Source organism: Rhodococcus sp. NPDC003383 (genome assembly GCF_053589115.1).
On record NZ_JBSFRG010000022.1, the window covers coordinates 1 to 56,425 of the forward strand.

56 protein-coding genes (1 of these 56 cut by a window edge) are annotated in these 56,425 nt (G+C 68.0%); 27 read left to right on the forward strand and 29 right to left on the reverse strand.

The window, feature by feature from the left end; all coding sequences use genetic code 11:
• Positions 1-137: 137 nt before the first annotated feature.
• The 4 genes from ACWDTS_RS18765 to ACWDTS_RS18780 all read right to left on the reverse strand — a co-directional run bounded on the left by ACWDTS_RS18765 (position 138) and on the right by ACWDTS_RS18780 (position 4,204).
• On the reverse strand, positions 138-1,190 hold the full coding sequence (locus tag ACWDTS_RS18765) for a CaiB/BaiF CoA transferase family protein (protein ID WP_450118791.1): 1,053 nt from the start codon (positions 1,188-1,190) through the stop codon (positions 138-140).
• The gene (locus ACWDTS_RS18770; RefSeq protein WP_450109869.1) at positions 1,187-2,143 is read right to left on the reverse strand and encodes an LLM class F420-dependent oxidoreductase; all 957 of its coding nucleotides are present in this window, start codon (positions 2,141-2,143) and stop codon (positions 1,187-1,189) included. The genes ACWDTS_RS18765 and ACWDTS_RS18770 overlap by 4 nt, the downstream gene beginning before the upstream one ends.
• An 82-nt stretch (positions 2,144-2,225) precedes the next feature.
• Complete coding sequence (locus ACWDTS_RS18775; RefSeq protein ID WP_248673441.1) at positions 2,226-2,627, reverse strand: cobalamin B12-binding domain-containing protein; 402 nt, start codon at positions 2,625-2,627, stop codon at positions 2,226-2,228.
• Positions 2,627-4,204: a methylmalonyl-CoA mutase family protein gene (locus ACWDTS_RS18780; protein ID WP_450118792.1), complete on the reverse strand. Its 1,578-nt coding sequence runs from the start codon at positions 4,202-4,204 to the stop codon at positions 2,627-2,629. The genes ACWDTS_RS18775 and ACWDTS_RS18780 overlap by 1 nt, the downstream gene beginning before the upstream one ends.
• An 85-nt stretch (positions 4,205-4,289) precedes the next feature.
• On the opposite strand from ACWDTS_RS18780, the gene ACWDTS_RS18785 reads away from it, so the two are divergent.
• Positions 4,290-5,120, forward strand: coding sequence for an SDR family oxidoreductase (locus tag ACWDTS_RS18785; RefSeq protein WP_450109871.1), 831 nt, complete (start codon positions 4,290-4,292; stop codon positions 5,118-5,120).
• Positions 5,121-5,131: 11 nt separating this feature from the next.
• Entirely contained in the window at positions 5,132-5,299 is a 168-nt protein-coding gene (locus ACWDTS_RS18790) for a (2Fe-2S)-binding protein (protein ID WP_450109872.1), read from the forward strand.
• An 81-nt stretch (positions 5,300-5,380) separates the two neighbouring features.
• Here ACWDTS_RS18790 and ACWDTS_RS18795 read toward each other — a convergent pair whose 3' ends face one another.
• From ACWDTS_RS18795 to ACWDTS_RS18830, 8 genes are all read right to left on the reverse strand, one after another.
• Complete coding sequence (locus tag ACWDTS_RS18795; protein WP_450109873.1) at positions 5,381-6,307, reverse strand: L,D-transpeptidase; 927 nt, start codon at positions 6,305-6,307, stop codon at positions 5,381-5,383.
• A gap of 154 nt (positions 6,308-6,461) precedes the next feature.
• On the reverse strand, positions 6,462-8,141 hold the full coding sequence (locus ACWDTS_RS18800) for an FAD-dependent oxidoreductase (protein ID WP_450118793.1): 1,680 nt from the start codon (positions 8,139-8,141) through the stop codon (positions 6,462-6,464).
• Between the two features lie 149 nt (positions 8,142-8,290).
• Positions 8,291-8,515: a dodecin gene (locus tag ACWDTS_RS18805; RefSeq protein ID WP_197257443.1), complete on the reverse strand. Its 225-nt coding sequence runs from the start codon at positions 8,513-8,515 to the stop codon at positions 8,291-8,293.
• 191 nt (positions 8,516-8,706) lie between these two features.
• The gene (locus ACWDTS_RS18810) at positions 8,707-9,912 is read right to left on the reverse strand and encodes a serine hydrolase domain-containing protein (protein ID WP_450118825.1); all 1,206 of its coding nucleotides are present in this window, start codon (positions 9,910-9,912) and stop codon (positions 8,707-8,709) included.
• A 99-nt stretch (positions 9,913-10,011) separates the two neighbouring features.
• Positions 10,012-10,533, reverse strand: coding sequence for a DUF6764 family protein (locus tag ACWDTS_RS18815; RefSeq protein ID WP_450118794.1), 522 nt, complete (start codon positions 10,531-10,533; stop codon positions 10,012-10,014).
• Between the two features lie 127 nt (positions 10,534-10,660).
• Positions 10,661-11,722, reverse strand: coding sequence for a DNA polymerase domain-containing protein (locus ACWDTS_RS18820; protein ID WP_197257439.1), 1,062 nt, complete (start codon positions 11,720-11,722; stop codon positions 10,661-10,663).
• A 2-nt stretch (positions 11,723-11,724) separates the two neighbouring features.
• On the reverse strand, positions 11,725-12,789 hold the full coding sequence (locus ACWDTS_RS18825; protein ID WP_450109877.1) for an ATP-dependent DNA ligase: 1,065 nt from the start codon (positions 12,787-12,789) through the stop codon (positions 11,725-11,727).
• Between the two features lie 103 nt (positions 12,790-12,892).
• Entirely contained in the window at positions 12,893-14,053 is a 1,161-nt protein-coding gene (locus tag ACWDTS_RS18830; RefSeq protein WP_450118795.1) for a magnesium and cobalt transport protein CorA, read from the reverse strand.
• A gap of 305 nt (positions 14,054-14,358) precedes the next feature.
• On the opposite strand from ACWDTS_RS18830, the gene ACWDTS_RS18835 reads away from it, so the two are divergent.
• A complete protein-coding gene (locus ACWDTS_RS18835) occupies positions 14,359-15,039 on the forward strand; it encodes an exonuclease domain-containing protein (protein WP_450118796.1) in 681 nt (226 codons plus the stop codon).
• A 13-nt stretch (positions 15,040-15,052) separates the two neighbouring features.
• On the opposite strand, the gene ACWDTS_RS18840 is transcribed toward ACWDTS_RS18835, so the two are convergent.
• Complete coding sequence (locus ACWDTS_RS18840; RefSeq protein WP_248673449.1) at positions 15,053-15,940, reverse strand: LuxR C-terminal-related transcriptional regulator; 888 nt, start codon at positions 15,938-15,940, stop codon at positions 15,053-15,055.
• A gap of 150 nt (positions 15,941-16,090) precedes the next feature.
• Between ACWDTS_RS18840 and ACWDTS_RS18845 the strand changes: the two genes are divergently transcribed.
• The 7 genes from ACWDTS_RS18845 (at position 16,091) to ACWDTS_RS18875 (ending at position 23,182) form a co-directional block, all read left to right on the forward strand.
• Positions 16,091-17,707, forward strand: coding sequence for an acyl--CoA ligase family protein (locus tag ACWDTS_RS18845; RefSeq protein WP_450118797.1), 1,617 nt, complete (start codon positions 16,091-16,093; stop codon positions 17,705-17,707).
• 19 nt (positions 17,708-17,726) lie between these two features.
• The gene (locus ACWDTS_RS18850) at positions 17,727-18,446 is read left to right on the forward strand and encodes a TetR family transcriptional regulator (protein WP_197257431.1); all 720 of its coding nucleotides are present in this window, start codon (positions 17,727-17,729) and stop codon (positions 18,444-18,446) included.
• 187 nt (positions 18,447-18,633) lie between these two features.
• Positions 18,634-19,791 carry an acyl-CoA dehydrogenase gene (locus tag ACWDTS_RS18855; protein ID WP_248673451.1) on the forward strand — a complete coding sequence of 386 codons (1,158 nt, stop codon included), beginning with the start codon at positions 18,634-18,636 and terminating at the stop codon, positions 19,789-19,791.
• Between the two features lie 58 nt (positions 19,792-19,849).
• Positions 19,850-20,698, forward strand: a complete 849-nt coding sequence (locus ACWDTS_RS18860) for a 3-hydroxybutyryl-CoA dehydrogenase (RefSeq protein ID WP_248673483.1) — start codon at positions 19,850-19,852, stop codon at positions 20,696-20,698.
• Positions 20,699-20,782: 84 nt separating this feature from the next.
• Positions 20,783-21,208, forward strand: coding sequence for a hypothetical protein (locus ACWDTS_RS18865; protein WP_450118798.1), 426 nt, complete (start codon positions 20,783-20,785; stop codon positions 21,206-21,208).
• Positions 21,205-22,209 (forward strand): hypothetical protein, encoded by a 1,005-nt coding sequence (locus tag ACWDTS_RS18870; protein ID WP_450109882.1) that lies wholly within the window; start codon positions 21,205-21,207, stop codon positions 22,207-22,209. Before ACWDTS_RS18865 ends, ACWDTS_RS18870 begins: the two co-directional genes overlap by 4 nt.
• Before the next feature lie 31 nt (positions 22,210-22,240).
• Positions 22,241-23,182 carry a hypothetical protein gene (locus ACWDTS_RS18875; protein WP_450109883.1) on the forward strand — a complete coding sequence of 314 codons (942 nt, stop codon included), beginning with the start codon at positions 22,241-22,243 and terminating at the stop codon, positions 23,180-23,182.
• A 114-nt stretch (positions 23,183-23,296) separates the two neighbouring features.
• On the opposite strand, the gene ACWDTS_RS18880 is transcribed toward ACWDTS_RS18875, so the two are convergent.
• From ACWDTS_RS18880 to ACWDTS_RS18890, 3 genes are read right to left on the reverse strand one after another with little or no spacing between them, the layout of a single operon-like run.
• Positions 23,297-23,941, reverse strand: a complete 645-nt coding sequence (locus ACWDTS_RS18880) for a GTP pyrophosphokinase (protein ID WP_450109945.1) — start codon at positions 23,939-23,941, stop codon at positions 23,297-23,299.
• 59 nt (positions 23,942-24,000) lie between these two features.
• Complete coding sequence (locus tag ACWDTS_RS18885) at positions 24,001-25,317, reverse strand: MFS transporter (RefSeq protein ID WP_450109884.1); 1,317 nt, start codon at positions 25,315-25,317, stop codon at positions 24,001-24,003.
• Positions 25,318-25,360: 43 nt separating this feature from the next.
• Entirely contained in the window at positions 25,361-26,368 is a 1,008-nt protein-coding gene (locus tag ACWDTS_RS18890) for an aldo/keto reductase (RefSeq protein WP_450109885.1), read from the reverse strand.
• Positions 26,369-26,508: 140 nt separating this feature from the next.
• Here ACWDTS_RS18890 and ACWDTS_RS18895 point away from each other — a divergent pair, with 140 nt between their 5' ends.
• The gene (locus ACWDTS_RS18895; RefSeq protein ID WP_450109886.1) at positions 26,509-27,078 is read left to right on the forward strand and encodes a TIGR03086 family metal-binding protein; all 570 of its coding nucleotides are present in this window, start codon (positions 26,509-26,511) and stop codon (positions 27,076-27,078) included.
• A complete protein-coding gene (ilvD, locus tag ACWDTS_RS18900; RefSeq protein WP_450109887.1) occupies positions 27,075-28,775 on the forward strand; it encodes a dihydroxy-acid dehydratase in 1,701 nt (566 codons plus the stop codon). Before ACWDTS_RS18895 ends, ilvD begins: the two co-directional genes overlap by 4 nt.
• Positions 28,776-28,832: 57 nt before the next feature.
• Here ilvD and ACWDTS_RS18905 read toward each other — a convergent pair whose 3' ends face one another.
• Together ACWDTS_RS18905 and ACWDTS_RS18910 are read right to left on the reverse strand one after the other, a co-directional pair.
• A complete protein-coding gene (locus ACWDTS_RS18905) occupies positions 28,833-29,498 on the reverse strand; it encodes a chymotrypsin family serine protease (RefSeq protein WP_197257428.1) in 666 nt (221 codons plus the stop codon).
• 41 nt (positions 29,499-29,539) lie between these two features.
• Entirely contained in the window at positions 29,540-30,322 is a 783-nt protein-coding gene (locus ACWDTS_RS18910) for a DUF6319 family protein (RefSeq protein WP_450109888.1), read from the reverse strand.
• A gap of 240 nt (positions 30,323-30,562) precedes the next feature.
• On the opposite strand from ACWDTS_RS18910, the gene ACWDTS_RS18915 reads away from it, so the two are divergent.
• Positions 30,563-31,579, forward strand: coding sequence for an adenylate/guanylate cyclase domain-containing protein (locus ACWDTS_RS18915; protein WP_450118826.1), 1,017 nt, complete (start codon positions 30,563-30,565; stop codon positions 31,577-31,579).
• Here ACWDTS_RS18915 and ACWDTS_RS18920 read toward each other — a convergent pair.
• Positions 31,527-32,234: a TetR/AcrR family transcriptional regulator gene (locus ACWDTS_RS18920; RefSeq protein WP_197252819.1), complete on the reverse strand. Its 708-nt coding sequence runs from the start codon at positions 32,232-32,234 to the stop codon at positions 31,527-31,529. The genes ACWDTS_RS18915 and ACWDTS_RS18920 overlap by 53 nt on opposite strands.
• 123 nt (positions 32,235-32,357) lie before the next feature.
• On the opposite strand from ACWDTS_RS18920, the gene ACWDTS_RS18925 reads away from it, so the two are divergent.
• The gene (locus tag ACWDTS_RS18925; RefSeq protein ID WP_450109889.1) at positions 32,358-33,929 is read left to right on the forward strand and encodes an MFS transporter; all 1,572 of its coding nucleotides are present in this window, start codon (positions 32,358-32,360) and stop codon (positions 33,927-33,929) included.
• Between the two features lie 21 nt (positions 33,930-33,950).
• Here ACWDTS_RS18925 and ACWDTS_RS18930 read toward each other — a convergent pair whose 3' ends face one another.
• A complete protein-coding gene (locus ACWDTS_RS18930) occupies positions 33,951-34,088 on the reverse strand; it encodes a hypothetical protein (protein WP_450109890.1) in 138 nt (45 codons plus the stop codon).
• Between the two features lie 166 nt (positions 34,089-34,254).
• Between ACWDTS_RS18930 and ACWDTS_RS18935 the strand changes: the two genes are divergently transcribed.
• The 6 genes from ACWDTS_RS18935 (at position 34,255) to ACWDTS_RS18960 (ending at position 42,110) form a co-directional block, all read left to right on the forward strand.
• Entirely contained in the window at positions 34,255-35,208 is a 954-nt protein-coding gene (locus ACWDTS_RS18935; protein WP_450109891.1) for an AurF N-oxygenase family protein, read from the forward strand.
• A gap of 233 nt (positions 35,209-35,441) precedes the next feature.
• The gene (locus ACWDTS_RS18940; protein WP_197252801.1) at positions 35,442-36,356 is read left to right on the forward strand and encodes an ABC transporter ATP-binding protein; all 915 of its coding nucleotides are present in this window, start codon (positions 35,442-35,444) and stop codon (positions 36,354-36,356) included.
• Complete coding sequence (locus ACWDTS_RS18945; RefSeq protein ID WP_450118799.1) at positions 36,353-37,966, forward strand: ABC transporter permease; 1,614 nt, start codon at positions 36,353-36,355, stop codon at positions 37,964-37,966. Before ACWDTS_RS18940 ends, ACWDTS_RS18945 begins: the two co-directional genes overlap by 4 nt.
• 164 nt (positions 37,967-38,130) lie before the next feature.
• A complete protein-coding gene (locus ACWDTS_RS18950; RefSeq protein WP_450118800.1) occupies positions 38,131-38,646 on the forward strand; it encodes an OsmC family protein in 516 nt (171 codons plus the stop codon).
• Positions 38,647-38,960: 314 nt separating this feature from the next.
• A complete protein-coding gene (locus ACWDTS_RS18955) occupies positions 38,961-40,274 on the forward strand; it encodes a bifunctional o-acetylhomoserine/o-acetylserine sulfhydrylase (RefSeq protein WP_197252804.1) in 1,314 nt (437 codons plus the stop codon).
• A 171-nt stretch (positions 40,275-40,445) separates the two neighbouring features.
• Positions 40,446-42,110 carry a class I adenylate-forming enzyme family protein gene (locus ACWDTS_RS18960; protein WP_450118801.1) on the forward strand — a complete coding sequence of 555 codons (1,665 nt, stop codon included), beginning with the start codon at positions 40,446-40,448 and terminating at the stop codon, positions 42,108-42,110.
• Positions 42,111-42,147: 37 nt separating this feature from the next.
• Here ACWDTS_RS18960 and ACWDTS_RS18965 read toward each other — a convergent pair whose 3' ends face one another.
• Both ACWDTS_RS18965 and ACWDTS_RS18970 read right to left on the reverse strand, forming a co-directional pair.
• Positions 42,148-42,963 (reverse strand): IclR family transcriptional regulator, encoded by an 816-nt coding sequence (locus ACWDTS_RS18965; RefSeq protein WP_450109895.1) that lies wholly within the window; start codon positions 42,961-42,963, stop codon positions 42,148-42,150.
• Positions 42,964-43,092: 129 nt separating this feature from the next.
• The gene (locus ACWDTS_RS18970; protein WP_450109896.1) at positions 43,093-43,968 is read right to left on the reverse strand and encodes an amidohydrolase family protein; all 876 of its coding nucleotides are present in this window, start codon (positions 43,966-43,968) and stop codon (positions 43,093-43,095) included.
• 193 nt (positions 43,969-44,161) lie between these two features.
• Here ACWDTS_RS18970 and ACWDTS_RS18975 point away from each other — a divergent pair, with 193 nt between their 5' ends.
• The 4 genes from ACWDTS_RS18975 to ACWDTS_RS18990 all read left to right on the forward strand — a co-directional run bounded on the left by ACWDTS_RS18975 (position 44,162) and on the right by ACWDTS_RS18990 (position 48,023).
• On the forward strand, positions 44,162-45,157 hold the full coding sequence (locus tag ACWDTS_RS18975) for a siderophore ABC transporter substrate-binding protein (protein WP_450109897.1): 996 nt from the start codon (positions 44,162-44,164) through the stop codon (positions 45,155-45,157).
• A 79-nt stretch (positions 45,158-45,236) separates the two neighbouring features.
• Positions 45,237-46,217, forward strand: a complete 981-nt coding sequence (locus tag ACWDTS_RS18980; protein WP_450109898.1) for an ABC transporter permease — start codon at positions 45,237-45,239, stop codon at positions 46,215-46,217.
• Positions 46,210-47,268 (forward strand): iron chelate uptake ABC transporter family permease subunit, encoded by a 1,059-nt coding sequence (locus ACWDTS_RS18985; protein WP_450109899.1) that lies wholly within the window; start codon positions 46,210-46,212, stop codon positions 47,266-47,268. The genes ACWDTS_RS18980 and ACWDTS_RS18985 overlap by 8 nt, the downstream gene beginning before the upstream one ends.
• Positions 47,265-48,023 carry an iron ABC transporter ATP-binding protein gene (locus ACWDTS_RS18990; protein ID WP_450109900.1) on the forward strand — a complete coding sequence of 253 codons (759 nt, stop codon included), beginning with the start codon at positions 47,265-47,267 and terminating at the stop codon, positions 48,021-48,023. Before ACWDTS_RS18985 ends, ACWDTS_RS18990 begins: the two co-directional genes overlap by 4 nt.
• A 26-nt stretch (positions 48,024-48,049) precedes the next feature.
• Here the strand turns inward: ACWDTS_RS18990 and ACWDTS_RS18995 are convergent, their stop codons facing one another.
• The gene (locus ACWDTS_RS18995) at positions 48,050-48,574 is read right to left on the reverse strand and encodes a ribonuclease H family protein (RefSeq protein ID WP_450109901.1); all 525 of its coding nucleotides are present in this window, start codon (positions 48,572-48,574) and stop codon (positions 48,050-48,052) included.
• Between the two features lie 72 nt (positions 48,575-48,646).
• Here ACWDTS_RS18995 and ACWDTS_RS19000 point away from each other — a divergent pair, with 72 nt between their 5' ends.
• From ACWDTS_RS19000 to ACWDTS_RS19010, 3 genes are read left to right on the forward strand one after another with little or no spacing between them, the layout of a single operon-like run.
• The gene (locus ACWDTS_RS19000; protein WP_450109902.1) at positions 48,647-49,582 is read left to right on the forward strand and encodes a DNA-3-methyladenine glycosylase family protein; all 936 of its coding nucleotides are present in this window, start codon (positions 48,647-48,649) and stop codon (positions 49,580-49,582) included.
• A gap of 39 nt (positions 49,583-49,621) precedes the next feature.
• The gene (locus ACWDTS_RS19005) at positions 49,622-50,116 is read left to right on the forward strand and encodes a MarR family winged helix-turn-helix transcriptional regulator (RefSeq protein WP_450109903.1); all 495 of its coding nucleotides are present in this window, start codon (positions 49,622-49,624) and stop codon (positions 50,114-50,116) included.
• Between the two features lie 57 nt (positions 50,117-50,173).
• A complete protein-coding gene (locus tag ACWDTS_RS19010; protein ID WP_197252812.1) occupies positions 50,174-50,683 on the forward strand; it encodes an acyl-CoA thioesterase in 510 nt (169 codons plus the stop codon).
• 54 nt (positions 50,684-50,737) lie between these two features.
• Here the strand turns inward: ACWDTS_RS19010 and ACWDTS_RS19015 are convergent, their stop codons facing one another.
• The 6 genes from ACWDTS_RS19015 to ACWDTS_RS19040 form a co-directional block, all read right to left on the reverse strand.
• Positions 50,738-51,889, reverse strand: a complete 1,152-nt coding sequence (locus ACWDTS_RS19015; RefSeq protein ID WP_197252813.1) for an acyl-CoA dehydrogenase family protein — start codon at positions 51,887-51,889, stop codon at positions 50,738-50,740.
• Positions 51,890-51,953: 64 nt separating this feature from the next.
• Entirely contained in the window at positions 51,954-53,471 is a 1,518-nt protein-coding gene (locus ACWDTS_RS19020) for an acyl-CoA synthetase (protein WP_450118802.1), read from the reverse strand.
• A gap of 67 nt (positions 53,472-53,538) precedes the next feature.
• Complete coding sequence (locus ACWDTS_RS19025; protein WP_450118803.1) at positions 53,539-54,324, reverse strand: enoyl-CoA hydratase; 786 nt, start codon at positions 54,322-54,324, stop codon at positions 53,539-53,541.
• 52 nt (positions 54,325-54,376) lie between these two features.
• A complete protein-coding gene (locus ACWDTS_RS19030) occupies positions 54,377-55,267 on the reverse strand; it encodes a nuclear transport factor 2 family protein (RefSeq protein WP_450118804.1) in 891 nt (296 codons plus the stop codon).
• Positions 55,268-55,391: 124 nt separating this feature from the next.
• Positions 55,392-56,264, reverse strand: a complete 873-nt coding sequence (locus ACWDTS_RS19035) for an alpha/beta fold hydrolase (protein ID WP_248673470.1) — start codon at positions 56,262-56,264, stop codon at positions 55,392-55,394.
• A gap of 155 nt (positions 56,265-56,419) precedes the next feature.
• On the reverse strand, positions 56,420-56,425 hold the final stretch of the coding sequence (locus tag ACWDTS_RS19040; RefSeq protein WP_450118805.1) for a pentapeptide repeat-containing protein. Its footprint extends 603 nt past the window's final position; the window shows 6 of its 609 coding nt (coding positions 604-609); the start codon falls outside the window, past its right edge; the stop codon is at positions 56,420-56,422.

Sequence of the window (56,425 nt, forward strand, 5' to 3'; positions counted from 1 at the left end):
CGTGTTCTCGTAAGCCAAGGACACCCGGGCCCCGGCCGGCCCGCACACCCCTACTAACATCCTCAACTACCTTTCCCCCCCCCCCCGTGCGTGGTTTCGGTAGCCGGTGCTACCGAAACCACGCACGAGGGGCAGGGTCAGGCGCGTGCCGGAAGTGCGCCGTGCTCACCGAGCCGCGGCGGCGCGCCGTAGACCGGTTCGTAGCCGGCGACCTTGATGGGACTGCCGACGAGCCGGAAATCGCCCGCCGTGACCACGGCCTCGGGGGTCTGAGCGAGCGCCTCCGGCAACGACCGGACCGCCGCGGACGGCACGCCGAGCGGCCGCAGTCGCGCCTCCCACCCGGCGGCGGTGTCGGTCGCGAGCGCCGCGGTCACCGCGGCGAGCACCTCGTCGCGATTCTGCGCGCGCTCGGCCATCGTCGCGAAACCGTCGATACCCGCTTCCTTCGCGAACGACCGCCAGAACCCGTCGTGCGTGACGAACAGCGCCAGATACCCCTCCGCGGTCGGAAAGAGTTGCGCTGGAACGTAGTACGAGTGCGCGCCGTACGGCATACGCCGCGGCTCGGTGCCCTCGTTCAGGTAGGCGGACGCGCGGTAGTTGAGCTGCGAGAGCATGACGTCGCGCAACGACACGTCGACCTGCCCGCCGCGGCCGGAGACGACCTGGGCGAGCAGACCCAGCGCCGCGGTCAGGCCCGTGGAATTGTCCGCCGCCGAATAGCCGGGCAAGGTCGGCGGACCGTCCGGGTCGCCGGTGAGCGCGGCCACCCCGGTCTCCGCCTGGATGACGTAGTCGAACGCCGGATCGTCGCCGGAGTCGAGACCGTACCCGGTGAGCGCGACGCACACGATCTTGTCGTTGAACCTGCGCAGAGCGTCGTACGTCAGACCGTACTTGCGGATCGCCGACGGCTTGAGATTGACCAGCAGCGCATGGGATTCGGCGGCGAGCTCACCGAGCCGGCGTTGTCCCTCGTCGCTGCCGAGATCGAGGCAGATGCTGCGCTTGCCGCGATTGAGGCTCGCGAAGTAGGCGTCGCTGACCTGACGCGAGAGGTCGCCGGTCGGGGGTTCGACCTTGGTGACCTCCGCGCCGAGATCGGCCAGCATCATCGTCGCGTACGGCCCGGCGAGGATGTGGCCGACTTCGAGGATCTTGATCCCCGCGAGCGGACCCGCATTCACCGCAGTTCCTTGACGAGTTCCGAAACGACCTCGCGAGTACGGTATTTAGACGCGACGAGCTCGTCGCGGGTGTTGCCGATCGGCAGCAGCCGCATCGACAGGTCGGTCACCCCCGCCTCCTCGTACCGGCGGAACCCGGCAAGGATCGCGTCCTCGTCGCCGACGATGGCCATGTCGCCGATGTCCTTCGACTCGCCGTGTTCGAGGAGCCGCTGGTAGTTCGGGGAGATCTCGGCCTCGGCGAGGATCCGGTTGGCGCGTTCACGGGCGACGTCGACCTCCGACGGTGCGCACAGACACACCGGCACACCGGCGATGATCCGCGGACTCGGTCGTCCGGCGTCCGCAGCGGCCTTGGTGATACGCGGTGCGATGTGCTCACCGATCGCGCGTTCGTCGGCCATCCAGAGCACGGTGCCGTCGGCGCGTTCCCCGGCGATCTTCAGCATGACCGGTCCGAGCGCGGCGACGAGCACCGGCATCGGGGCCACGGGTGCGATGTCGAGCGGATTGTGCACCGTGAACGTGTCGTTCTCGACGTCGATCGTGCCGGGCAGATCCTTGATCGCACCGAGCACCTCGAGGTAGTCCCGGGTGAACTTGGCGGGCTTGTCGTAGGGCAGACCCAGCATGTCCTGGACGATCCAATGATGCGACGGGCCGACGCCCAGCGCGAGCCGGCCACCGAGCGCGGCGTGGGTCGACAGCGCCTGGCGCACCAGATGCACCGGGTGCTGCGCCTGCAGCGGCACCACGGCAGTGCCGATCTCGATCCGCGACGTGCGGGTACCCATCAGCGCGACCGCGGTCAATGCGTCGAAGTCCGTGGGAATCTGGGGAACCCACACGGTGTCGAGGCCGGCGGCCTCCGCCCACTCGACGTCCTTCAGCATCCGGTCGACCTTGCGAGCGGTGTCGCCCTGTTCGGGCCCGACCATCACTCCGATCCGCACGATTCCTCCACGTTTGTCGAGATCCGTTCCGCTGCAACCCCCGTAGGGCGTCGCGGCGGTGTTGTTGTTGACGTTGCTGCGCTCAGGCCGGGGTGTCGGTACCGGTCAGCTTGCGGACCTCGGTCACCAGGACGTCCAGCGGTGTGCTGGTGGGGAACACGGCCGCAGCCCCCGCGGAGAGCAGCTTCGGTACGTCGCCCTGCGGGATGGTGCCACCGACGATCACCGCGATGTCGCCGGCGTCGGCGGCCTTGAGCGCCTCGATCGTGCGGGTGGTCAGCGCGATGTGCGCACCCGAGAGGATGCTCAGGCCGACGACCGCGACGTCCTCCTGCAGCGCGATGGACACGATGTCCTCGATCTTCTGGCGGATGCCGGTGTAGATGACCTCGAATCCGGCGTCGCGCAGTGCGCGCGCGACGATCTTGGCGCCCCGGTCGTGGCCGTCGAGTCCGGGCTTGGCGACGAGGATGCGGGCGGTCATCAGAACACCACCGGCTGCTGGAATTCGCCCCACACGGCCTTGAGCGCGGAGACCATTTCGCCGACGGTGCAGTACGCGTTGGCGCAGTCGATCAGTTTGTGCATGAGGTTGTCGGTTCCTTCCGCTGCGCGGGACAGGGCGGCGAGACTGGTCTTGACCAGCTCCGGATCGCGTTCGGCCTTGACCTTGGCGAGTCGCTTGAGCTGCAGCTCACGGCCTTCGGCGTCGAGCTCGTACGTGCCGATCTCCGGTGGCGGCTCGTTCGAGGTGAACTTGTTGACGCCGACGACGGTGCGCTCGCCCGCCTCGATCTGCAGGTGGAGTTTGTAGGCCTCGTCCGCGATGAGGCCCTGCAGGTAGCCGTCCTCGATCGCGCGCACCATGCCGCCGTGCTCTTCGAGATCGCTCATGATCTCGACGATCTTGGCTTCGGTCGCGTCGGTGAGCGCCTCGACGAAGTATGAGCCGCCCAGGGGATCGGCGACCCGCGCGACCCCGGTCTCGTACGCGAGGATCTGTTGCGTGCGCAGTGCGAGCGTCGCCGATTCCTCGCTGGGCAGCGCGAACGGCTCGTCCCACGCGGCGGTGAACATCGACTGGACACCACCGAGCACCGAGGCCATCGCCTCGTAGGCGACGCGCACCAGGTTGTTCTGGGCCTGCGGGGCGTACAGCGACGCACCGCCGGCGACGCAGCCGAACCGGAACATCGACGCCTTCTCGGTCTTCGCCCCGTAGCGATCGCGCACGATCGTCGCCCAACGGCGGCGTCCCGCACGGTATTTCGCGATCTCCTCGAAGAAGTCGCCGTGGGTGTAGAAGAAGAACGAGATCTGCGGGGCGAACTGATCGATCGTCATGCGTCCGCGTTCGACGACGGTGTCGCAGTAGGTGACGCCGTCGGCGAGGGTGAACGCCATCTCCTGCACGGCGTTCGCACCGGCGTCGCGGAAGTGCGCGCCCGCCACCGAGATCGCGTTGAACCGCGGAACCTCCGCGGCGCAGAACTCGATGGTGTCGGCGATCAGCCGCAGCGACGGTTCGGGCGGCCAGATCCAGGTGCCGCGCGAGGCGTATTCCTTGAGGATGTCGTTCTGGATCGTGCCGGTGAGCTTTTCGCGGGGCACGCCGGATTTCTCCGCGGCGGCGACGTAGAACGCGAGCAGGATCGCGGCCGTGCCGTTGATGGTGAAGCTGGTGCTGATCTTGTCGAGCGGGATGCCGTCGAACAGGATCTCGGCGTCGGCGAGGGTGTCGACGGCGACGCCGACACGTCCGACCTCCTCACCGTATTCCGGGTCGTCGGAGTCGTAGCCGCACTGGGTGGGCAGGTCGAGCGCGACGGACAACCCGGTGCCGCCCTGGTCGAGGAGGTACCGGTAGCGCCGGTTGGATTCCTCGGCGGTCCCGAATCCGGAGTACTGGCGGAACGTCCACAGCCGACCGCGATAGCCGGTCGCGAAGTTGCCGCGGGTGAAGGGGAATTCGCCCGGTGCAGGCGGTTCGCCGACTCTGTCGGCCGGTCCGTACACCGCATCCAGGGGGATTCCCGACGAGGTCTCAGCGAAATCGGTCACGCCGGATACGATACTTGCAGAAAATGAGAATGCCAATATCATCAGCGAGAACGCTGCGTGTGAACCACCGATTGCAGGGAGAACGATGTCGAGCCAGCCGAATCCACTGTCCGACCGCACCATGGTGATCTCCGGTGCCAGCCGCGGGATCGGCCTGGCCATCGCGGTCGCCGCGGCGAGACAGGGCGCCAACGTCGTTCTGCTCGCCAAGACCGCCGAGCCCCACCCGAAACTCCAGGGCACCGTCCATACCGCCGTCGCGGACATCGAGGCGGCCGGCGGCAAGGCCGTGGCCGTGGTCGGCGACGTCCGAAACGAGGATGACGTCCAGCGGCTGATCGACACCGCGGTCGAGCGGTTCGGCGGCATCGACATCTGCGTGAACAACGCGAGCGCGATCGCGACGGGTGCAACCGAGGACCTGCCGGTCAAGCGGTACGACCTCATACAGGAGATCAACTGCCGCGGCACGTTCCTCATGACGAAGGCCTCGGCTCCGCACCTCCGCAAGTCCGCGAACCCGCACATCCTGACCGTCTCACCGCCGGTCAACATGAACCCCTACTGGCTCGGAGTCCACCCGGCCTACACCCTGTCGAAGTACGGGATGTCGCTGCTGACATTAGGTTTCGCTGCCGAGTACGCCGGGGACGGGATCGCCGCGAACTGCCTGTGGCCGCAGACCTTCATCGCGACCTCCGCGGTCGCGAACATGAAGGACGGGGACACGCTCCTGTCGTCCTCGCGCAGCCCCGAGATCATGGCCGATGCCGCGGTCGAGATCCTCGGCCGTCCCGCGAGGGAGACCACCGGCCGGTGCTTCATCGACGCCGACGTGCTCACCGAGGCCGGTGTCACCGACCTGTCGCGCTACGGCGGCGGCGACAACCCCCAGATCGACCTGTTCCTGGACTGACGGAGCGTGCGATGTACATCTGCCTGTGCCACGGCGTCACCGGCGACACCGTGAGCGAAATCGTCGACCGGGGTGCGCGCAGTTCGAAGGAGATCGCCGCGGCGTGCGGGGCGGGCTCCGATTGCGGGCGGTGCCGGCGGACCGTGCGGTCGATCATCGCGCAGCACAGCGCCACATAGCACCACACCGACGACAAACGCGCCCCCACCTCTCACGGAGGTGGCGGCGCGTTCTCGTTGCGTATCAGGAACTTTCGCGGATCAGAGGTTCCAGTCCCCGAGGCCGTCCCAGCCGTTCAGCACACCGCCGTCGGTGTTCTGCACGATGACCGGATCGCCCTTCTGGGCGTTCTCGAAGAACCACTTGCCGTCCTCGGTGCTCACGTTGAGGCAGCCGTGGCTGACGTTGGTGTTGCCCTGCGCCCACTCCGACCACGGCGCGGCGTGAACGAAGATGCCGCTGTTGGAGATTCGCGTCGCGTACTCGACGTAGGTGCGGTAGCCCTCCGGGGAGTCCACGGGCACCCCGTAGGTGGACGAGTCCATGTACATGTCCCGGAATCGCTCGCCCACGATGTACGTGCCGTTGGGCGTTTCGTGGCCGGGCTTGCCGAACGACGTCGGCATCGTCCGCACGACCTCGCCGTTGCGGGTCACCGTGACGGTCTTGGTGTTGTCGTCCGCCACGGTGATCTGCGCGTCACCGATCGTGAACGACGAGTGGGTGTCGCCGGCGGCGACCGTGACCTGCGTGTGGGCGGGCCAGAACTCGAACGGACGCCACCGCACCTGACGATCGGACGCCCAGTAGAAGTGGCCGCCGACCGCGGGGCTGGTCGTGATCGAGATGGCGCGCTCCGCGGCCGCGCGGTCGCTGATCGGCTCGTTGAAGCGGATGATGATCGGCTGGGCGACCCCGACCGTCTCACCGTTGGTGGGGTTCACCGACGGCGCCGAGAACGGCGCCACCACGGGAGCCGGCGGCGCCGTGGGCACCTGCCCGCCCAGTCCGGGAAAGACCTCCTGAATGCTCGGCAGCTCCGGGCCCCCGGGCCACAGCGGCGCTGCGCCGGCGGGACCGGCGAGCGTGAGTGCGGCGGCGGTGGTACCGATCAGTGCGGTGGCAACTCGCCCGGACCATCGTCCGGCCCGGTTCCCACCGGTCACCCGAACCTGCTTCAAGGACATGCTCCAACCCATCGTGTAGACCGTGCGCTGCCTCTCTGCCTGCCCCGATCGCAGCGCTTCGTGCCCACCCATTAGACACAGCAGCATCTCGGACCGCCAATCGAGCGGCCCGGCTCACACCCGCATTGCTGCGCGTCTGCGCAGGTCAGAGTATTCAGGACTCCAGTCGTGAGGCCTCGAGCATCTCGGCGACGGACACGAACTTCTGCCGCGCCTTCCCTGCCGCAGCACCACGGGAACGTTCCTGCTTGTCGATCCTCTGCCAACCGCTGTAGTCGACGAACCCGGGCCGGCGCTCGGCGACGAGCGTCGCGAGCTTCTCCCGGTCCTCGGCCGGGGTGGCGAGGCGCCCGGCGACGAAGTCGTCGATGAGCCGCTCGACGGTCTGCGCCGAGCACTGCTTGTTGGTGCCGATCACGCCGCTCGGGCCGCGCTTGATCCAGCCGGCGGTGTAGACGCCCGCGAGCGGCTCGCCGGTCTGCGGATCGACGACGCGACCCTCCTTGTTGGGGATCACGCCACGACGCTCGTCGAAGGGAAGATCCGCCAGCGGCGTGCCGCGGTAGCCGATCGACCGGAGCACCAGACCGGTTTCGATCGTCTCGCGTTCACCGGTGGGCCGGGCCTCGAGGCGTCCGTCGACCTCGACGAGTTCGTTGCGTTCGAGGGTGATCGACTCGACCTTGCCGTCGCCGTTGATCTCCACCGGCGAGGCGAGGTAGCGCAGCACGATGCGCTTGTTGCCCTCGGTGGGCGTGCGTCGTGCGAATCCTTCGGCCTGCTCGACCTTCAGGGCGATGCGCGGTTCGCAGTCGGGATCGTCGAGAAGCGCACGGCTGGCCGGATCGAGCTCGACCTCGGCGGGATCGACGATCACGTCGATGCCGCGAAGTTGCCCGAGCGCGAGCAGTTCCGGATTCGTGTAGGCGGCCTGGGCGGGACCACGACGGCCCACGATGACGACCTCGCGGATGTTCGAATTGCGCAGGGCCTCCACGGCGTGGTCGGCCATGTCGGTGCGGGCGAAGATCTCCGGATCCATCACGAGTGCGCGGGCGACGTCGAGCGCGACGTTGCCGTTGCCGATGATCACCGCGCGCTCGCCGGACAGGTCGAACTGCCGGTCCGCGTAGTCGGGGTGCCCGTTGTACCAGGAAACGAACTCCGTGGCGGCGTGCGAACCGGGCAGCTCCTCACCCGGGACGTCCAGATGCCGGTCCCCGGCGGCCCCGACCGCGTAGATCACGGCGTGGTGGTGGGCGAGCAGTTCGTCGTGGCTGATGTGGGTGCCGACCTCGACGTCGAAGTAGCACTGGGTGTTCTTGTGGCCGATGGCGCTGCGGAACAGGTCGCCGACCGCCTTGGTGCTCTTGTGATCCGGCGCGACACCCGCACGGACGAGACCGTACGGGGTGGGAAGCCGATCGAAGATGTCGACCTCGACGCGCGGGCGGGACGTCAGTTCCATCGCGGCGTAGCAGGCGGCAGGTCCGGACCCGACGATCGCGACCCGCAGGGTGCCGAGCTCGGCAGGAATCTTCCTGCGCTCACGCAGTTCCGGCCAGTCCGGGCCGATCGGGTACCGCTCGTAGTAGTCCGCGGCAATCTTCAGGTAGGGCTCGTGTTCGGCGGCCAGCTCGTTGTCCGCGGAGATGGCGTCGACCGGGCATTCGTCCACGCAGGCACCGCAGTCGATGCACGTTTCCGGATCGATGTAGAGCAGTTCGGTGGTGGCGAACTGCGGCTCGTCGGGTGTCGGGTGAATGCAGTTGACCGGACAGACCTCGACGCACGACGCATCGTTACAACACGCCTGGGTGATTACATAAGCCACGGGTATACCTGCCTGAGAGTGCCGGTGTGATACGACGTTTCACATCCAGACTATAACGTGTTGCAGTTATGGTCGAGAATTGCCGATCACCGGCGATGCCTAGGTTTCCCGAGGGGTTCCGGTGCGGAACCGGAAGCCGAACCCGCGGTCTAATCCGCGAACTCGTCGCCCGATTCGATCCGGAAACCGATCTTGAGGGTGACCTGCGTATGCGCGACCGCACCGTCGTCTATGTGGCCGCGCACGTTCACCACTTCGAACCATTCCAGGTGCCGCGTCGTCTCGGCGGCCCTTGCCACTGCTCTCGCGATGGCATCGTCGACACCTTCGGTCGACGACCCGACCACCTCGATGACTCGGTAGACATGGCTCATTGTGGTGCCTCCCTTTCATACCAGACACAGCACCTGTATCCAATAGTGCGAGTGCACCCCGGCCACCGTCTTCGAAACGCGCGAAACCACAAATGTCGCAAGGCGACAGCGCGCAATATCGCAACGCGACAGTGACCGAATTGTCCGCCCGCGAAGGGGCGGGACGGGAGCCCGGACGAAGGGCCCGTGCGTCAGGCCTTCCGAGCCAATTCGCGCGCCACCGGACCGAGCCGCGCGAGACGCAGATCACCGAGCGGCATCGCACCGGCCCCGAGCCGATTGGTGGTGAACGCCAACGACAATCCGTTGTCGAGGTCCGCGAACGCACCCGACCCGCCGACGCCGTAGTGACCCAGTGCCCCACGCGGCCGCTCCCGGCTCGCGAACAACGGCTGGTGGTAACCCAGCCGCCAGGCCATCGGCACCCCGAGCACGTAGTCACGGCCACGCACCCGGACCTCGTTCATCGCCTCGATCGTCTCCGGCTTCAGGAAGCACACACCGTCGATCGTGCCGCCGGCCGCGATCGCGCCGTACATCCGTGCCAGGGACCGTGCCGTGAACACCCCGTTCCACCCGGGCATCACCGAGTCGTGCACGGCGGGGTTACGAACGAGATCGTCGAACCCGTCGGGCATCGCGGCCTCCGCCAAGCCGCGCGTCGGCGCGATCTTCGACAGCACCGACGCGCTGATCTCCCAATGGAGCCCGGCCGGGTTGATGCGGGGGAACAGCTTGGCGATCCGGTGCCGCTCCGAGGTCGGAACGCGATACCAGAAGTCGGGATTTCCGAGGGGTTCGGCGATCTCCCGCCGGACCACGTCCTCGAAGGGCAGTCCCGTTGCCCGCCGGACGATCTCCGCGACCAGCCACCCGTAGGTGACCGCGTGATAGCCGGTGCCCTGGAGACGGCGACGGGACGGGCGGGCAGCGGCGAGCGCGGCGACCGTCGTGTCGTAGTCGAGGATTCCGTCGCGGCCGGGAACCAGTCCCCGAACCCGGTGCAGACCGGCGCGGTGCGTCATCACGTCCGCGACGGTGATCAATTCCTTGCCGGCCGCGGCGAACTCCGGCCAGTACTGCGCGACCGGAGCGAAGTAGTCGATGATTCCACGTTCCGCGAGCCGGTGCACGACCGTCGAGGCCACGCCCTTGCCCGTCGAGAAGGACAGCGACATGGTGTCGCGGTTCCAGCGCCGGTCCGGACCCGACCACCCGGCCCAGATGTCCAGGACCTTCTCGCCGTGGAGGTAGGCGGACAGAGCGCCGCCGCCGTCCTGGGGCTGCCGGTACATCGCGAAGAAGCGGTCGGCGAGCGGCAGGAACCGCGGGTCCACATGCATCTCGGTCGGTGGCCGCTGGTCGGCCTCGTACTCGAACTGGACATCCGTCAGCATCGTCATGGAACTCTCCCCATCCCGGCAATTCCGACAGACTATGTGTCGGATTGCATCCACGAAAGGGTTGATTCCGCTGAACGGAAGGGATATAAGCGCTCAGGGTGCCGCGTATCGGAACGACCCGACGACGACACAGCTCCGGCCCGTCGTGAGATTCACCGCCGCCGCCGCCGAGCCCTCACACAGCATCGGATCGGCGCCGTCGCCGACATACGCCTGCGACTGCGGTCCGGCCAGTACGACCGCGGTCGCCGGATCGTCGAGAACGCCCAGGGCGAGGGCCCCGTCGCCGAAACCGAGCGCCGCGAGCTGTCCCCCGCGGCTCTCCCCCGCGCCGACCCCACCGGACAGGCCGGCCCCGACCACGAGCGCACCACCGCTGGCGTCCGCGAAGCCGACACCGCCGTCGGTGTAGCCCCACGCACCGCTGGTCGCATCCGTGTTGGCGCCGCACCCGGTGGTGCCCTCGATCTCGACGATCGATGCCGGGGTTCCCGGGGGCGCCGCGCACGTCAGAGCCTGCGCGGATGCGGCGGAAAGAAGGGGGACGGTGATGGCGGCGGCAACGACCGCGACCGCACCGCCGAGTGCGCGTAGTCGAATCCGGGGGCACGTCACCGCGGTAGTCCTCCTCGGAACCGGTCGGCGAGCTGTTCTCCCGAACAGTTTACGGAGGTTCCTACAGGTGCCGCTCACAGCAGAGGTAACAACCGGAACGCGATTTCGGGAACAGCAGGGATCGCGGTCATCCCCGCGCGCGGTCCTTCCGGTCGGTGTCGCGCGACGGCTGCACCCGCTTGGGTTCACCGGGCATCTTCGGATGCGTGGGCGGATACGGCAGATCACCGAGGCCGGCGGCCGCGTCACGCTCGGCCATCTCGAGCAACACGTCGAGCGTGTGCGCGGTGTCGTCGAGCCCGGCCATCGGGTCGCCGCGGCGGGCCACCAGATCCGGCACCGTCGCGATCGTGAAGTCGTCGGGATCCGCGTCGGCCAGCTCGTCCCAGGTCAACGGCGTCGACACCGTCGCGATCGGCGTGCGGCGCACCGAATACGCGGAGGCGATGGTCTTGTCGCGGGCGTTCTGGTTGTAGTCGAGGAAGATCCGCTCACCGCGTTCCTCCTTCCACCACGCGGTCGTCGCACGACCACCGCTGCGGCGTTCGATCTCGCGCATCAGTGCGATCCCGGCCCGGCGCACCCCGACGAAGTCCCAGTCGGGAACGATCCGCAGATACACGTGCAGACCACGGCCCCCGGACGTCTTCGGAAATCCGGTGAACCCCAGTTCGTCGAGCAGGGGCCGCACGACCTCGAGCGCGATCGCCCGCGCGTCATCGAAATCGGTGCCGGGTTGTGGGTCCAGGTCGATGCGCAATTCGTCGGGACGGTCGGCGTCGGAGCACCGCACGGCCCACGGATGGAACGTGACTGTGCCCAGGTTCGCCGCCCACACGATGTCCGCCGCGGACCGGACGTGCAACACGTCGGCCTTCCGTCCCGAGGGGAACGTGACCTCGCACGTGCCCACGTGGTCGGGATGCCGCGCAGGGACCCGCTTCTGGTAGATCTCCTCGCCCTCGATGCCGTCGGGGAACCGTTGCAGATGGGTGGGACGGTCCCGCAGTGCGGTCAGGAGCGGCGCGTCGCCGGTCGCGACGGTCCGGTAGTACTCGACGAGGTGCCGTTTCGTGCCGCCGTCGGCGCCGAGCCGCGGGAAGTACACCTTGTCGGGATTCGACAGCCGCACGGCGGTGCCGTCGATGTCGAGCTCCTCCGCCGGGGACCGTTTGCTCGCGCCCGCCACGGTCAGCTTTCCGATCGGTCGAGAACGTCGGCCAGGTCGTACCGCACGGGAACCTCCAGTTGGTCGTAGGTGCAGCTCTTCGGATCACGGTCGGGACGCCAGCGCAGGAATCTCGCGGCGTGCCGGAAGCGAAGGCCGCCCTCGACCGACCCTTCCATCTGGTCGTAGGCGACCTCGAGGACCCGCTCGGGGCGCAACGGCACCCAGCTGCGGTCGATCGCGGATCGCCACCGGGTCGGTTCGCCCTCGGCGACGACGTCGGCTCCCACGCGCAGCGGTTCGAGTTCGGCGAGGAGTTCCTGTCTGCGCTGCACGGTGAACGCCGACGCTCCGCCGACCATCACCAGCTCGCCGTCGTGGTACAGGCCCAGCAGCAACGATCCGACGCCCTCGATGCTCTTGTGCTTCCGGTATCCGGCGAGCACGCAGTCCGCGGTCCGCGAATGCTTGACCTTCACCATCTCCCGTTTGTCCGGGACGTAGAGCCCGTCGAGGCGTTTGGCGACCACCCCGTCGAGGCCGGCGCCCTCGAACTCCTCGAACCAGCGCTGCGCGGTCGCCGCGTCGCTGGTCGCGACGGTGACGTGGCAGCTCGGACCGTCACCGGCGATCTCCTGCAGCCGGGTCCGCCGGTCCCGGAAGGGCGTGTCCATGAGGTTCTCGTCGCCGATCGCGACGAGATCGAAGCCGACGAACTGCGCGGGTGTCTGCTCGGCCAGCAACGCGATGCGACTCGCGGCCGGGTGGATCCGCTCGGACAGCGACTGCCAGTCCAGCCGGGTACGCCCGTCACGTTCGAACGGCACGACGATCTCCCCGTCGACGACGCACCTGCGCGGCAGTTCCGCGCGCACGGCGTCGACCAGTTCCGGGAAGTACCGGGCCAGGTCCTTGCCTCCGCGGGACGCGAACACCACCTCGTCGCCGTCGCGGAACACGAGGGCCCGGAACCCGTCCCACTTCGGTTCGTAGGACCATTCGGCCGGGCCGTCGGACGGCTGCGAAGGCACCTCCGAGACCGCTTTCGCGAGCATCGGAGCGAGCGGCGGAGCCACGGGAAGATCCACCGCACCATGGTGGCATCCACCGGTCGAACCCGCCCTCCAATGAACCGAATTCGTGCGAATCCGGCTCCCCGCCGGCAACCGCGACCACCGGTTCGCCGGGGTGCTACAGCCAGCCGCGCCGGCGGAAGATCGCGAACAGGCTGCAGCAGGTGATCACCATCATCAGCAGCGCGAAGGGATATCCGCCGACCCAGTGGAGCTCCGGCATGTGGTCGAAGTTCATGCCGTACACGGTGCCGATCAGGGTGGGCGCGAACAGGATCGCCGCCCACGCCGACACCTTCTTGATCTCCTCGTTCTGCGCGTAGCTCGCCCGCGTCAGGTTCCGCATCTCCTCGTTCTGCACCTGCGAGACGAGGGTGGCGTTGACGGTCAGGATGTTGCCGAGCAGCTGCCGGAACCCGTCTACCTGCTCGACGACGGCGGTCGCGTGGTCCGTCACGTCCCGCAGGTACTTCTGCAGTTCCTCGTCGATGCGGTACTTGCCGAATCCGGCGGACAATCCGCTCAGCACGGCGAGCAGCGGCTTGGCTGCGCGCTGGAACTCGATGACCTCACGGGACAGCTCGTAGATGCGCCGCGACACCTTCGGGTCGCCGCTGAACACTTCCGTCTCGATCTCGTCGATGTCGTTCTGCAGACCCGCGACCACCGGTGCATAGCCGTCGACGACCGCGTCGAGGATCGCGTACAGCACCGCTTCCGGACCGCGCCGCAACAGCTCCGGGTCGTGTTCCATCCGGTTCCGGACGGCCGACAGGTCGGGTGATTCGCTGTGCCGGACGGTGAGAACGAAGGTCGGGCCGACGAACACGTGCAGTTCCCCGAAGTCGACGCGTTCGGATTCGTCGACATATCGCGCGGCGCGCAACACCACGAACAACGTGTCGCCGTACCGTTCGAGCTTCGGGCGCTGATGCGCGACGATCGCGTCCTCGACCGCGAGTTCGTGGAACCCGAACTGCGCGGCCGCCTCGTGCAACTGGGCGTCGCTGGGCCGGTACATCCCGATCCAGGCCATCGAACCGTCGCCCGGCAGGTGGTTGAGCGCGTCGGCGAGGGTCGCGGGGGACGCCGTGCGCCGGCCGTCCCGGTACACCGCGCTGTCGACGATGCTGCTCTCGGCGCGCGAGTCGGGTGAAGTCACCGGCACCGGGACGCGAGAGTGCGGCGAGACAGCGAAGTTCTCGCTCTCGCCGAAACCGCCGGAGGTGGGCACGGCGCGGCGCGGCAGAAGGGCACGGACAGGGCGGTTCCGGAACATGACGGCACGGCTTTCGCAGGACGGGATCGGCGGCGGGACCGTTCCCGCCCGGGTGTACGCGGACAGCAGCGCCGCGCACGATCACCGCGTGCCGGGGCTGCTGTCAGTCGGTACTGGGAGGCTGACTGCTCATCGGAGCACCACACCTCCTCTTCCTCGTCCGGCATGCGAGCCGGGGTCGACAACTTCGTGCAGCGTACGCCGCACCTCACCGCGAAGCCATTCGCCGAGGTTGTCGGTGCCACCGGACACAATGCCTCCAGCAGTACCGCTCACGGCACGACACCACGACGGAGGTCCCACGGATGATGCGCTGGCCCGACCGCCCGATCTGTGCGTTCGACCTCGAGACGACCGATCGGGATCCGCGGACCGCGCGCATCGTGTCGGCCTGTGTCGCAACGTTCGACGGCGATCGCATCGAGTCGAGAACGTGGCTGCTCGACCCCGGCATCCCGATACCGGACGAGACGGTCGCGATCCACGGGATCACCACGGAACGCGCCCGCGCCGAGGGGCAGGACTACGCGAGCGGATACGCGCAGATCCGGGAGGCGCTGTGCGAGGCCTGGGTGCGCGACCACATCGTCGTCGCGTTCAATGCGAGCTACGACCTGACGGTGATCGACGCGGAAGGTCGCCGGCTGGGGCTCGCCCCACTCGTGACGGGCACCGTCGTCGACCCCTATGTGATCGATCGGGAGATGGATCGGTCGCGGGAGGGGAAGCGCACGCTGCAGGCGGTGTGCGAGGCGTACGGGGTCGCGCTCTCCGCGGCGCACGAAGCCGAGGCGGACGCACTCGCCGCCGGGTTCCTCACCCGCGCGCTCGTCGAACGTTTCCCGCAACTCGCCGAGCTGGACATCATGGCCGATCAGGCGGCGTGGCACGCCGAGCGGCAGCGCAACTTCGCCGAGTATCTGCGGGAGCTGGGCCGCGAGGCCTCCGACGTCGACGGGGCCTGGCCGATCCGCGGCACAGCCTGACCCTGCGATTCGGTCACGGCAACAATCCCTGCCGACGCGCTTCGACGACGGCCTCGTGCCGGCTGTGCACCTCGAGCTTGCCCATCAGATTCCGCATGTAGCTCTTGACCGTCTCGAGGCTGAGCGACAGACGCTCGGCGATCTCCGCGTTGCGGCATCCCAGCGCGACGTAGCCGAGCACGTCGCGTTCGCGTTCGGACAGGTGCACCCGCGCGGCGGCCGGCGCCCGGCCCGCGGTCAGGCTGCGGAGCTTCTCCCCGACCGCACGCAACTGTGCTTCCAGCGCCGGGTCGGACGTCTGCGCCGCGATCTCCCTCAGTGCCAGGTAGCTCTCGGTGATGCCCTCCGAGACCGACGCCGAGACTCCCGTCGATCCGGCGCCCGCGTCCCGTGCGTTCTCGAGGAGTTCGACTCGGCGATCCACCTCGTCCCGGATCTCGATCTCACGGGCCAGCGCCCGCGCACCGGCCATCACCTTCTCCGCGACCGTGTCGCCGATCGGCATGTTGACCCGGAGACCGCCGTAGAGCGTGGCGCGGGTACGCCCGCGCACGACGACGGGTGCGGCGAGCAGCGATTCGATGCCCTCACCCGCCACCTGCGGGTCGTAGTCGTGGGTGATGCGGTCGGAAGCGAAATAGTCGGCGATCGAGACCGGCCGCTGCTCGGCGATGGCCCGGCCCCCGACACCGCACTCGGAGCTGATGACGAGGTTGCGCAGGATGTTGCTGCGGGTCCCGACGAATCCGGACAGGGTCATGTCCCGGCCGTGGACGGCGCCGCCGAAGAGGACGGGCAGTCCGGTGGAGATCTGGAGCAGTCGCAGTTGGGCGCGCAGTGCGTCCTCGTCGCTGGGCCGGAGCCGGCCGATCGGCTGGGGATCGGTCCATGCGTTGGTCATCGACGAATCCTTCCGCCAGCAAACCGCTCGACTACCCACTTCAGAGGGTAGCGGGCCGTCGATCGTGGCCCATAGCCTCCAAACCGACCGGTGTTGCTGCCATCACAGTTGCCCGCTTTTCCCGCTGAGCCCACGTCCCCGGAGGTCATCGTGTCCACGCCGACGGCGCATACCGCCAACCACTCCCCGCTCAGTCCGTTGCGGTTCCTGGAGCGGTCCGCGTCCGTGTTCCCGGATCGGGTCGCCATCGTGCACGGCGACCGTCGCTACTCGTACGCCGAGTTCGCCGCGGAGGCCCAGCGGTTCGCGCAGGCACTGCGCGCCCGCATCAAGCCCGGCGACCGCGTCGCGTTCCTGGCGCCGAACGTGCCGGAACTGCTGATCGCGCACTTCGCGGTGCCGCTCGCCGGCGGTGTGCTCATCGCGCTCAATTCCCGGCTGGCCGGACCGGAACTCGAGTACATCCTGAACCACTCGGAGAGTTCGCTGCTCTTCGTCGATTCCGAGCTGGTCGGATCGGTCTCGGGGGTCGCGGCGAACGTGCCGTCCGTCGCCGAAATCATCGAGGTGCCGGACTCGACGGTGCCATATCCGGACGTGCCCGCCGGGATCGTCACCGCTCGCTACGACGAGTTCCTCGCCTCCGCCGACACCGACGGCACGCCGCTGCCGTGGACCGTCGACGACGAACAGCAGGTCATCGCGATCAACTACACGTCGGGCACCACCGGCAAGCCCAAGGGCGTGATGTACACCCACCGCGGGGCGTACCTCAACTCGATGGGCGAGACCTTCCACAACGGGTTCGACGGCAAGACGAAGTACCTGTGGACGCTGCCGATGTTCCATTGCAACGGCTGGTGCACGCCGTGGGCGGTCACCGCGGCCGGCGGCACCCACATCTGCCTGCGGGCGGTGCGGGCCGACGCCGTGTGGGACGCCATCGACAACCTCGGCGTCACCAATCTGTGCGGTGCACCGGCGGTGTGCTCGACGATCGCGAACGCCGAGCAGGCACACGTCCTGGACCGGCCGCTGCGGATCACCACGGCCGGTGCGCCGCCGTCGCCGACGGTGATCGCGCAGCTCGACGCCATCGGGATCACCGTCGTGCACGTGTACGGGCTGACCGAGGTGTACGGGCCGTACACGATCTGTGAGTACCAGGAGTCGTGGGACGACAAGCCCGCCGAGGAGCGGGCGGCGCTGCTGTCGCGGCAGGGCGTGGGCATGCTGCAGGCGGAGAACGCCCGCGTGGTCGATTCGGAGATGAACGACGTGCCGGCGGACGGGCAGACGATGGGTGAGATCGTGCTGCGCGGCAACAACGTGATGCTCGGGTACTACAAGGACCCGGAGGCGACGGCCGAGGCATTCGCCGGCGGTTGGTTCCACACCGGCGACCTCGGCGTGATGTATCCCGACGGCTACATCCAGCTCAAGGACCGGGCGAAGGACATCATCATCTCGGGCGGCGAGAACATCTCGACGGTCGAGGTGGAGCAGGCGATCGTCAACCACCCGGCGGTGCTGGACGTCGCCGTCGTCGGGGTGCCGGACGAGAAGTGGGGCGAGCGGCCGCGGGCGTTCGTGATCCGCAAGCCGGGCGAATCCGTCACCGCCGAGGAGATCATCGCGCACGTGCGCGCGCAGCTCGCGGGGTACAAGGTGCCGCGTGACATCGTGTTCCCGCACGATCTGCCGCGCACGCCGACCGGCAAGATCCTCAAGTTCGAATTGCGGGCTTCGCAGGACGCTCAGGCGTGACCTTGGATAATCGACAACCATGACCTCCGGATCCGGTACCGCGCGACGTTCCGAGTCGGCGGGACCCGACCCTGCCCAGTTCCGGGTACACGTGGTCACGCAGGCCATCCGATTGTTCTCCGAGCACGGCTACGAGTCGACGACGGTCGAGCAGATCGCGTCGGCCGCCGGGGTGTCCCGGCGCACCTTCTTCCGGCAGTTCCGGTCGAAGGAGGACGTGATCTTCGCCGACCACGAGTCGCTGCTCGAGCAGGTCGCCGCCTATCTGTCGCGCGAGTTCGACGACCCGTGGGCGGCGACCTGCGACGCCGCGCAGCTGGTGTTCCGGCATTTCCGGGATCGCCGGGAACTCGCGGTGTGGCGGTATCGGGTGGTGCAGCGGGTTCCTGCGCTGCGCGACCGCGAGCTCGTCACCACCTATCGGTACGAGCGGTTGTTCACCGAATACCTGCGGTCCGCCGTGCCCGGTGAGAAGCCCATCCGCATCGTCAGTTACGCCGCGGCGATCACGTCGGCGCACAACTACCTGCTGCGGGCGATGATCCGCGGGGACGAGACCGCGACGGCCGAGGCGCTGGCACGCGAGCTGTTCGAGCTCCGGCTGACGTTCGGGGTGGTGCCCGGTATCGAGGCGCCGGCGGTGGACTCGGCACCGCGTGCCGTGACGGTTCTGACGTACCCGATCGGCACGTCCCCCGACGAGATCGCCGAGCAGGTCCGTCGCCAGCTCGGCGGCTGACCCCGCTCCTCCGTGCGTGCTTTCGGTAGCCCCCGCTACCGAAAGCACGCACGACACCCATTGACCTGGCACTCCGTGCCGTGTTTAGAATTGGGTGATTCCGTGACGTCGCGAGCCCGACTATCGAGAAAGGGCCGCGGATCCACCCTCACGAATGGCACCGCGTGCCGATAGGAGTTCCACCCTCATGGCTCTCAACGCCGATTTCGATCTGTTCAAGCTCAGCGACGAGCACGACGCCCTGCGTGAGGCCATCCGCGCGCTGTCCGAGAAGGAAATCGCCCCCTACGCCAAGGACGTCGACGAGAACTCCCGCTTCCCGCAGGAGGCCCTCGACGCCCTCAACAAGTCCGGCTTCAACGCGATCCACGTGCCTGAGCAGTTCGAGGGCCAGGGCGCCGATTCGATCGCCGCGTGCATCGTCATCGAAGAGGTAGCCCGCGTGTGTGGCTCCTCGTCGCTGATCCCCGCCGTCAACAAGCTCGGCACCATGGGCCTGATCCTGCGCGGCTCCGACGAGCTCAAGGCGAAGGTGCTGCCGGACATCGTCAACGGTGCGATGGCCTCCTACGCGCTGTCCGAGCGTGAGGCCGGCTCCGACGCCGCGTCGATGCGCACCCGCGCGAAGGCCGACGGCGACGACTGGATCCTCAACGGCTCCAAGTGCTGGATCACCAACGGCGGCAAGTCCACGTGGTACACGGTCATGGCCGTCACCGACCCGGAGAAGGGCGCCAACGGCATCTCGTCGTTCATGGTCCACAAGGACGACGAGGGCTTCGTCGTCGGCCCGAAGGAGAAGAAGCTCGGCATCAAGGGCTCCCCGACCGCCGAGCTGTACTTCGAGAACTGCCGCATTCCCGGCGACCGCATCGTCGGCGAGCCCGGCACCGGCTTCAAGACCGCGCTCGCGACCCTCGACCACACCCGCCCGACCATCGGCGCGCAGGCCGTCGGCCTCGCCCAGGGTGCGCTCGACGCGGCGCTCGCCTACGTCAAGGAGCGCAAGCAGTTCGGCCGGCCGATCGCCGACAACCAGGGCGTGCAGTTCATGCTCGCCGACATGGCCATGAAGGTCGAGGCCGCCCGCCTGATGGTCTACACGTCCGCAGCTCGCGCCGAGCGCGGCGAGGGCAACCTCGGCTTCATCTCCGCCGCCGCGAAGTGCTTCGCCTCGGATGTCGCCATGGAGGTCACCACCGACGCCGTGCAGCTGTTCGGCGGTGCCGGCTACACCACCGACTTCCCCGTCGAGCGCATGATGCGCGACGCCAAGATCACCCAGATCTACGAGGGCACCAACCAGATCCAGCGCGTCGTCATGTCCCGCGCGCTGCTCCGCTGAACCCGCCGCAGTACTTTCGTCTGGACAAACTTTCGTCTCCGAGGAGTATTTCGTGGCAATTGAACTGGTAGGCGTGGTCGGCGGCGGCACGATGGGCGCCGGCATCGCCGAGGTGTGCGCCAAGGCCGGCAGTGACGTGATCGTGCTCGAAACGAGCGAAGAGTTCGCCGCCAAGGCCCTCGACCGCGTCACCACTTCGATCAACAAGGGTGTCGCCCGCGGCAAGATCAGCCAGGAGGACGCCGACGCCGCCGTCGCGCGAGTCCGCGTCACCACCGACATGGCCGATCTCGCCGACCGCGACCTGGTCATCGAGGCCGCACCCGAGATCGAGTCCCTGAAGACCGACATCTTCGCCAAGCTCGACGCGGTCGTGAAGCCGGGCGCCATCCTGGCGACGAACACGTCGTCGCTCGCGGTCATCAAGATGGCCCAGGCGACGAAGCGCCCGGGCCAGGTCGTCGGCGTCCACTTCTTCAACCCGGTGCCGGTGATGCCGCTGGTCGAGGTCATCTCGGCTCTCACCACCGACGAAGAGGCCGCGAACGTCGTCTTCGACTACGTCAAGAACACCCTCGGCAAGACGGCGGTCCGCGCGGGCGACCGCGCCGGCTTCATCGTCAACGCCCTTCTCATCCCGTACCTGTGCCAGGCGGTGCGGATGCTCGAGTCGGGCTACGCGACGAAGGAAGACATCGACGCCGCGATGAAGGGTGGCTGCGGCTACCCGATGGGTCCGCTCACGCTGCTCGACACCGTCGGCCTCGATGTCGCGCTCAACGCGGCACAGTCGCTGTACGACGAGTTCGCCGAGCCGCACCTCGCGCCGCCGGCGCTGCTGCGCCGCATGGTCGACGCCGGTCGCCTCGGCCGCAAGACCGGTGAGGGCTTCTACTCCTACAAGTAGATCCTGAGCTCAGACGCCCCCGCGGTTTCCGTCCGGAACCGCGGGGGCGTTTCTGTATTCACCGAGCGGAAGGACAGCAGCGCGGTGTCGGCAGCGCGCGGATATCTTCCGCCCGTGCGGATTCCATCGGCATTACTTGGCCGCCGATGGCTGGCACATCGTTTGCTATGGTTCGACGGAACACATCGGGGGATTCTGTTCGGGGGGACAGTGACGTTGAAGGTCGATCCGGAGGCACTACGTGCGTTTGCCGCATCCGTCACCGGCACGGCCGAAGCTATCGCCGAATGGAATATCGGAGAACCGTTCGAACAGTCGCAATCGGCGCTTCCCGGAACCGATTTCGCAGAACTGTGTGTCCGCACGAATCTGGCAGCTGCATTCGCACTGAGCAACGTGCACTCGCGGTTGCTGGAGATCGCCGACCTCGCCGACGGCTCCGCGAACGACTACGAGATCACCGAAGCTGATTTCGTTGCCGCACTCTCCGCGATGGATCTGCCCCGGTGACGCCGACGGTCTCCGCCGTAGCCGCCTGGAATCCCGACGCGCTGCGGGGGACGGCAGGCTCTCTCGACGGACTCGTCGCGAAGTTGGACGGACGCCTCAGAAGCCTCGTCGACGACCAGGACGCACTCGCCGAGCAGTGGACGAGTGATGCCGCAAGTTCTGCGGCCGCACGAATCGTGCGTGAAAGGTCACTGGGCAGCGCAATCGCCGGGGCTCTCCAACAGGTCGCAGACGCCTATCGCACAGGCGCCGTCATCGTCGAAGGTGCGCGCACGCATCTGACGGCGGTCGTGCGCAGCGCCGAGCAACAGGAGTTCACTGTCCACGACGACGGCATCGTCGATGCGTCCTCCCAGATCGCTCTGCTGCAACTACTTCTTCCGGACCGGGAAAGCTTCGAGATCGCCCGAGTCCGGCTCGAGCGGGATGCCGCTGTGCTCACCGTCGCGGTCCTCGAAGGACTCCTCCAGGCCGAAGCTGCCGCCGTCGACGCATCTGCCCGAATCGGAACTGCGGTAACAGCACTCGAAGATGCAGGTCGAGCAGCTATACCCGGAAAGATCATTCGCTCCGAGAACGGCGAGTTTTCGTGGCGACCGGACATGGAAGCCACCGTTGCAGCCTCGACCATCGGTCTGATGGCAGACGCAACCGGAACGGGGTTGTTGAACGCAGCGATTTCGTCGGCCGACGACGTCGCCCGAAGCGTCGCGCGGGGGCTCGGACCGTTCGCTACCGCAATCGGCACCGTCCCGGCCATCCACAACGACATCGAAGGGGGCATGGAACCGACCCAAGCGGTGGTGACGGAAAGCGTCGGCTCTGCTGTCGGTTTCGGCGCTGCATTCTATGGGGCCAAGGGCGGCGCCGCTCTCGGAACCATGATCGCTCCAGGTTTAGGGACCGCAGTCGGTCTGGTGGCGGGCGCATTGGCCGGTGCAGGCGCGACATACCTCACTTCGAAGTCCATGCAGGCAGGTTGGCAGTGGCTCGAGCAATAGCACCGCAAACCACCTATGAACTGGAGTGCAAATGACCGGGCCTCTGCCGGAATCCGATTCGCCGAGGGTGGGAACAACTCCGGACGGGGAGGAACACACACCGTGGCCGCAGTTCCTGCGTCTGTTACCGCTCCTCCTGTCGTGTGCGCTCTCGGGAATCGGAATGCTGTGCCTCATTCTTTCCCTGCACAACCTGGCCCACGCTCCCGTGTTCGTGTCCGTCGGGTTTTTCGGTGGAGCAGCGGTGACGCTTTCGCTTTCCCTTGTCTCGTTCCGGGAATCAGGATTTCGACATATCCGCCTGCCGAGCACTGTTCACGTCCGCGAACATTCCGACTACGGCGCAGGAGTGCACATCCCGATGAGCCGGAAGTTGGTTCCCTTCCTGACAACAGCGTTGGCCGGTGGGGCCGCATACGGCGCATCCGCCGCAATCGGCTGGCACCTGGGCGTCGGGGAATTTCTGCTTCCGTCCGGTCGCGACACTCGCGACGATGCGACCTTCATGGCGGTCTTCGCGGCAGGCTCGATCAGCCTCATCCTGTTGTTCACGCTGATCCGCATCGATACAGCGGTGAGCATTTATCAGGGCGGTGTCGAACGCTACGTTCGACGACGAATACTGTTTTCCACCACGGTTTCCCGACTGTTTCTTCCCTGGGACGAAATCTCTGCCATCGACGTCGGTGATCTCGGGGGGAACTTCGGTCCGGACAAGCATCCTGCGATCGACTTGCACACCGCGTTCGTACCCGAGTTCGCGCGAACGCCGCACGACAACGCGCACAGGATCACACTGATGGCGCACGTACTGCCTGTCGAACCCAACACTTTGCTCGGGCTCCTCAGGCAACTGCGCGACGAACCCGATCGACGCGCGCTCATCGCCCGGCCCGACGCAGTCGAACTTCTGCGCCCACCGCCACTTCGCGATCGCTTTCGGGTTGCCCGTGCACTGAAGCGGGCGCGATGAGTTTGCGCTCCCCGGATCCGATACGAGTCCGGACTGTCACGGAATCCACCGAGCGAAACGACAAACGCGCGGTGCGGGCAGCGCGCGGATACCTTCCGCCCGTGCGGATTTCGATCAGAATGTTCCGTGGACGCGTTCGTGCAGCGACTCCATGCGCAGGTCGAGGTCGCGCGCGGTGTCGGCCGCGAGACGCAGTTCGTCGCGCAGCTCGTCGGGAACGGCACGGTCGTGCTTGTAGTAGATCTTGTGCTCGAGACTCGCCCAGAAATCCATTGCGACCGTGCGGATCTGCAGTTCGACGTACACGGATTCGACGCGGTCGGACATGAACACCGGGATCTCGACGATCACGTGCACACTGCGGTAGCCGTTGGGTTTGGGATGCTCGATGTAGTCCTCGATCTCGACCACACCCACGTCGCCCTGCCGGGTGATCATCTCCATGATCCGATAGACATCGGAGGTGAAACTGCACGTGATGCGGATACCCGCAATGTCGCGGATGTGCTCGCGAATGGCTTCGAGATTTCGCGGCACGCCCTTGCGCCGAGCCTTCTGCAGGATCGAGTCGGGGGACTTGAGCCGCGATTTGACGTGCTCGATCGGGTTGTAGTCGTGGATGTACGAGAACTCGTCGCGCAGGATGTTGATCTTCGTCATCATCTCGTCGATGCCGAACTTGTACACCATGAGGAACCGCTGGATATCGCGCTGCAGCTCGACCGGGGGACGCTCGTGTTCGGAAATCGGGTCGATCACGGGATCCTGCAGAGCGACCAGATCGCCGTGATCCGTGTCGCCCACCGCCGCTGTCACTGTCAATCCTCCTCGAACGTGCTCTCGTCCGAGTCTGCCAGCTTTCTGCGACGGCCGCCGGAACGGTCGAACAGCACCTGCCGAAGCGTGCGGGGTGACACCCCCGCGACGCGGCGGGCCTTGCCGCGCGAGATCAGGATGCCGGTGATCGCGATCGCCCAGATCGGGTACTGCGCCAGCCAGGCCACCCGGAAAGAATCGAACGTGTATCCGCCGAGCCGCTCGAGCACGATACCCATGACCTGCACGACGATGAGGGTCGCGAGGAAGCCGCCGATGTTCACGATGCCGTTGGCGGTGCCCAGCGCCGTGCTCGGGTTGAAGGCGCGGGCGTAGTCGAAGCCGATCATCGAACCGGGGCCGCCGACCGAGATGACGATGATCAGCAGCACCAGCAGCCACAGCGGGGCGGGGCCCGGCAACGCCAGCACCACCGACCACATGGTGACGCTGGCGAGCACGCTGCCGAGCACCAGCCAGGATCGGTGGTTCGGGAACCGCCCCGACAGCACGCCGAGGATCGGTCCGGCGAGGATGGCGGTCGCCACCGACACGGTGAGCAGCGAACCGGCCGCCGCGGCGGACAGGCCCTGCGCGGACTGCAGGTACGGGATGCCCCACATCAGCGCGAACGTGGTGACCGAGAACTGGGTGCCCATGTGCGTGAAGAACCCGAGCCGGGTGCCCGGGCGCTTCCACACGACGGCGATCTGCCCACCGACCGCGCGCAGACCGGCCGGTTCCGAGCGCACCTCGACGCCGGGCGGTGCGTCGCGCACGATCGCGACGACCAGCACACACGCGAGCACGCCGAGCGCCGCGGCGCTTCCGTACGCGGCGGTCCAGCCGGCGCCGGACAGGATCAGGACGAACGGCACCGCGGAGAGCACCTGCCCCAGCTGACCGAGGATGCCGGTCAGCTGGGACATCAGCGGTACCCGCCGCGGCTCGAACCACACCGGAACCAGCCGCAGCACCGAGATGAACGTCAGCGCGTCACCGGCGCCGACGAACACCCGGGCCGCGTAGGCGACGGGAAGCGATTCGGTGGTCGCGAGGACGAGTTGCGCGATCGCCATGACCGCGGCGCCGGTCGCGATCATCGTGCGCGAACCGAACCTGTCCAGCAGCACCCCGGCCGGGATCTGCATGCCGGCGTAGACGACGATCTGCAGGACGACGAACCCGGACAGGACGGCCGGGGAGACGTCGAACCGGTCGCTTGCGGCCAGACCCGAGACACCGAAGGCCGTGCGGTGCAGGACTGCGACGACGTAAGCGAAGACTCCGATGCCCCAGACCAGCCACACGCGCTTCATGATGTCTAGACCTTAACCCGTCCAGACAGGTTACTTTCGGGTACTACTCGCGGCCGAGGGACACCCACGTCGGGTCGGCGGCCCGCTGACCGACCACCAGATCCGCCAGCGCGTCCAGGCGAGCGACCTGCTCCCGGTCGAGCGTCAGGTCCAGCGCACCCACGTTCTCGGTGACCCGCTCGGCGAAACGGGTGCCCGGAATCGACACCGACGGCAGCCCGAACGTGCGGGCCTTGTCGTCGAGCCACGCCAGCGCCACCTGCGCGATGGTCGCGTCGAGCTCGTCGGCGACCGCCCGGACCTCACCGCGCACCTTCAGGTTCCCCGGCAGTGCATCCTCCGCAAAGCGCGGGAACCGGCGACGCAGGTCCTTCTCCTCGATCTGCGTCGCGTCGAACGCGTCGGTCAGCAGACCGCGGCTCACCGGCGAGTACGGCACGAACCCGATGCCGAGTTCCGCGGCGGTCGGGACCACGTGCTTCTCGACGTCGCGCGAGACGATGCTCCACTCGGACTGGATCGCCGCGATCGGATGGACGGCGTGCGCGCGGCGCAGTTCGTCGCCGGTCGCCTCCGACAGTCCGATGTTCCGGATCTTGCCGGCGCGGACCAGTTCGGCCAGTGCGCCGACCGTCTCCTCGATCGGGACCTCGGGGTCGACGCGGTGCAGGTAGTACAGGTCGACGCTGTCGACGCCCAGCCGCTGCAGCGACTCGTCGATCGCCTGCCGGGCGTACTCGGGACGACCGTTGATGCGGCGGTTGCCGGCGGGAGTGCTGCCGCCCAGCGCGCCGACCAGCCCGAACTTGGTGGCCAGCTGCACCTCGTCGCGGCGGTCCTTCAGCAGCTTGCCGACCACGGTCTCGCTGAGGCCGTCGCCGTAGACATTGGCGGTGTCGATGAACGTCACGCCCAGGTCCACGGCGTGGTGCAGCGTCGCCAGCGCCGCGTCGGGATCGGTCCCGCCGTAGACGGGGGCGACCGACATGGCGCCGTAGCCCTGTGCGCTGACGGTCAGGCCGGGGGCCAGTTCGACGGTGGGGACGGGCATGAACTCTCCTCGTGATTCCTCGGTTCCCGGGCCTGCGGAGCCCGGGCACGTATCCGTCGTTCGATCCTTCCCGAAATCCCCGACGCAGGCAGGACTTGAAATCGCGATGATCCCAACACCGTCGGACCTACGCTGAATCCATGGCAGTCGACTGGCTCGAATTGCAGCGCACGGCGGCCCGCGGATTCACCGAGCGGCTCGCACAGGTGACCGACTGGAAGGCCCCCACACCGGACACCGAGTGGGACATCGCCCAACTGGTCGAGCACATGGTCGACGAACAGCGGTGGATCCCGCCGTTGTTGGCGGGCATGACCATCGCCGAAGCCGAAGCCTCGCTCGCGCCGATCGGTGACGACCTGCGCGCCGAATGGTCCCGCTACGCCGAGTCCGCGACCACCGCATGGGCAGCCACCGCCCCGGACGCTCCCGTGCACCTGTCGTACGGCGTCGTGCCCTGCCTCAACTATCTGAAACAGCAGGTCGCGGACATCGCGATCCACACCTGGGATCTCGCCCGAGGCGTCGGGGGCGACGACCGCCTCGACCCGGACCTGGTGGCGGCGGTGTGGGCGGACCTGCAGCCCCAGAAGGACATGCTCGCGGCGAGCGGCCTGTTCGCCGACCCGGTACCGGTCCCGGACGACGCACCACTGCAGGACCGATTGCTCGCCCTGACCGGCCGCGACCCCCGAGGAGACACGTCATGAGCGAAGGCGCCCCCGACATCAAACCCCGCAGCCGCGACGTCACGGACGGTCTCGAGAAGGCGGCCTCCCGCGGCATGCTCCGCGCGGTCGGCATGGGCGACGACGACTGGGACAAGCCGCAGATCGGGGTCGCGTCGTCGTGGAACGAGATCACCCCGTGCAACCTGTCGCTGGAACGCCTGGCCCGGGCCGTCAAGGACGGGGTGCACGCGGCGGGAGGCTACCCGCTGGAATTCGGGACCATCTCCGTCTCCGACGGCATCTCGATGGGACACGAGGGCATGCACTTCTCGCTGGTCTCCCGCGAGGTGATCGCCGACAGCGTGGAGACGGTGATGCAGGCCGAGCGTCTCGACGGATCGGTACTGCTCGCCGGATGCGACAAGTCGCTACCCGGGATGCTCATGGCCGCGGCACGGCTGAACCTGGCCGGCGTGTTCCTCTACGCCGGATCGATCCTGCCCGGCACGGCGAAGCTGTCCGACGGCACCGAACGCGACGTCACGATCATCGACGCGTTCGAAGCGGTCGGCGCGTGCGCGCGGGGGCTGATGTCCCGCGACGACCTCGACGCCATCGAACGAGCGATCTGCCCCGGCGAAGGCGCGTGCGGCGGGATGTACACCGCGAACACGATGGCCAGCGCCGCCGAAGCGCTCGGCATGTCCCTGCCCGGCAGCGCTTCGCCGCCCGCCACGGACCGGCGACGCGACGGCTTCGCGCGCCGCAGCGGGCAGGCCGTCGTGGACCTGCTGCGCCGCGGAATCACCACCGCCGACATCCTCACCAAGGAGGCATTCGAGAATGCCATCGCGGTCGTGATGGCATTCGGAGGTTCGACGAACGCGGTCCTGCATCTGCTGGCGATCGCGCACGAAGCCGACGTGGAACTGACACTCGACGATTTCGTCCGAGTGGGCGCGCGGGTCCCCCACCTCGCCGACGTCAAACCGTTCGGGGCGCACGTCATGAAGGACGTCGACCACATCGGCGGTGTACCCGTGGTCATGAAGGCCCTGCTCGACGCCGGTCTGCTGCACGGCGACTGCCTGACCGTCACCGGACGCACCGTGGCCGAGAACCTCGCCGACATCGCGCCGCCCGACCCGGACGGCAAGGTGCTGCGTGCACTCGGCAACCCCATCCATCCGACCGGCGGCATCACCATCCTGCGGGGCACGCTCGCCCCGGAGGGCGCGGTGGTCAAGTCCGCGGGATTCGACGAATCGGTGTTCGAGGGCACCGCGCGCGTCTTCGAACGGGAACGGGCCGCGATGGACGCCCTCGAGGACGGCACCATCACCGCCGGCGACGTGGTGGTCATCCGCTACGAAGGTCCGAAGGGCGGGCCCGGGATGCGAGAAATGCTCGCCATCACCGGAGCCATCAAGGGCGCGGGTCTGGGCAAGGACGTCCTGCTGCTCACCGACGGCCGGTTCTCCGGCGGCACCACCGGCTTGTGCGTCGGGCACGTCGCGCCGGAAGCCGTCGACGGGGGCCCGATCGCGTTCGTACGCGACGGCGACCGGATCCGGCTCGACGTCGCGAACGGCACCCTCGATCTCCTCGTCGACGACGCGGAACTCGAGCAGCGCCGGACCGGCTGGGAACCGCTGCCGCCCAGGTACACCCGCGGGGTCCTCGCCAAGTACACGAAGCTGGTCGGGTCCGCGTCGATCGGCGCCGTGTGCGTCTGACCCCTCGTGCGTGGTTTCGGTAGCGGCAACTACCGGAACCACGCACGAGCACGGGAATCAGATGGGACGGAAGCCGCTTCCGACACCGCCGCGTGCGTTCACATCCGCCAGGATCGCGCTGAAGTTGGTGCCGACCTCCGGGCCGATGCACGGCGCTGCGAGGTACGCGTTCACCATCGCGACGAGGGTCGTGCCGATGACCAGAGGCGCACCGGAGTCGCCCTCGACGACGCAGACCTGGGTCCATGTCTCCTGCGACTCGAACACGTCACCCCAGACGAGACCACAGGTATTGCCGGTGGTGCGGCCCTCCTTGCAGGCCAGGTTCGGGAACTGCGGCGGCGCACCCACATCGGTGATCGTCACGTTCCCGACCCGATTCACCGGCGTGACCCTGCCCGGATCGAACTGGATCACCGCGTAGTCGAGTGCCTCGTTGCCGGCCACCACACGGCCGAGTACGCCAGCGCCCAGGTTGCGCTCGGACTTGACCGTCGCGCCCGGGCCACCGCAGTGGGCCGCGGTGAATCCGACCAGACGACCGGCAGCGTCGTAACCGATCGTGCTCAGGGTGCAGTCGAAGATGTCGGTGGTTCCGTCACCGAGCGTGATGCCGGACCCACCGCCGAGCGGTATCCCTCCGGGTACCGCCGTCGCCACCCCGGCGCCGCCTCCGATCAGGGCAATCGTTGCCGCGAACGCCATCGCCAACTTCTTGAACATTAGGCCCCTCCCGCCCGGCCACGACAGGCCGCGTCAGCGAGTCAGCCTATCTGGATGCCGGTCGCTCCGAGGCTCTCCAGAGCTTTTTTGGCTTCCTCCAATTGAGCGCTGAGCTGAGCGACCCGCTCCTCGGCGGCCTGCCGCGCCTCGTCGATCACCGACTGCACGGCCTCGAGCGCGGTCTCGTCACCCAGTTCCCGCACGGCCCGTTCGACCGCGTCCGGACCGACCGGCGTGGGCTTTCCGACCCGTCGCGCACCGTGTGCGACCGCCACCGTCCATTCGTTGTCCGGGTCGATCGTGATCGTGATGCTGACGCCGGGCTGCTTCTTCGGCCTGCGGGTCGCGGTCTTCGGCTTCGGGGCGGGCTCGGCGGACTGCGAGGGGGGTGTGGGCACAGCGGTCTCCTTCGTCGCGGGCTTCGGCGCCGCGTTCGAGGCGGGCTTCGGTGTCGGATTCGAGGCGGCGGGCTTCGACACGGACGCGGCGGCCGGCTTCGGTGCGGGAGCGGGTGCCGGTTTCGCGGACGGGCGCGGCGCGGCCGGAGTCGGCTCGGCGGCCCGGGACTTCGGCGTCGCCGGCCGGGTCAGGCGCAGTTCGTCGTATTCGAAGGGCAGTTCGTCGTTGACGCCCTTGGGCCGGACCGTGACGGTGCGACCGTCGATACCGATGACCTTCGCCGATGTCCCCGGCTCGATGCCCAAACTCGGAATACCCTCGATGAGATAGACGGTCGCGCGCCGGTCCTCAGCAAGTGCGGTGGTCAGCTCGGCAAGCTGCTCGTCGCTGAGGTGGTCTGCTCCGGCTCGTCTGCGGGGCGGCATGCCACGTCCTTCCTGGCTTCGGGTGAATTCGGTCCCGGGGTGGGTGGATCGCGAACACTGTCGCACAGAGGTACGACACGACCGTGTGCGACTCTTCGAAGGTCACGTCGTGTCCGCGGCGTGAACGGTGGGTGTTCGCCGAGCAGGTGGTCGGTCGCCCCGGCGGCGGTGAGGAGAGCAGGCGTGGAGGCTTCGGATCGGCAGACGGACGACCGCGGGTCGGCGGTGTCGGAGGCGACCATGTCGCTCGACCCGGAGTTGCTGACAGGAGTGCAGCGCGCATTCGAACGTTCCCTGCTCGGAGGCGACCGCCGCTACACCCAGCGACAGGCCGCGGAACTCGCCGGGGTTTCGACCGAGCGTGCCCAGCGTCTTTGGCAGGCATTGGGTTTCGCCGTCGACCCGGATCCGGGTGCGGTGATGTTCACCGACGGGGACGTGCAGGCACTGCGGAACATCTCGGCGCTCGTCTCCAGCGGCGCGGTCTCCCCCGACATGGAGGTGCCCGCCGCGCGGTCACTCGGCCAGTCGATGTCCCGCCTCGCCGAATGGCAGGTGTCGCTGCTCAACACCCATCTCCTCGACCGGCTCGACACGGCCTATGCGGGAACCGCCCCGGCCCCCGCGGAGATCGACGAGTTCGTCGGCACCCTGCTGCGCGACGTCCTGCAACTCGTCGAGGAGACCCAGATGTTCGTGTGGCGCCGCCACCTGGTCGCGACGACCGAACGCAACATCGTGCGGGCCCGCGAGGACGCGACGAGCCGCGACCTGGTCGTGGGTTTCGCCGACATGGTCGGCTACACGCGCCTGACGAGCCGCATCGAGGCCGACGAACTCAGCGACCTGCTCGAGGAGTTCGAGTCCGCTGTGACCACCGTCATCGCGCAGGGCCACGGATGGGTGATCAAGACCGTCGGCGACGAGGTGATGTTCGCAGCGGAGGATCCCGTCGACGGAGCCCGGATCGCGCTGGCGCTGCAGGAGTCGTTCGGGGCCCGGCCGGACGCCCCGGAGCTGAGGGTGGGGCTGGCATGGGGTCCGGCCCTGGCACGGTTCGGCGACCTGTTCGGCTCGGTCGTCAACATCGCGGCGCGATTGACCGGTGTGGCACGCCCCGGCACGATCCTCGTCGATTCGGCACTGGCCGACCGGCTCCGCGCGTCCGGCGAGTTCGAGGTGCGGTCGATCCGGAACCTACGCGTCAAGGACTTTCATCGGTTGCGACCGTCGGTACTGCGCGCGGCCCGTTCCTGACCGGGCGGCATCCCCGTGCGGCCAGGAAGTCGTCGACGATGCGTTCGCACGCCGCGTGATCGAGTGACGGCAGGGTCGCGAGTTTCGTGAACACGACGGGCCCGATCAGCTGCGCGAGCGCGAGGTCGTAGTCGAAGTCACCGAGCTGCTCCCGCGCGGTCGGGGTGACGAAGACGCGGTCGAATGCCTCGCGGTACCGCTCGACGAGACGCTCACGCAGCGAGAGCAGTTCCGGGCGTTCGTGGCTCAGCGCCTCGGCGCTGGAGTAGTCCCCGAGCCCCGGTCCGAGCCCCATCCAGCACATCGCGGTCAGCGGGATCGGGATCTCGTCGAGGATCCGGGCCTGCGCGACGACCAGCGCCACCAGCTGATCGCGCAGGTCACCGTCCGGCACGGGCGGGATCGGGGGCAGCATTCGCGCGAAGGCCGCCGCGACGAGTTCCTCGCCGTTGGCGAAATGCCGGTAGAGGGTGGCCCGCGCGACGCGTGCCAGTCCGGTCACCGCATCGATGGTGACCGCTTCCGCTCCGCCCTTCGCGAGCAGTGCGGTCGCAGCATCGAGCAGCCGTGCCCGCGACCTCGCCTTGCGGGGGTCCTCGTCGCCGTACCGACCGGGGGCGACCGGGTCGCGACCGTCGTCATCGGGGGCAGGCAGGGGCTGGGTACTCACGTCCACAGTTGTATCCGTTCGGCTTCGCCCTTGCCTGTGATACCGACAGTTCGGTTACGATACCGACAGTCTCGTTTCTTCGTGACCCCGCTCCGGGAAGGCCGGCTCGTGTCCGAAACATCGGAAAAAAGCTCGACCAGCACCACCGCAACACTCGAACACCCGTCACGCCTGACGCGGGCGCAGTGGTGGTTGCTGATCGTCGCCTGCGCGGCCGTGGCCCTCGTCGTCGCCGCGATGGCGTCGCTGAACATGGCGTTGCCCGACATCGCCGTCGACATCGGTGCGACCCAGAGCGAGCTGACCTGGATCGTGGACAGCTACACGCTCGTGCTCGCGGCGTTCCTGCTCCCGGCCGGCGCACTCGGCGACCGCTACGGCCGCCGCGGCGTGCTGGTCGCAGGTCTGGCGGTCGTCGCCGTATCGTCGGCACTGCCCCTCGTGCTCGACAGCCCGACATGGATCATCGCCGCGCGCGGCCTCGCCGGACTGGGCGCGGCCCTGGTCATGCCCGCGACCCTCTCGGTGATCACCGCCGGATTCCCGGAGGAACGCCGTGCACGGGCGGTCGGTGTCTGGGCCGGAACCGCGGGTGCGGGATGCATCGCCGGCCTGCTCGTTTCCGGCGTCATCCTCGAATACAGCTCGTGGATCATGATCTTCGTCAGCTTCGCGGTGGCCGCCGTGGTGCTGCTCGTGGCGTCGCTGACGATCGCGTCGTCGCGGGCTCACGAACACTTCCCGCCGGACCTGGTCGGCAGCGCCCTGTCGATCATCGCGGTGGGCCTGTTCGTGTTCGGGCTCATGGAGGGGCCACACCGCGGCTGGACCGACGCGACGGTCCTCGCCTGCATCATTCTGGGTCTCGCTGCCGCAACGGGTTTCGTCCTCACCGAACTACGGACGCCCGCTCCCCTGCTCGACGTCCGGTTGTTCACCCATCGCGCATTCGGCTCCGGGGCACTGACACTGCTGTTCCAGTTCGTCGCGATGTTCGGCGTCTTCTTCATCGTCGTGCAGTACCTGCAGCTGGTGCTCGGCTACTCGCCGCTCGGCTCGTCGATCCAGTTGATCCCGCTCATCCTGCTGGTGATGACGGTGTCGGTGCTCATCCCACCGCTCGTCCCGCGAGTCGGGCTGCGCTTCCTCTTCACCGGCGGCCTCGCCGTCCTCACGGGCTCGTTCGTGCTGATCGGGAATCTCGATCCGCAGTCGTCGACCGTTCTCATCAACGTGGCCCTGTTGCTGCCGGGCGTCGGGCTGGGCATGGTCTCTGCGCCGGCGACACACGCGATCGTGTCGAGCACGCCCGACGACAAGCAGGGAGTGGCGTCCGCGGTCAACGACGCCACCCGCGAACTCGGCGCGGCGATCGGCGTGGCGGTCGCGGGCAGCATGCTCGCCGCGATGTACGGCCGGAAGATCGAACCGGTCGCGGCCGCGATTCCGGATCCGACCGCCAGTACCGCCGTCTCGGATTCGCTGGCGTCGGCACTGAAGGTCGCGGAGGCCGCGGGACCACGTGGGGACGAACTCGCGGACCTGGCGCGGTCGGCGTTCCTCGCCGGCATGCAGCAGGCGTCGTGGACGATCGCGGTGATCCTCGCGATCGGCGCCGTGGTCGCGGCGTTCCTCTCCCCGGGCCGTTCCCGGGTCACGAAGGCCCGCGAACCGCACTGACCCCGGTTCGCGGCAGCGGCGTCAGCGTCCCGCGACTGCCTGGTCGGCGCACGTGCACCGTTCGGCGACCGGGACGTCGCGCATCACGTCGTCGACGTGCTGGCCGCATCCTTCCCAGCCGGTCTTGCCACACACCGGGCAGGTCACGGGATAACACATGGCGATGTACCTCCAGATACTTCGGGTCTGTCGATTGTGCATGCGCGTCGGCGAGCCCGCTGCAGCGGGCCGGGACCACTCGGCTGCACTTCACCCATTGTGCCGTGCGGGCACTGACTGTAGCCTCGGGTTAACAGTTACTGTCCGTCACACTAAAGGTGGAGACATGACCGCATCGCTCACGCGCTCCCAGGATGTTGCCGACACCGCCACCACCCGGGGATTCGTGCCGAAGGTGGCCCTGTCGGACCGCGAGGACACGGCCCGGCGCCTGCTCGCATCGGTCGCCCGGAAGTCGTACGACCCGATGATCGAGGTCGACTGGGAGGCACCCATCCCCGAGGACAAGTACGGCATGACCCCCGAGTGGAGCACGCTGTACGGCACCGCCCTGTGGGACGAGATGACCGAAGAACAGCGCATCGAACTGACCAAGCACGAGGCCGCAAGCGTCTCCAGCGTCGGCCTGTGGTTCGAGATCCTGCTCATGCAGATGCTTCTGCGCGACGTGTACAACCGCAACAAGCACTCACGTCACGTGCAGTTCGCCCTCACCGAGGTGGCCGACGAGTGCCGCCACTCGGTGATGTTCGCCCGCGCCGGCGAGCGCCTCGGCATGCCCGGCTACGGACCCGCGCCGTACATTCATCGCCTCGGCCGACTGTGGGGTGGTTTCTTCCGCGGCGCGAACGCCTACGCGAGCGTCATGGCCGCCGAGGAGATCCTCGACATGATGCAGCGCGACTTCATGCGCGACGAACGCGTGCAACCGGTCACCCGTACGGTCAGCAAGATCCACGTCCTCGAAGAGGCCCGGCACATCCGGTTCGCCCGCGAGGAGGTCGCACGGCGACTGACCGGCGCGAGCAAGCTGCGCCTGCAGGTCGAGCGGATCAATACGGCCGTAACGGTCTACTTCGTGGTCAAGAGCATGATCCGCGAAGAGGTCTACGCCAACGCCGGCCTGGACCGCGATCGCGCGGTCGCCGAGGCGAAGGCCAACACGCACTACCACGACCGGGTTCGCAAGTCCGGCGCGAAGCTCATGACGTTCCTCGACAGCGTCGGACTGATCGGCGGCCCGTCGAAGATCCTGTACAAGAAGGTGCACCTGCTCTGAGTTCTCCGCCCACGCCTGCGGGACCTTCCGGCGGGCACGGGCCGGGACATTCCGTCGATCTGCTCCTACCATCGGGAAAGGACCGACGAATCGATCCGGCCGAGCCCGCCGGACGCGGACCCGACTCCACCGCATCGGCCACACCCTGAATCGACGAGGGTGCCGGATCACCGAGCGTTTCTCCGGCGACTCGCTCGGCGGGCGAAGGAGGCCGGCATCCGGCAGGAGCAGGAATGACGAACGTCATCGAAACGCGGGACCTCGTGAAGACCTTCGGCTCCACCCGCGCACTCGCGGGTCTCGACCTCGAGGTCGGTCGCGCGGAAATCCACGGATTCCTCGGACCCAACGGCGCCGGCAAGTCCACGACCATCCGCATCCTGCTCGGGAGTCTGCGCGCAACCTCGGGTACCGCAACCGTTTTCGGTCGCGATCCGTGGACCGATGCGGTGGACCTGCACCGTTCGCTGGCGTACGTCCCCGGCGACGTGACACTGTGGCCGTCCTTGACCGGCGGTGAAGTCATCGACCTGCTCGGCCGGATGCGCGGCGGTCTCGACCCGGATCGCCGCGCCGAGCTGATCGAGCGTTTCGAGCTGGATCCGACCAAGCGATCCCGCGCGTACTCGAAGGGGAACCGCCAGAAGGTCGCGCTGATCTCGGCCTTCTCGTCCCACGCGGACCTGCTCCTGCTCGATGAACCGACCACCGGCCTCGACCCGCTGAAGGAGACGGTCTTCCGCGAATGCATCTCCGAGGCCCGTGATCGCGGCACGACGGTCCTGCTGTCGAGTCACATCCTCTCCGAGGTGGAAGCCCTATGCGAACGCGTGACGATCATCCGCGACGGCCGCGTGGTCGAATCCGGGTCTCTGGCGGACATGCGGCACCTGCGTCGGACGTCGATCACGGCCGAACTGCTCGGGGACCCGGGCGACGTCGAACACCTGCCCGGCGTCGCGGACGTGCGGCGCGACGGCAACGTCCTGCACTGCCAGGTGGACGGCGAGCACCTGGGCGCGCTGATCCGGACGCTCGGCGACGCCGGGGTCCGCAGCCTGATCTCGGCGCCTCCGACTCTGGAAGAGCTCTTCCTGCAGCACTACCGGACGGATACACCCATCGATGCCGAACGGGTGCCGCGATGACCACGACACGCGAGCGCCCCTCGACCACCGGTCACGATCTCGCGGGTACCGGCGCGCTGCTGCGTCTGTACCTGCGGCGCGACCGGATCTCGATGCCGTTGTGGGTCGCACTGTTCGCGATCGCCCCACCCCTCTATGTCGCGAGCGTCCAGAGCCTGTACACATCCGACGCCGAGCTCGCCCGCTTCGCGGCGGCGACGAACGCGAGTCACGCCGAAATCGCCATGTACGGACCGATGTTCGGCACGAGCCTCGGTTCGGTCGGCCTGTGGAAGGCCGGCGCCTACTTCACGCTGATCGCGATAGCGACGATCCTCACGGTCGTGCGGCACACCCGAGCCGAGGAGGAAACCGGGCGGGCGGAGTTGATCGGGTCCACCGTGGTGGGACGGTACGCCGGGCTCACCGCGGCACTGCTGATGGCATTCGGCGCATCGATTCTCACCGGCTTCCTTTGCACCGCAGCTCTTCTCGGCAAGGGATTGCCGCTCGGCGGATCGGCAGGTTACGGAACCGCGCTGGCGCTGTCCGGGGCGGTGTTCGCAGCGATCGCGGCGGTCGCGGCACAGCTCAGCGCGAGCGCACGGATCTCGCGCGGTATCGCGTTCGCGGTGCTGGGTACCGCTTTTGCGTTGCGGGCCGTCGGCGATGCCGGATCCGGGACCCTCTCCTGGTTCTCCCCGCTCGGCTGGGCACTGCAGATGCGGCCGTTCGCGGCGGAACGGTGGTGGGTGGTCGTGCCACTGCTCGCCACGACCACGGGCGCGACCATCCTGGCCTATGCACTCGCGAGCAGGCGTGACATCGGTGCGGGATTGATCGAGCCACGTCCCGGGCCGTCCGAGGCGCCGCCCGCTCTGGCCGGACCGCTGGGACTGGCCTGGCGGATGCAGCGCGGCACCCTGCTCGCCTGGACCGTCGGCCTGGGGTTGTACGGCCTGCTCATCGGAAGCGCAGCGAAGGGTGTCGGCGATCAGCTCGGCGACAACGCGGCGATCCGCGACCTGGTCGTGCGGATGGGTGGGTCCCAGTCGCTCGAACTCTCGTTCATCGGGTACGCGATGAGTCTGCTCGGCGTCGCCGGCGCGGCGTACGCGATCTCGGCGGCCCTGCGGCTGCACTCCGAGGAGGATGCACAGCGCACCGAGCCGGTGCTCGCCGGGTCGGTCGGGCGAATGCGTTGGGCTGCCGGACATATCGTGTTCTCGCTGGCGGGCCCGATCGTGGCGATGACCGTCGCCGGTGTCAGTGCGGCCCTGACCTACACGGTCGCGGTCGGTGACGGCAGCGTCCTGGGAAAGGTGCTCGGTGCGGCCCTGGTCCAACTGCCCGCCATATGGGTTCTCACCGGAGTGACCGTCGCCCTGTTCGGTATGGCACCGCGCTTCGCACCGGTCGCGTGGGGCGTGCTGGCCGCATTCCTGGCCGTGTTGTTCATCGGGCCGATCGCGCATCTCCCCCAATGGGTGCTCGATCTCGAGCCGTTCGGCCACGCACCGAAACTGCCCGGGAGCGAGTTCACGGCCACACCCGTGCTGTGGCTGACCACCGTCGCCGCGGCCCTCATCGTGGCCGGTCTGTTCGCGTTCCGACAGCGCGATCTGCGCTGATCCTCGCTCACGAATGCCGTCGAGCGTCGGTATCGACGCTCGCGTGAGCGCTGCAGTGCCGAATGCGCAAGGCCGAAAATCCGTGCGCGCAATTCCCTAGTGCATAGATCGGAAATGTGGTTCCGTCGCGATACCCAACCGGCACTCCGCTTCGAAGGACCCTCATGACCACTGCACCCGTCTCCCACCTGCAGGCCGTCGTCGCGGCCAACCACGACGCCGTGAGCGAGGACCCGACCAAGGCCGCGGTCGTGTTCCGCGCCGACGCCCGAGCCCACTCCGCGGTCGCGAGCACCGTGACCCTCGGCCGGTTCGAGGTCGAGGTCGACGAACCTCCCGCGCTCGGCGGCGAGAACACCGCCCCCAACCCCGTCGAGTACTACCTCGCCTCGCTGTTGTCCTGCCAGGTCGTGACGTACCGGGTGTGGGCCGACAAGCTCGGTATCACCGTCGACGGGATCACCGCCCGCGCCGAGGGCGATCTGGACGTGCGCGGCTTCTTCGGTTTCGACGACTCCGTCCGTGCGGGGTTCGGCGAGGTCCGCGTCGTCGTGACCCTCACCGGACCGGAATCGCGGGAACGCTACCTGGAACTGCAGGAAGCGGTCGACGCACACTGCCCGGTGCTCGACCTGACCCGCAACGCGACGCCGGTCCGCACGGTCCTCGAAACGGCCTGACCCTCGCCCGCCGGGCCGACGCGACGCGTCCCCGGAACGCTGGTCGGGATCAGGTTCACCGGTTATTGTCGGGTTCGTGAGCAACACACGAGCATGGTCGACGGGTCGCCCGTCGATGCGTCGTCGTGCGCAGTACATGTGTATCTGCGGGTGTTCGGGTCGCTGAGCGTCCCCGCCCGATCCTCCCCAGCGTGGTGTCCGCGCCGGCCGGCGAGTCGGCCGCAGCCGTCTGTCCGAACGCCGCCTCGTGCCGGACCACCGCCGAGTTCCTTCCCCGAAGTCCCAGAAATATCGAGTAGTACGGAGCAGCACCGATGAGCGAGACCACCCCCGACGCCGTCGATCCCACGGCGAGCTGGAGTTTCGAAACCAAGCAGATCCACGTCGGCCAGCCCGCCGGTGGCGACACCAAGGCCCGCGCCCTGCCGATCTACCAGACCACCAGCTACACCTTCGACAGCACCGATCACGCTGCCGCACTGTTCGGTCTCGCCGAGCCCGGCAACATCTACACGCGCATCATGAACCCCACCCAGGACGCGGTGGAGCAGCGCATCGCCGCGCTCGAGGGTGGCGTCGCGGCGCTGCTGCTGTCGTCCGGCCAGGCCGCCGAGACCTTCGCGATCCTCAACCTCGCCGAGGCAGGCGACCACATCGTCGCCAGCCCCTACCTGTACGGCGGCACCTACAATCTGCTGCACTACACGCTGCCCAAGCTCGGCATCGAGGTCACCTTCGTCGAGGATCCCGACGACCTCGAGCAGTGGGCCGCGGCGATCCGCCCGAACACCAAGGCGTTCTACGGCGAGACCATCGCGAATCCGAAGAATCACATCCTCGACATCCCCGGCATCTCCGGGGTCGCGCACGACAACGGCCTGCCGCTGATCGTCGACAACACGGTCGCCACCCCCTATCTGCTGCGTCCGCTCGAGCACGGCGCCGACATCGTCGTGCACTCGGCCACCAAGTACCTCGGCGGCCACGGCACCGCGATCGCCGGTGTGATCATCGACGGCGGCAAGTTCGACTGGACGCAGGGGCGTCACACCAACTTCACGACGCCCGATCCGAGCTACCACGGCGTCGTCTTCGCCGACCTCGGCGCGCCGGCCTACGCACTCAAGGCCCGCGTCCAGCTGCTGCGCGACCTCGGTTCCGCCGTCGCACCGTTCAACGCGTTCCTCATTGCCCAGGGCCTGGAGACCCTGTCGCTGCGCGTCGAGCGGCACGTCGCCAACGCCCAGCGCGTCGCCGAATTCCTCGAGGCCCGGCCGGAGGTCGAGTCGGTGTCGTACGCCGGTCTGCCGTCGTCCCCGTGGTTCGAACGCGGCAAGCAGCTCGCGCCGCGCGGCACCGGCGCGATCGTCGTGTTCGAGCTCGCGGGCGGTGTCGACGCCGGCAAGAAGTTCGTCGACGCCCTGACGCTGCACAGCCACGTCGCCAACATCGGTGACGTCCGCTCGCTGGTCATCCACCCCGCGTCGACGACGCATTCGCAGCTCACGGCCGAGGAACAGCTCGCCGCGGGTGTCACGCCCGGCCTGGTGCGCCTGGCGGTCGGCATCGAGCACATCGACGACATCCTCGCCGACATCGAAAGCGGTCTCGCCGCAGCCGCCAACTGACGGCGGATCCATCGCGAGGCCCGCTCCCGATTCCCGGGGGCGGGCCTCGTTGTCTGTTCACGCACCGTCGCGTGCACTCCCGTTCAGTGGTACAGGCCACTTTTCACGTCGATTCTGATGAGATGTTGTCAGCCGAGAACGGGGCCGGGTACTCGTCGGAAGGGCACGTCCATGTCAGCACCAGCAGATCTACAGCAGATGGTTCAGCAGGTCGTCGCGGCACTCACCGGGCCGGGGGGTCGCTTCGAGATCGCCCCGGAGGAGGTGCGCGGCAACCGAATTCCCGTGGTGCGCAACCGCGACCGCCGGGTCGGCGACCTGGTTGCCGCGTCGAAGACCTGGGGCGACCGCGACTACCTCGTCACCGCGGACCGCCGCCTGTCCTTCGCCGAGCACGCCGATGCGGTCGCCGCCGTGGCCACCGCACTGCGCGAGGACCACGGTGTCGGCAAGGGCGACCGGGTCGGGATCCTCGCCGCGAACTCGCCCGAGTGGGTCGTCACGTTCTGGGCGGCACAGTGCCTGGGTGCGATCGCGGTCGGTCTCAACTCGTGGTGGACACCGAAGGAGATCGAGTACGGCGTCGGTCTGGTGCGACCGAAGGTGATCGTCGCCGACGCCAAACGCGCTGCACTGCTTGCCGATTCGGGACTGTCCGGATTCGCGTTGCTCACCGTCGAGGACGACCTGCCGCGCATCGTCGCCGCCGGCGCCGGCGCGGAACTGCCCACGGCCGACGTGGACGAGGACGACCCGGCGGTCATCCTGTTCACCAGCGGCACGAGCGGACGCCCCAAGGGCGCCGTGCACTCGCAGCGGAACCTGCTGGCCGTCGTCGACTACCACCGGTTCTCCGATGCGCTGGTCGCGCACATGTACGGGCGCACCTACGACGACGCCGTGCCGAGCGACAACCGCTACCTGCTCACGTCCCCGCTGTTCCACATCGCGAGCCTGCACAATCTCGCGGTCCCGCGACTGGCGACGGGCAGCGCCGTGATCATGACCGAGGGCGGTTTCGACGTCGACAAGGTCTTCGGCCTGATCGAACGCGAACGGGTCACCAACTGGGGTGCGGTTCCGACGATGGCCGCGCGCATGCTCGAACACCCGGACACCGACCGTTACGACCTGTCGTCGCTGACCGCGTTCGCGCTGGCGTCGGCGCCGTCGTCGCCGGAATTCAAGCAGCGACTCCGCGCGAAGTTCCCGTTCGCGCAGCAGGCACTGGTGGACAGCTACGGCCTGACCGAGTGCAGCACCGCCATCGCGGTCGCCACCGCACCCGAACTCGAGGCGTTCCCAGGCACATTGGGCCGCCCGATCATGACCGTCGCGCTCGAGATCCGCGATCCCTTCGGGGAGGTGGTGCCCGACGGTGTCGAGGGCGAGATCTGTGTCCGCAGTCCGTTCGTGATGCTGGGGTACTGGGAGGACGAGACGGCGACCGCCGCCGCCCTCACGTCCGACGGATGGTTGCGCACCGGCGACTACGGCGTCGTCGAGGACGGCCGGTTGCGGTTGGCCGGCCGCCGTTCGGATCTGATCCTGCGCGGCGGAGAGAACGTGTACCCCACCGAGGTCGAACAGTGCCTCGAAGAACATCCCGCAGTGCACGAATGCGCGGTCATCGGTGTCGATCACGAGGATCTGGGCCAGGAGGTCGCCGCGGTCGTGGTGCTGCGGGCCGGTCACGATGCGAGCGAGGACGACCTGCGCAAGTTCTGCCGCGAGCGCCTCTCCTACTACAAGGTTCCCTCGCAGTGGCGGATCACTCGTGATCTGTTGCCTCGCAATGCAACCGGAAAGGTCCTGCGGCGCAACGTGACCGTCTGACCGCCCCTCCCCTCGTGCGCGTTTTCGGTAGCCCTCGCTACCGGAATCGCGCACGGCGGGCGGGGTCGCCGGACATCGGATACAGCGCGTGGGTGATCTCCCGGGCAGCCGCGGCCACGAGCGGACCGAGCCGGTCGGGGTCGACGGCCTGCTCCGCGCCGCACAGCGAGATACCCGCGACCGGACCGTCCGTACCGAGTACCGCGGCACCGACACACGCGACACCCGGCACCGATTCACCGCTCTCGAACGCCAGTCCGCCCCGCTCCCGGATTCGCTCGAGTTCGCGGCGCAGAACGTCCGGATCGGCGATCGTGCGGTCCGTGCACATTCGGATCCCGCCCTCGAACAAGCCGGCCAGGGATTCGTCGGGCAGCCACGCGAGCATCGCTTTCCCGCCGGCGTTGGCGTGGGCCGGCCGGCGACCGCCGACGCGGGTGGGAAGGGCCGCGGCGAGCCGGCCGCCGACCTTGTCGAGGTAGACGCTGTCGGCTCCGTCGAGGACCGTCAGATGCGCGACGGTGCCTGTCTGCAGCGCCATACGGTGCAACACCGGTGCCGCCGCGGCGCGGAGCCGGTCGTGCCCCGGTACGACGTCGGTACCTCTGCTGCGACGCCCGAGCCGGTAGCCGAGAGGGGCCCGGTCGATCCACTCGAGCCGGACGAGCTGGTCGAGAATGCGGTGCACCGTCGATCGCGGCAGGCCGGTACGCAGCTCCAGGTCTTCGAGGGACAGCTGGGCTGTCCGGCTGTCGAACGCGTCGAGGATCCACGTCATGCGCGCGATCATCGATTGGGGTTCGTCTCGCCTCGGCCCTGTCGACGCCCCCACGGGCCGATCCACGACGGTCACGCCCCCACCTCCGCCTTCTGTGTTCCCCACCACACTGAAATTGATTCCTGCACGGTAGCGGGTACAGCGAGGAAAGGGAATAGCGTCCGGTCGAGCCTCCTGCTCTCCCCGTACCGGACAGGACCGGCGTCAGGCGATGTCGAACAGGGCGGCCGCGTTGTCGTGACACACCGCGCGCATCCACGCGGAATCCGGGGCCACCCGTTCGAGCGATTCGAGCTGGTGCACGTATCCGTACGGGATGTTGGGAAAGTCGCTGCCCAGCAGAATCTTCGAACGCAGCTCGCCGAGTCGCGGCAGCTCACCCACCGGGAAGGGGGCGTCCTCCTCGGCGAAGTCGGTGAACGCCATGGTCGTATCCAGAAACACCCGCGGATACCGCTCCGCGAGGTCGAGGAAATCGACGTACTCGGGCATCCCCATGTGCGCGATGATCAGGGTCAGATCCGGGAATCGTTGCAGCAGGGACACAATCGGTTTCGGTCCGGTGTGGGTTCCCGGTGCCGGGCCGGATCCGCAGTGAATGACCGTCGGCACACCCGAGTCGGCGAGCATCCCCCACACCGGGTCGAGCAGCGGGTCGTTCGGGTCGTAGTCACCGACCTGGATGTGCGACTTGAAGACCCGGACGCCGTCGGCGAGCGCGGCGGCCACGTAGTCCTCGACACCCGGCTCCGGATAGAACGTCGCCGTGTGCAGGCAGTCGGGGGTACGGGCGGCGAACTGCGCGGACCACGCGTTGAGCCACGCCGCCATCTCGGGGCGATGCGGATACAGCATCGAGGTGAACCGGGAGACGCCGAACGACCGAAGCGTCGCCACCCGCTCGTCCTCGTCGTGCCGGTAGGTGATGGGCCAGGGACGCCCCACGAGCGGCCCGGCCGCGTCGAAGTACTTCCACACCTTGTCCATCACGTTCGCAGGCATGAAGTGGGTGTGCACGTCGATGAGTGCGGCCAGTCCGTGTTCGCGCCGGAATCGGCCGATCCGTTCCGCTTCGTCCATCCCCCGACCGTACCGACCGGCCCGGGGAACCGGACCCGCGCACGCCCCGCCGGGGAGACGGAGACCACAGGAACATTCAAGATTTGACTTTTACTCGTAGTGTCCCGAACGAATGGGTAGGTAAGCCTAGGGTAAACTCCCGTCCGCTGCGGCGCCGTGCCGCTCACCCGAAGCAGAACTCGAGGATCACCGTATGAAAGCCACCCGCATGTATCGGCGCGCCGCTGTCGGCGCGTTGGCTGTAGTCGCTCTGGCCGGCTGCTCGACCTCCACCACGGACTCGTCCGAGGACACCGCCTCGGCGACGACGATCACGGTCGAGGACAACTTCGGTGAGCAGACCGTGACCGTGCCGCCGAAGTCGGTCGTGGCCACCGACAACAGCACGTTCGAGACCCTCGACACCTGGGGTGTGAAGCTCTCGGCGGGTGCCGTGAGCCTGATGCCCAACACCATCGGCTTCACGCAGGACGACAGCATCGTCAACCTGGGCAGCCACCGCGAGCCGAATCTCGAGGCCATCGTCGCCGTCGAGCCCGACCTGATCATCAACGGCGGTCGTTTCGCTCAGTTCCGCGAGGACTTCCAGCGGCTGGCGCCGGACGCCGCGATCGTCGAGGTCGCGCCGCGCGACGACCAGCCCTTCGACGCCGAACTAAAGCGCGGCACCACCGTGCTCGGCGAGATCTTCGGCAAGGAGTCCGAGGCGCAGGCCCTCAACGACGCACTCGACGCCTCGATCGCACGGGTGAAGGCCGCCTACTCCCCCGACACGAAGGTCATGGGCCTGATCACCTCGGGTGGCGAGATCGGCTACGTCGCCCCGAGCACCGGCCGCACCATCGGCCCCATGTTCGACATCTTCGGCCTCACCCCGGCTCTCGAGGTTCCGGAAGGCACCGACAACCACCAAGGCGACGACATCTCGGTCGAGGCCATCGCGGCTTCCAACCCGGATCTGATCATCGTGATGGACCGCGATGCCGGCACCGCCACCGGCGCCTCGGCCGAGGGCTACCGTCCCGCCGCGAACATCATCGAGACCACCGAAGCCCTGAAGTCGGTCACCGCGGTCAAGGACGGCAAGGTGATCTACCTGCCCACCGACACCTACACCAACGAGAGCATCCAGACCTACACGGAGTTCTTCAACGCTCTCGCGGACCTGCTCGAGCAGCAGAAGTCCTGATTCTCGTCTCGTCCTGTCACCCCGCGGGCCCGCCCGCGGGGCACAGGCATAAGTGCACTACGGAAGACGACGGCACCACATGAGCGTTACGACAGCTCCCACCCGCAGCAAAGGGCGCCTGTTCGACTGGAAACTCCTCCTGGGCATCCTCGGCGTCGGTGTCCTGCTGACCCTGTCGCTGTTCACGGGGGTCTACGACATCTTCGGCGGCGAACAGGGCTGGGAGATGTTCGAGATCACTCGCATCCCCCGAACCATCGCGCTGGTTCTCGCCGGTGCCGCGATGGCGATGTCCGGACTGGTGATGCAGTTGCTCACCCAGAACCGATTCGTGGAACCGACCACCGCCGGCACCACGGAATGGGCCGGTCTCGGCCTCATCCTGATGCTGATCCTCGTGCCCGACGCGGGTCTCATGCCCCGGATGATCGGCGCCATCGCCGCCGCGTTCGTCGGAACCATGATCTTCTTCCTGTTCCTGCGCCGGGTCGCGTTGTCGTCCTCGCTGATCGTGCCGATCGTCGGGATCATGCTCGGCGCCGTCGTCGGCTCCGTCACCACCTACCTGGCCCTGGCCACCGACACGCTCCAGAGCCTCAGCGTGTGGTTCGCCGGCAGCTTCACCTCGATCCTGCGCGGGCAGTACGAGGTGCTGTGGATCGTGGCGCTCGTCGCGATCGCGATCTTCGTCGTCGCCGACCGCTTCACCGTCGCCGGCCTCGGTGAGGACGTGGCGACCAACGTCGGGTTGAACTACAACCGCCTCATCCTCCTGGGTACGGGCCTCATCGCGATCGCCACCGGCGTCGTGACGGTCGTCGTGGGGAACCTGCCGTTCATCGGGCTCATCGTGCCCAACATCGTCTCGATGTTCCGCGGAGACGACCTGCGCAGCAATCTGCCGTGGGTGTGCCTGCTGGGCATCGCCATCGTGACGGTGTGCGATCTCATCGGCCGGACGATCATCGCGCCGTTCGAGATTCCGGTGTCCCTCATCCTCGGTGTGGTCGGCGCCGTCGTGTTCATCGCCCTTCTGCTGCGGAGCCGCCGCCATGCTTGAAACCTCGACCCCGCACGCCGACATCACCGCGGCGCCCGCGCCCGCGGGGGGCTCCACGTCCGACGCCTTTCCCGATGCCAAGTCGCGGCGCCGCTACTGGATCCTCCTCGCCGCACTGGCCGTCCTCTCGTGCCTGTTCGCCGCCGGAACGCTGGTGTGGGACAACCCCATGCCGTTCGGCAGCGCCGGCTTCTGGCGGATCACCGAGATGCGAGCGACCAGCCTGATCGTCATCGCGATCGTCGTCGTGTGCCAGGCCACCGCCACCGTCGCGTTCCAGACCGCGACGAACAACCGGATCATCACGCCGTCGATCATGGGGTTCGAGTCGCTGTACGTGGCGATCTCCACCGCCGCCGTGTACTTCCTCGGCGCCACCGGTGTGGTTGCGCTCCAGGGCACCCCGCAGTTCATCCTGCAGATCGCGCTGATGGTCGTCTTCTCGCTGATGCTCTACGGATGGCTGCTCTCGGGCAAGTACGGCAACCTGCAGGTCATGCTGCTCGTCGGCATCGTCCTCGGTGGCGGGCTCGGCTCCGTCTCGACCTTCATGCAGCGACTGCTCACCCCGAGCGAGTTCGACGTCCTCACCGCCCGGCTCTTCGGGTCGGTGTCCAACGCGGACGCCGACTACCTGCCGATCGCGATTCCCCTGTGCGTCGCGGCCGCGGTCGCGTTGTGGTGGCGTGCACGCAGACTCAACCTCGTCGCGATGGGCCGGGACGTCACCACCAACCTCGGGCTCGATCATCGCCGCGAGATCATGATCGTGCTGTTCCTCGTGTCCGTCCTCATGGCGGTCTCGACCGCGCTCATCGGCCCCATGACCTTCCTGGGCTTCCTCGTCGCCACGCTGGCGTACCAGTTCGCGAACACCTACGACCACCGCTACGTGTTCCCCGTGGCTGTGCTCACGGGATTCACGGTTCTCACCGGGGCCTACTTCGTCCTGAAGAACATCTTCTACACCGAGGGCGCCGTGTCCATCATCATCGAGGCCGTCGGCGGATCGGTGTTCCTCTTCGTCATCCTCCGAAAGGGCAGACTGTGATCGAACTCAAGAGTGTCCGTAAGGATTACAACAGTGAGGTGTCGATCGGCCCGGTCGATCTGCAGATTCCGGCCGGGGGCATCACCGCGCTGGTCGGCCCCAACGGAGCAGGCAAGTCGACACTGCTGACGATCATCGGCCGACTGCTCGGCGCCGATTCCGGATCCATCGAGATCGCCGGATACGACATCGCGCGGACCCCCTCGAAGGACCTGGCCAAGATCGTCTCCATCCTGCGTCAGGAGAACCACTTCGTCACCCGGCTGACGGTGCGCCAGCTCGTCGGGTTCGGCCGGTTCCCGCACTCGAAGGGGCGGATCACGCAGCGGGATCAGGAGATCATCACCCGTTCTATCGAGTTCTTCGACCTCGGCCCGCTGGAGAACCGGTACCTGGACCAGTTGTCCGGCGGGCAGCGCCAGCGCGCCTACGTCGCCATGGTGCTGTGCCAGGACACCGATTACGTCCTGCTCGACGAGCCTCTCAACAACCTGGACATGCGCCATTCGGTGCTCATGATGCAGCACCTGCGCAGGGCGGCCGACGAACTCGGGCGCACGGTGGTCATCGTGCTGCACGACATCAACTTCGCGGCGCACTACGCGGACCGGATCTGCGCGGTGAAGAACGGCCGCGTCGTCGAGTTCGGCACCTCCGAGGAGATCATGGTCGACGACACGCTCTCACGCGTGTTCGACACCCCCGTCACCTGTGTCGACGGGCCCAACGGCCCGCTGGCGGTCTACTACCGCTAGAGCGGGCCGGTTGGTACAGCCCCGGATCAGAACAGCGTCAGCTCCGTGTCGTCCGTACCGCGCGCAACCACGGGCTTGACGACGTGCCGCACCGACCGGGGCACCTCGATCGGACCCGGACGGGCGGCGGCCTCGCGCGCGGCGGCACCGGCGAGCGTGTCGGCCACCTCGTTGAAGTGGTTGCCGACGTGCCCGCGCACCCAGCGGAAGCGAACCGGACCCGAGCGCTCCGCGATCTCCTGGTCGATGGCGCGCACGAGTTCGACGTTCTTCACCGGCGCGCCGGTGGAGGTCTTCCAGCCCTTGCGCTTCCACCCCGGAAGCCATTCCGAGGCGCACTTGATCGCGTACTGCGAATCGGATTCGATGATCATCGGTTCGGAACCGGGATGGGCACGCAGCGCCTCGAGCAACGCGCGCAGTTCGGCGATCTGGTTCGTACCCGACCGCTCACCCCCCGATGCGCTGGGGCCCTCGTGGTTGACCCACGCCCACCCGATGGCGCCACCGGGATTCCGCAGGCAGGACCCGTCGGTGCTCACGATGATCATGTTGCAGACCATAGCCTTTCCGTCCGACACCGTGGAAACCGATGCGGTCGCCGTGCGAGGTACGGTGAACCGGTGACCGCGTACGTCGGTGAAGCCACCCCTTTCGACACCCGGGTCGAGCTGCCGTGGCCCGTCGACGTCGCTCAAACCCTACGCCCGTTGCAGCGCGGACCGTATGACCCCTGTCACCGGCACGTCGCCGATGACGTCTGGCGCACGTCCCGGATGGAGTCCGGGCCCGTCACCTATCGCATCCGTCAGGACGGCCCCACCGGCGCCCGGTGCCTCGCGTGGGGCCCCGGCGCCGAGGAACTCCTCTCCGCCCTGCCCGCGCTGCTCGGGGCCGGTGACGACGCATCCGGGTTCGCCCCCGAGCATCCGCTGCTGGCCGACGCGCACCGGCGCCTGCCGGGGCTGCGCATCACCCGCACCGGCCGGGTGTTCGAAGCGCTCGTGCCGGCGATCCTCGAGCAGCGCGTGCACGGCGTCGCGGCGTTCGCGTCGTGGCGTCGTCTCGTGCTGCGGTTCGGCGACCCGGCGCCCGGCCCGGCACCGCGCGGCATGGCGGTGCCGCCGTCCGCAGACACGTGGCGGCGGGTCCCGTCGTGGGAGTTCCACAAGGCGAACGTCGACCCCGGCCGCGCCCGCACCGTCGTGCGATGCGCGCAACTCGGCGACAGCCTCGAACGCCTCACCGCCGAATCCCCGCAGCAGGCGCAACGCAAGCTGCGGTCGGTGCCCGGCGTCGGCATCTGGACGGCGGCGGAGGTCGCCCAGCGCGCGTTCGGCGACGCCGACGCACTCTCGGTCGGCGACTACCATCTCGCGTCCGTCGTCGGATGGTCGTTGCTCGGGCGGCCGCTGGACGACGCGGGCATGGTGGAACTCCTGGAACCGCTACGGCCACACCGCTATCGGGTGATCCGGCTGATCACCGAGACCGGTGGTTACCGCCGGGTGCCCCGGCGTGGGCCCCGCACCGCGATCACCGACCACCGCCACCACTGACATTTCGTTGGTTGCACCAACGATAGGTAGGATGGACCCGTGTCCGACCCCGACAACTACCCCGTGCCGACCCGGCTCGATCACCTCCCGAGCTTCCTGCTGATGCAGTCCGCACGGCACGTGCACCGCATGGTGTTCGACCGACTCGACGCCGCCGACGCCCGCGGCCACCACTACCGCATCCTGGCCGCGCTCGGCGAGGGCGGCCCGTCCAGCCAGATCGAACTCGGCCGCCGGTGCGGACTCGACCGCAGCGACGTCGCCGCCGCCGTGGACGCCCTGTCCGACCGCCGCTTCGTCGAGCGCGCCCCCGATCCGAAGGACCGCAGGCGCAACATCATCAGCCTCACCCGGAGGGGACGCCACCGCCTGTCGGAGCTCGACGACGTCCTCACCGCCGTGCAGGACGAGGCCTTCGCGCCGCTCGACGCCGACGAACGCGCACAGCTGACCGCGATGCTCACGAAGATCATCGGCCATCACACCCGGGACCGTGCCCGGCACAACGGACACGTGGTCCCGCGCGAGTCGTAGGCTGGAAAGGGCCGTGCGACGGAGATCCCGCCGCACGCAACCCCCGAAAGGACGATCGTGCAGCCGAAACCGTGCCGCGAATCCCGAGTTGTCAAGACCAGCAGGGTCTTTCCCAACGACGTCAACGACCACAACACGTTGTTCGGCGGGAAACTGATGAGCGACATCGACATGACAGCGTCGATCTCCGCGACCCGGCACAGTCGTGCATCGGTGGTCACGGCGTCGACGGACTCTGTGGCGTTCCTCGCACCCGTCCGCCCGTCGGATTCGGTGTGCCTCGAATCGTTCGTCACCCGGACCGGCCGCAGTTCGATGGAAGTGTTCGTGAAGGTCACCGCCGAGGATCTGCGCAGCGGTGATCGCCGCATCGCCGCGACCGCGTTCCTCACGTTCGTCGCGATCGACGACGCGGGCCGGCCCACCGAGGTGCCCCCGGTGCTGCCCGAGTCCGAGGAGGAACGCCGGCTCAACAAGAGCGGCGACGAACGCGCCGAGCACCGGCGCATCCACCGCCGCCAGAGTCAGGAAATGGCCGAATATCTGTCCACCAGTCGTCCCTGGTGACTTCGCGCTCCGGGTGACGGGAACCGATACGATCGGTTCCCGTCACTCCGGCGTCTACAGCGACCGCGAGATGAGCATCTTCATCACTTCGTTGGCGCCGGCGTAGATCCGCTGCACCCGCGCGTCCTCGTACATCCGCGCGATCAGGTACTCGCGCATGTAGCCGTAGCCGCCGTGCAACTGGACGCAGCGGTCGATGACCTCGCACTGCTTGTCGGTCAGCCAGTACTTGACCATCGCGGCGTCCGCGGGATCGAGTTGCCCCTTCAGGTGCTGTTCGATGCAGTGGTCCAGGAAGACCTGGCACGTGCGGGCGATGGTCTGACACTCGGCGAGTTCGAAGGCGGTGTTCTGGAAGTCGAACAGCGTGTGCCCGAACGCCTGCCGCTGCTTGGTGTAGCGCACCGTCTCGTCGACCGCCCGCTGCATCGCACCGGCCGCCTGCGCGCCGATGATCAGCCGTTCCTGCACCAGCTGCGCCATCAACTGCGCGAAGCCCTGGCCTTCGCTGTCCCCCAGCAGATTCGACACGGGAACCCGCACGTCGGTGAACGACAGCTCGGAGGTGTCGGCGCCGTGCTGGCCGACCTTGTCGAGCACTCGGCCGACGGCGAAGCCCGGGCAATCGCGCAGGTCGACGATGAGCAGCGAGATGCCTTTGGCGCCGGCCTTCGGGTCGGTCTTGACCGCCAGCACGATCATGTCGGCGGAGGCGCCGTTGGTGATGAACGTCTTCGAGCCGTTGACGACGTACTCGTCGCCGTCGCGGATCGCCGTGGTCTTGATCGCCTTCAGATCCGATCCGGCGCCGGGCTCGGTCATGCCGAGCGCACCGAGGATCTCGCCGGTGGCCATGCCCGGCAACCAGGTTCGCTTCTGCTCCTCGGTGCCGTACTCGAGGAGGTAGTGCGCGACGATACCGCTGTGGATGGAGATACCGAACGCGAGATCACCCGCGTAGCCCTGCGCCTCGAGGACCGCGAGGTCGTGCGCGAATGTGCCTCCGCCGCCGCCGTATTCCTCCGGAATCGAGCACAGCAGCAGCCCGAGCTTGCCGGCCTCGAGCCACACCTGCCGGTCGATGCGGTGCTGCGCGTCCCACTTCTCGGCGTGCGCCATCACCTCGCGTTCGAAGAAGTCACCGGCCAGTTCCGACAGTGCCCGGACTTCGTCGTCGTGCCAGGACGGCACGTGCTTGATCCCCATTGGTTCCCTTTGCTTTTCGACGGCCGCTACCGGCCGTGCATTCCCACCGACGGTAGTTCGCGGCTCACACCGCACGCAGTTCGCGCTTGAGCAGCTTGCCGCTCTGGTTGCGCGGGAGCGTGTCGACGAAGCGCACGATCTTGGGCACCTTGAACGGAGCGAGCCGTTCCTTGACGTGCACGATGAGATCGGACTCGGCGACCTCGTGGCCGTCCTTGAGCACGACGACGGCGGTGACCGCCTCGATCCACTTCTCGTCGGGCGTGCCGATCACTGCCACCTCCGCGACCGCCGGGTGCGTGTACAGCGCGTCCTCGACCTCGCGGGACGCGACGAGGATGCCACCGGTGTTGATGACGTCCTTGATGCGGTCGACGACGGTGATGTAGCCCTCCGCGTCGCGGGTGACGAGGTCGCCCGAGTGGAACCAGCCGTCGCGGAACGCTTCCGCGGTGGCCTCCGGGTTGTCCCAGTAACCCAGGCACAGCTGCGGCGACCGGTACAGGATCTCGCCGGGCTCGCCGTCGGGCACGTCGTTGCCGTCGGCGTCGACGACGCGGGTCTCGACGAACAGCACGGCCCGGCCGCAGGAGGACGGACGATCGGCGTGCTCGTCGGGGCCGAGCACGCATGCGAGCGGGCCGATCTCGGACTGTCCGAAGCAGTTGTAGAACCCGAGATCCGGGTAGCGCTCGCGCAGCCGGTTCAGCACGGTCACCGGCATGATCGACGCCCCGTACTGGGCCTTGCGCAGCGACGACAGGTCCCGGGTCTCGAGATCGGGATGGTTCGCGAGCGGCACCCACACGGTCGGAGCGAGGAACAGCGATCCGATGCGCTCGGATTCGATCAGCCGCAGGATCTCCGGGATGTCCGGGGACGGCAGCAGGGTGATCGTGGCACCGACCGCGAGGTACGGCATGAGGAACACGTGCATGGCCGCCGAGTGGTACAGCGGCATGCAGATCAGCGGGTTGTCGTCGGCGGCGAGGTCGAGCGCGACGATCGACGACGTGTACTCGTGGACGAGCGCACCGTGGGTCATCATGGCGCCCTTGGGCTTCGACGTGGTGCCCGACGTGTAGAGCAGCTGAACCAGGTCGCCGCCGGACGCGCCGCCGTCCACCTCCGGGACCTCGCCCGCCGAGGCGACGGCGAGCAGCGAGTCGTCGGCGTCGCGCAGCGGCACCACGTGCTCGGCCGGCACGACCGGGAGGACGTCGTCGAGGTTGGTGCGCAGCGGCGGGTCGAAGAGCACGGCCTTCGCCCCGGACTGGCCGAGCAGGTAGCTCAGTTCCTCGCCGCGCAGCGCGTAGTTGATCGGCACGTGCACGAGCCCGGCGCGCGCGGCACCGAGGTAGCCGAGTACGTAGGCATCGGAGTTGGTGCCGTATCCGGCGACGCGGTCGCCCTGCTCGAGCCCGAGGGATCGCAGGTGAGCCGCAGTGCGGGAGACCGCGGCGTCGAGTTCCCGGTAGGTGAACGTGCGGTCCGCGAAGCGCAGCGCGACGCGGTCGGGGAAGCGGGCAGCCGAGCGGTGCAGCACACCGTCGACGGTGTTCGAGCGAGGATCGAGACTCATGGAAGTCAGGCTATAGGACGTCCAACCTTTGGTCGAGACCCAAGATCACCGCTCTTTCGACCCCGGTTCAGCGTCCCTGCCAGACCGGCGAACGCTTCTCGACGAACGCCGACATGCCCTCCTGCGCATCGCAGATCACCGCATTCGCCGCCATCGTCTCGGCCATCGCCTCGTACGCCTCGTCCTGCGGCAGATCGATCTGCCGGTAGAACGCTTCCTTGCCGATCCGCACCGTCGCCGAGGACGCCGAGACGATCTTCGCCGCCAGTTCCGTCGTCCGGATCTCCAGCTCCTCGGGCGGCACGACGAAGTTCACCAGCCCCCAGTCGGCGGCCGTCTCGGCGTCGATCGTGTCGCCGGTCAGCAGCATCTGCAGCGCACGCTTGCGGCCGACGGCGCGGCTCACCGCGACCATCGGCGTCGAACAGAACAGGCCGATCCGCACACCCGGAGTTCCGAACACCGCGTCGGTCGCCGCGACCGCGAGATCGCACGACGCGACGAGCTGGCATCCCGCCGCGACGGCCGGGCCCTGCACCGATGCGATGACCGGCTGCGGAATCGACTGCACGGTGCGCATCATCTCGTTGCACACGTCGAAGATTGCGCGTTCCTCCTCGAGCGTGCGCCCGATCATCTCCCGCAGGTCGTGCCCGGCCGAGAACACCGGACCGTCCGCCCGGATCACGATCACCCGGCTGTCCGCGGACAGCGCACGCATTCCCCGGATCACCTCGCGCATCGTGTCCACCGACAGCGGGTTGCGCTGCTGCGGACGGTTGAGGGTGAGGACGCCGATTCCGCTGGCGTCGTCGACGGCGATGAGAACGGGAGCAACACTGGTCTCGGTCATGGCCCCAGACTGCCGCACGAATACGTCCGGCACCACCGCAACGGCCGGCCCGTCAGCGCGGTTGCAGGACCCGGATGTCCCCCGCCGCATGACGTACGTCGAACAGCAACTCCGTGACCCGCCAGCCGTCCGAGGTCCGGTGCAGCGTGTGCCGGTAGACGCCGAAGCATTCATACGGCTCGAGCGAGGCTCGCTCGCCGGCACCGAAGTGGCAGACGCGGGCCTTGCACGACGACCTGGCGACGTCCCCGTCGATCTCGACGACGAGATTGCCGAACAGGTGCTGTGACGGGCCGCAACCGTCGAGATTCGACCGGATCATCCGGACGATCTCGGCCCGCCCCGTCACCGGTGTGCTGCCCTCGCTGCCGTAGCGTGCCACCGCGTCCTCGGTGAAGAAGTCGTCCAGGCTCGCCCAGTCGCGGTCGTCGAGGGCATCCGAGTAGCGGTTGATCACCGCGGTGACATCCGCGCGGTCGGTAGGGAGACTGCGTGTGGTGCCACGCAGATGTTCACCCGTGTTCCCCGGCAGGTCGAACAACGAGTAGTCACGGAACGCGAAGCGCCACCGACCGTCCACTCGCTCGAACTCGTCGAGGTAGCGGCCGGCTGCGACGACCTGTAAGGGCAGATCCTCGGTCGCCTGCAGCACGGTGTAGTACGAGCGGCACGTGGCGCGCCCGGCCGCGGCATCGACGTCGAGCAGCGGATTCGCAACGACATGCTTCGTTCGCGGGGTGCCGCACCGATGGATCTTCACCATCGAGCGCCACATGTCGGCCAGACCCGCTCCCCCGACGGTCTCGTGCTCGCCCCCGAACCGCACGCGGGCGTGCGAGAACAGCGACGCCGCATCCTCGAACCTGCCCGCATCCATGTGCTCGGCGTAGCGGTAGAGCAGATTGGTGATCGCCGTGGTATCGGTGCTCGACTGGTGAGTCATCGCCCGAGGCTCACACCGCACCGGCAACCGCACAACCGGCCGTACCGGTGGACGGGAGGACCGGACCGAACGGCCCGGGCGTCGGGCATTCGACGTGGGCAACGATTCGCGGAGCGAGGACCGATCAGACCGCGCTGCGCTGCAGCGGTCCGTCGACCGGACTGAGAACACCGAGCAACCGTCCCAGCGCGGACGCCACCTGATCAGGGCATTCGGCGAGGATCCGATGCCCGGCCCCCACGATCCGCACGAACTCGGCGTGCGGCAGGAGATCGACGATCGCCTCCGAATGCGCGATGGGGACGTATCGATCCGCGGTTCCGGCGGCGACGACGACCGGCACCCTCGCGAGAGCGACCAGCGCCGCGGATTCGTCGAGCACCGCGAACGCCGCGAGCAGACGCGACCACGCCACCACCGACGTGGTGCTCGACAGCACCAGTCCGGCGGTCCGCAGCCACGAGTCGCCCTCGCGGCCGCGGGACAGCAATGAGCACAACCGGCCACCGGCCCGTTTCGACACCTCCATCGCCCGAGGTGCGCGCGCGACCGCCCCGTGCAGCATCGACGCGGCCGGGTGCCGCAGATAGCGACCCACCCCGTGTTCCGCGAGCCCCGACGCAGCGGTCGCGATGAGCGCGACCCCGACGATGCGGGCGCCGATCGCGGCGGGATACAGCCGCGCGTAGGCCATCGCCACCATGCCGCCCATCGAGTACCCGGCGAGCACGATCGGCCCCGTGGGCACCAGCGTCCGCAACACGGCGTCGAGGTCGCCGGCGAGGCCGTCGAGCGTAAGCGAGGACACTTCACCGGATCCCGAACGTCCGTGTCCCCGTTGGTCGTAACGCACGATGCGCACTTCGGGCGCCAGGTGGCGGCGGACGTCGTTCCAGCTGTCGGCGTCCTGACAGTGGCCGTGCACGAGGACGACGGTCAGCGCGGCGTCCCGCGGTCCCTCGATCGTCGCGGCCAGCGGCACCCCGTCGTCGGCCACTACTGTGACACGCGAGATCCCGCTACTGGCGGGCCTCCTCGGCATCTCGGAGGCGGGCCTCCTCGGCGTCTCGGACATGGGCACTCCTGCGATGAGGTCTGCCCGAATAGTCGCCCGAGGGTCGAATGTCGTTAACCGCTTTCACCGAATCGTGATCACTG

What these genes read in the sequence shown, in the direction of transcription:
- ACWDTS_RS18970 (WP_450109896.1), bottom strand. Translation starts at nt 43,968, where the DNA reads ATGGACGAAGCGGAACGGATCGGCCGATTCCGGCGCGAACACGGACTG.
- ACWDTS_RS18940 (WP_197252801.1), top strand. Translation starts at nt 35,442, where the DNA reads ATGACGAACGTCATCGAAACGCGGGACCTCGTGAAGACCTTCGGCTCC.
- ACWDTS_RS18850 (WP_197257431.1), top strand. Translation starts at nt 17,727, where the DNA reads ATGACCTCCGGATCCGGTACCGCGCGACGTTCCGAGTCGGCGGGACCC.
- ACWDTS_RS18830 (WP_450118795.1), bottom strand. Translation starts at nt 14,053, where the DNA reads ATGTTCCGGAACCGCCCTGTCCGTGCCCTTCTGCCGCGCCGCGCCGTG.
- ACWDTS_RS18840 (WP_248673449.1), bottom strand. Translation starts at nt 15,940, where the DNA reads ATGACCAACGCATGGACCGATCCCCAGCCGATCGGCCGGCTCCGGCCC.
- ACWDTS_RS18960 (WP_450118801.1), top strand. Translation starts at nt 40,446, where the DNA reads ATGTCAGCACCAGCAGATCTACAGCAGATGGTTCAGCAGGTCGTCGCG.
- ACWDTS_RS18890 (WP_450109885.1), bottom strand. Translation starts at nt 26,368, where the DNA reads ATGCCCGTCCCCACCGTCGAACTGGCCCCCGGCCTGACCGTCAGCGCA.
- ACWDTS_RS18835 (WP_450118796.1), top strand. Translation starts at nt 14,359, where the DNA reads ATGATGCGCTGGCCCGACCGCCCGATCTGTGCGTTCGACCTCGAGACG.
- ACWDTS_RS19030 (WP_450118804.1), bottom strand. Translation starts at nt 55,267, where the DNA reads ATGACTCACCAGTCGAGCACCGATACCACGGCGATCACCAATCTGCTC.
- ACWDTS_RS18875 (WP_450109883.1), top strand. Translation starts at nt 22,241, where the DNA reads ATGACCGGGCCTCTGCCGGAATCCGATTCGCCGAGGGTGGGAACAACT.
- ilvD (WP_450109887.1), top strand. Translation starts at nt 27,075, where the DNA reads ATGAGCGAAGGCGCCCCCGACATCAAACCCCGCAGCCGCGACGTCACG.
- ACWDTS_RS19025 (WP_450118803.1), bottom strand. Translation starts at nt 54,324, where the DNA reads ATGACCGAGACCAGTGTTGCTCCCGTTCTCATCGCCGTCGACGACGCC.
- ACWDTS_RS18935 (WP_450109891.1), top strand. Translation starts at nt 34,255, where the DNA reads ATGACCGCATCGCTCACGCGCTCCCAGGATGTTGCCGACACCGCCACC.
- ACWDTS_RS18945 (WP_450118799.1), top strand. Translation starts at nt 36,353, where the DNA reads ATGACCACGACACGCGAGCGCCCCTCGACCACCGGTCACGATCTCGCG.
- ACWDTS_RS18955 (WP_197252804.1), top strand. Translation starts at nt 38,961, where the DNA reads ATGAGCGAGACCACCCCCGACGCCGTCGATCCCACGGCGAGCTGGAGT.
- ACWDTS_RS18975 (WP_450109897.1), top strand. Translation starts at nt 44,162, where the DNA reads ATGAAAGCCACCCGCATGTATCGGCGCGCCGCTGTCGGCGCGTTGGCT.
- ACWDTS_RS18995 (WP_450109901.1), bottom strand. Translation starts at nt 48,574, where the DNA reads ATGATCATCGTGAGCACCGACGGGTCCTGCCTGCGGAATCCCGGTGGC.
- ACWDTS_RS18895 (WP_450109886.1), top strand. Translation starts at nt 26,509, where the DNA reads ATGGCAGTCGACTGGCTCGAATTGCAGCGCACGGCGGCCCGCGGATTC.
- ACWDTS_RS18885 (WP_450109884.1), bottom strand. Translation starts at nt 25,317, where the DNA reads ATGAAGCGCGTGTGGCTGGTCTGGGGCATCGGAGTCTTCGCTTACGTC.
- ACWDTS_RS18930 (WP_450109890.1), bottom strand. Translation starts at nt 34,088, where the DNA reads ATGTGTTATCCCGTGACCTGCCCGGTGTGTGGCAAGACCGGCTGGGAA.
- ACWDTS_RS18980 (WP_450109898.1), top strand. Translation starts at nt 45,237, where the DNA reads ATGAGCGTTACGACAGCTCCCACCCGCAGCAAAGGGCGCCTGTTCGAC.
- ACWDTS_RS18985 (WP_450109899.1), top strand. Translation starts at nt 46,210, where the DNA reads ATGCTTGAAACCTCGACCCCGCACGCCGACATCACCGCGGCGCCCGCG.
- ACWDTS_RS18795 (WP_450109873.1), bottom strand. Translation starts at nt 6,307, where the DNA reads ATGTCCTTGAAGCAGGTTCGGGTGACCGGTGGGAACCGGGCCGGACGA.
- ACWDTS_RS18775 (WP_248673441.1), bottom strand. Translation starts at nt 2,627, where the DNA reads ATGACCGCCCGCATCCTCGTCGCCAAGCCCGGACTCGACGGCCACGAC.
- ACWDTS_RS18915 (WP_450118826.1), top strand. Translation starts at nt 30,563, where the DNA reads ATGTCGCTCGACCCGGAGTTGCTGACAGGAGTGCAGCGCGCATTCGAA.
- ACWDTS_RS18855 (WP_248673451.1), top strand. Translation starts at nt 18,634, where the DNA reads ATGGCTCTCAACGCCGATTTCGATCTGTTCAAGCTCAGCGACGAGCAC.
- ACWDTS_RS18905 (WP_197257428.1), bottom strand. Translation starts at nt 29,498, where the DNA reads ATGTTCAAGAAGTTGGCGATGGCGTTCGCGGCAACGATTGCCCTGATC.
- ACWDTS_RS18910 (WP_450109888.1), bottom strand. Translation starts at nt 30,322, where the DNA reads ATGCCGCCCCGCAGACGAGCCGGAGCAGACCACCTCAGCGACGAGCAG.
- ACWDTS_RS18805 (WP_197257443.1), bottom strand. Translation starts at nt 8,515, where the DNA reads ATGAGCCATGTCTACCGAGTCATCGAGGTGGTCGGGTCGTCGACCGAA.
- ACWDTS_RS18785 (WP_450109871.1), top strand. Translation starts at nt 4,290, where the DNA reads ATGTCGAGCCAGCCGAATCCACTGTCCGACCGCACCATGGTGATCTCC.
- ACWDTS_RS18790 (WP_450109872.1), top strand. Translation starts at nt 5,132, where the DNA reads ATGTACATCTGCCTGTGCCACGGCGTCACCGGCGACACCGTGAGCGAA.
- ACWDTS_RS19015 (WP_197252813.1), bottom strand. Translation starts at nt 51,889, where the DNA reads ATGGGGATCAAGCACGTGCCGTCCTGGCACGACGACGAAGTCCGGGCA.
- ACWDTS_RS19020 (WP_450118802.1), bottom strand. Translation starts at nt 53,471, where the DNA reads ATGAGTCTCGATCCTCGCTCGAACACCGTCGACGGTGTGCTGCACCGC.
- ACWDTS_RS18950 (WP_450118800.1), top strand. Translation starts at nt 38,131, where the DNA reads ATGACCACTGCACCCGTCTCCCACCTGCAGGCCGTCGTCGCGGCCAAC.
- ACWDTS_RS18810 (WP_450118825.1), bottom strand. Translation starts at nt 9,912, where the DNA reads ATGCTGACGGATGTCCAGTTCGAGTACGAGGCCGACCAGCGGCCACCG.